This window comes from Pelagicoccus sp. SDUM812005 (genome assembly GCF_031127875.1).
Taxonomy (GTDB): Bacteria; Verrucomicrobiota; Verrucomicrobiia; order Opitutales; family Opitutaceae; genus Pelagicoccus.
In genome coordinates this window covers 1-55,773 of the sequence record NZ_JARXIA010000005.1, presented here as the reverse complement: position 1 = coordinate 55,773, position 55,773 = coordinate 1, and the positions used below count along the sequence as shown (strand labels likewise).

General features: G+C 58.4%; 54 protein-coding genes (1 of these 54 only partly in view). 32 read left to right on the top strand and 22 right to left on the bottom strand.

Going from position 1 to position 55,773, the window contains the following annotated elements:
- The 5 genes from QEH57_RS07785 to QEH57_RS07765 form a co-directional block, all read right to left on the bottom strand.
- Positions 1-144, bottom strand: partial view of a DUF4255 domain-containing protein gene (locus tag QEH57_RS07785; protein ID WP_309006146.1) — the 5' portion only. The gene continues 465 nt to the left of window position 1, outside the view; 144 of the gene's 609 nt are visible here — the first part of the coding sequence; the start codon lies at positions 142-144; its stop codon lies beyond the left edge, outside the window.
- A gap of 520 nt (positions 145-664) precedes the next feature.
- Entirely contained in the window at positions 665-1,633 is a 969-nt protein-coding gene (locus QEH57_RS07780; RefSeq protein WP_309006145.1) for a TIGR01777 family oxidoreductase, read from the bottom strand.
- 105 nt (positions 1,634-1,738) lie between these two features.
- Complete coding sequence (locus QEH57_RS07775; protein WP_309006144.1) at positions 1,739-2,128, bottom strand: hypothetical protein; 390 nt, start codon at positions 2,126-2,128, stop codon at positions 1,739-1,741.
- Positions 2,129-2,262: 134 nt separating this feature from the next.
- Entirely contained in the window at positions 2,263-2,772 is a 510-nt protein-coding gene (locus QEH57_RS07770; RefSeq protein WP_309006143.1) for a hypothetical protein, read from the bottom strand.
- 150 nt (positions 2,773-2,922) lie between these two features.
- The gene (locus QEH57_RS07765; RefSeq protein ID WP_309006142.1) at positions 2,923-3,366 is read right to left on the bottom strand and encodes a thioredoxin family protein; all 444 of its coding nucleotides are present in this window, start codon (positions 3,364-3,366) and stop codon (positions 2,923-2,925) included.
- An 87-nt stretch (positions 3,367-3,453) separates the two neighbouring features.
- Here QEH57_RS07765 and QEH57_RS07760 point away from each other — a divergent pair, with 87 nt between their 5' ends.
- A complete protein-coding gene (locus QEH57_RS07760; RefSeq protein ID WP_309006141.1) occupies positions 3,454-3,948 on the top strand; it encodes a GatB/YqeY domain-containing protein in 495 nt (164 codons plus the stop codon).
- Between the two features lie 24 nt (positions 3,949-3,972).
- On the opposite strand, the gene QEH57_RS07755 is transcribed toward QEH57_RS07760, so the two are convergent.
- A complete protein-coding gene (locus tag QEH57_RS07755; protein ID WP_309006140.1) occupies positions 3,973-5,760 on the bottom strand; it encodes a SpoIIE family protein phosphatase in 1,788 nt (595 codons plus the stop codon).
- Between the two features lie 534 nt (positions 5,761-6,294).
- On the opposite strand from QEH57_RS07755, the gene QEH57_RS07750 reads away from it, so the two are divergent.
- Positions 6,295-7,641 (top strand): TolC family protein, encoded by a 1,347-nt coding sequence (locus QEH57_RS07750; RefSeq protein WP_309006139.1) that lies wholly within the window; start codon positions 6,295-6,297, stop codon positions 7,639-7,641.
- 78 nt (positions 7,642-7,719) lie between these two features.
- On the opposite strand, the gene QEH57_RS07745 is transcribed toward QEH57_RS07750, so the two are convergent.
- Complete coding sequence (locus tag QEH57_RS07745; protein ID WP_309006138.1) at positions 7,720-8,496, bottom strand: ThuA domain-containing protein; 777 nt, start codon at positions 8,494-8,496, stop codon at positions 7,720-7,722.
- Between the two features lie 137 nt (positions 8,497-8,633).
- Here QEH57_RS07745 and QEH57_RS07740 point away from each other — a divergent pair, with 137 nt between their 5' ends.
- The gene (locus tag QEH57_RS07740) at positions 8,634-9,791 is read left to right on the top strand and encodes a hypothetical protein (protein WP_309006137.1); all 1,158 of its coding nucleotides are present in this window, start codon (positions 8,634-8,636) and stop codon (positions 9,789-9,791) included.
- Between the two features lie 31 nt (positions 9,792-9,822).
- Here the strand turns inward: QEH57_RS07740 and QEH57_RS07735 are convergent, their stop codons facing one another.
- A complete protein-coding gene (locus QEH57_RS07735) occupies positions 9,823-12,177 on the bottom strand; it encodes a cation:proton antiporter (protein ID WP_309006136.1) in 2,355 nt (784 codons plus the stop codon).
- Between the two features lie 434 nt (positions 12,178-12,611).
- On the opposite strand from QEH57_RS07735, the gene QEH57_RS07730 reads away from it, so the two are divergent.
- The 11 genes from QEH57_RS07730 to QEH57_RS07680 are packed head-to-tail and all read left to right on the top strand — an operon-like array spanning position 12,612 to position 20,066.
- Positions 12,612-13,151, top strand: a complete 540-nt coding sequence (locus QEH57_RS07730) for a Na+/H+ antiporter subunit E (RefSeq protein ID WP_309006135.1) — start codon at positions 12,612-12,614, stop codon at positions 13,149-13,151.
- Positions 13,148-13,417, top strand: coding sequence for a monovalent cation/H+ antiporter complex subunit F (locus QEH57_RS07725; RefSeq protein ID WP_309006134.1), 270 nt, complete (start codon positions 13,148-13,150; stop codon positions 13,415-13,417). The genes QEH57_RS07730 and QEH57_RS07725 overlap by 4 nt, the downstream gene beginning before the upstream one ends.
- Positions 13,417-13,752, top strand: coding sequence for a monovalent cation/H(+) antiporter subunit G (gene mnhG, locus QEH57_RS07720; protein ID WP_309006133.1), 336 nt, complete (start codon positions 13,417-13,419; stop codon positions 13,750-13,752). The genes QEH57_RS07725 and mnhG overlap by 1 nt, the downstream gene beginning before the upstream one ends.
- Positions 13,749-13,994, top strand: coding sequence for a hydrogenase subunit MbhD domain-containing protein (locus QEH57_RS07715; protein WP_309006132.1), 246 nt, complete (start codon positions 13,749-13,751; stop codon positions 13,992-13,994). Before mnhG ends, QEH57_RS07715 begins: the two co-directional genes overlap by 4 nt.
- Positions 13,991-14,290 carry a hydrogen gas-evolving membrane-bound hydrogenase subunit E gene (gene mbhE, locus QEH57_RS07710; RefSeq protein WP_309006131.1) on the top strand — a complete coding sequence of 100 codons (300 nt, stop codon included), beginning with the start codon at positions 13,991-13,993 and terminating at the stop codon, positions 14,288-14,290. The genes QEH57_RS07715 and mbhE overlap by 4 nt, the downstream gene beginning before the upstream one ends.
- Complete coding sequence (locus QEH57_RS07705) at positions 14,287-14,730, top strand: MnhB domain-containing protein (RefSeq protein ID WP_309006130.1); 444 nt, start codon at positions 14,287-14,289, stop codon at positions 14,728-14,730. Before mbhE ends, QEH57_RS07705 begins: the two co-directional genes overlap by 4 nt.
- The gene (locus QEH57_RS07700) at positions 14,727-15,098 is read left to right on the top strand and encodes a cation:proton antiporter subunit C (RefSeq protein WP_309006129.1); all 372 of its coding nucleotides are present in this window, start codon (positions 14,727-14,729) and stop codon (positions 15,096-15,098) included. Before QEH57_RS07705 ends, QEH57_RS07700 begins: the two co-directional genes overlap by 4 nt.
- A complete protein-coding gene (locus QEH57_RS07695) occupies positions 15,095-16,576 on the top strand; it encodes a proton-conducting transporter membrane subunit (protein WP_309006128.1) in 1,482 nt (493 codons plus the stop codon). The genes QEH57_RS07700 and QEH57_RS07695 overlap by 4 nt, the downstream gene beginning before the upstream one ends.
- Before the next feature lie 4 nt (positions 16,577-16,580).
- Positions 16,581-18,125, top strand: coding sequence for a monovalent cation/H+ antiporter subunit D family protein (locus QEH57_RS07690; RefSeq protein ID WP_309006127.1), 1,545 nt, complete (start codon positions 16,581-16,583; stop codon positions 18,123-18,125).
- Complete coding sequence (locus QEH57_RS07685; RefSeq protein WP_309006126.1) at positions 18,122-18,349, top strand: hypothetical protein; 228 nt, start codon at positions 18,122-18,124, stop codon at positions 18,347-18,349. The genes QEH57_RS07690 and QEH57_RS07685 overlap by 4 nt, the downstream gene beginning before the upstream one ends.
- Entirely contained in the window at positions 18,342-20,066 is a 1,725-nt protein-coding gene (locus QEH57_RS07680; protein ID WP_309006125.1) for a Na(+)/H(+) antiporter subunit D, read from the top strand. The genes QEH57_RS07685 and QEH57_RS07680 overlap by 8 nt, the downstream gene beginning before the upstream one ends.
- Positions 20,067-20,101: 35 nt before the next feature.
- Here the strand turns inward: QEH57_RS07680 and QEH57_RS07675 are convergent, their stop codons facing one another.
- On the bottom strand, positions 20,102-21,850 hold the full coding sequence (locus tag QEH57_RS07675; protein WP_309006124.1) for a CHASE domain-containing protein: 1,749 nt from the start codon (positions 21,848-21,850) through the stop codon (positions 20,102-20,104).
- A 299-nt stretch (positions 21,851-22,149) separates the two neighbouring features.
- On the opposite strand from QEH57_RS07675, the gene QEH57_RS07670 reads away from it, so the two are divergent.
- The 6 genes from QEH57_RS07670 to QEH57_RS07645 all read left to right on the top strand — a co-directional run bounded on the left by QEH57_RS07670 (position 22,150) and on the right by QEH57_RS07645 (position 27,348).
- Entirely contained in the window at positions 22,150-22,485 is a 336-nt protein-coding gene (locus QEH57_RS07670; protein WP_309006123.1) for a hypothetical protein, read from the top strand.
- 4 nt (positions 22,486-22,489) lie between these two features.
- On the top strand, positions 22,490-22,960 hold the full coding sequence (locus tag QEH57_RS07665) for a periplasmic heavy metal sensor (protein ID WP_309006122.1): 471 nt from the start codon (positions 22,490-22,492) through the stop codon (positions 22,958-22,960).
- Positions 22,957-23,559 carry a sigma-70 family RNA polymerase sigma factor gene (locus QEH57_RS07660; protein WP_309006121.1) on the top strand — a complete coding sequence of 201 codons (603 nt, stop codon included), beginning with the start codon at positions 22,957-22,959 and terminating at the stop codon, positions 23,557-23,559. The genes QEH57_RS07665 and QEH57_RS07660 overlap by 4 nt, the downstream gene beginning before the upstream one ends.
- Positions 23,560-23,572: 13 nt before the next feature.
- Positions 23,573-24,148 (top strand): AraC family transcriptional regulator, encoded by a 576-nt coding sequence (locus tag QEH57_RS07655; protein ID WP_309006120.1) that lies wholly within the window; start codon positions 23,573-23,575, stop codon positions 24,146-24,148.
- A 77-nt stretch (positions 24,149-24,225) separates the two neighbouring features.
- Entirely contained in the window at positions 24,226-26,649 is a 2,424-nt protein-coding gene (locus QEH57_RS07650) for a copper-translocating P-type ATPase (RefSeq protein ID WP_309006119.1), read from the top strand.
- 207 nt (positions 26,650-26,856) lie between these two features.
- Complete coding sequence (locus QEH57_RS07645; RefSeq protein WP_309006118.1) at positions 26,857-27,348, top strand: DUF305 domain-containing protein; 492 nt, start codon at positions 26,857-26,859, stop codon at positions 27,346-27,348.
- 101 nt (positions 27,349-27,449) lie between these two features.
- Here QEH57_RS07645 and QEH57_RS07640 read toward each other — a convergent pair whose 3' ends face one another.
- The 4 genes from QEH57_RS07640 to QEH57_RS07625 all read right to left on the bottom strand — a co-directional run bounded on the left by QEH57_RS07640 (position 27,450) and on the right by QEH57_RS07625 (position 30,825).
- Positions 27,450-29,120, bottom strand: a complete 1,671-nt coding sequence (locus QEH57_RS07640) for an FAD-dependent oxidoreductase (protein WP_309006117.1) — start codon at positions 29,118-29,120, stop codon at positions 27,450-27,452.
- Positions 29,117-30,109, bottom strand: coding sequence for a potassium channel family protein (locus QEH57_RS07635; RefSeq protein ID WP_309006116.1), 993 nt, complete (start codon positions 30,107-30,109; stop codon positions 29,117-29,119). Before QEH57_RS07635 ends, QEH57_RS07640 begins: the two co-directional genes overlap by 4 nt.
- 230 nt (positions 30,110-30,339) lie before the next feature.
- On the bottom strand, positions 30,340-30,666 hold the full coding sequence (locus QEH57_RS07630; RefSeq protein WP_309006115.1) for a four-helix bundle copper-binding protein: 327 nt from the start codon (positions 30,664-30,666) through the stop codon (positions 30,340-30,342).
- A gap of 33 nt (positions 30,667-30,699) precedes the next feature.
- Positions 30,700-30,825 (bottom strand): hypothetical protein, encoded by a 126-nt coding sequence (locus QEH57_RS07625; RefSeq protein WP_309006114.1) that lies wholly within the window; start codon positions 30,823-30,825, stop codon positions 30,700-30,702.
- Positions 30,826-30,848: 23 nt separating this feature from the next.
- Here QEH57_RS07625 and QEH57_RS07620 point away from each other — a divergent pair, with 23 nt between their 5' ends.
- From QEH57_RS07620 to QEH57_RS07590, 7 genes are all read left to right on the top strand, one after another.
- The gene (locus QEH57_RS07620; protein ID WP_309006113.1) at positions 30,849-32,177 is read left to right on the top strand and encodes a TolC family protein; all 1,329 of its coding nucleotides are present in this window, start codon (positions 30,849-30,851) and stop codon (positions 32,175-32,177) included.
- On the top strand, positions 32,174-34,099 hold the full coding sequence (locus QEH57_RS07615; RefSeq protein WP_309006112.1) for an efflux RND transporter periplasmic adaptor subunit: 1,926 nt from the start codon (positions 32,174-32,176) through the stop codon (positions 34,097-34,099). Before QEH57_RS07620 ends, QEH57_RS07615 begins: the two co-directional genes overlap by 4 nt.
- Positions 34,089-37,865, top strand: coding sequence for an efflux RND transporter permease subunit (locus QEH57_RS07610; protein ID WP_309006111.1), 3,777 nt, complete (start codon positions 34,089-34,091; stop codon positions 37,863-37,865). Before QEH57_RS07615 ends, QEH57_RS07610 begins: the two co-directional genes overlap by 11 nt.
- Positions 37,866-38,023: 158 nt before the next feature.
- Positions 38,024-38,668: a DUF3347 domain-containing protein gene (locus QEH57_RS07605; RefSeq protein ID WP_309006110.1), complete on the top strand. Its 645-nt coding sequence runs from the start codon at positions 38,024-38,026 to the stop codon at positions 38,666-38,668.
- Between the two features lie 234 nt (positions 38,669-38,902).
- A complete protein-coding gene (locus QEH57_RS07600; RefSeq protein WP_309006108.1) occupies positions 38,903-39,685 on the top strand; it encodes an alpha/beta hydrolase in 783 nt (260 codons plus the stop codon).
- Positions 39,686-39,757: 72 nt separating this feature from the next.
- Positions 39,758-41,446, top strand: coding sequence for a GspE/PulE family protein (locus tag QEH57_RS07595; protein ID WP_309006107.1), 1,689 nt, complete (start codon positions 39,758-39,760; stop codon positions 41,444-41,446).
- A 29-nt stretch (positions 41,447-41,475) separates the two neighbouring features.
- The gene (locus QEH57_RS07590) at positions 41,476-42,741 is read left to right on the top strand and encodes a type II secretion system F family protein (protein ID WP_309006106.1); all 1,266 of its coding nucleotides are present in this window, start codon (positions 41,476-41,478) and stop codon (positions 42,739-42,741) included.
- A 2-nt stretch (positions 42,742-42,743) separates the two neighbouring features.
- Here the strand turns inward: QEH57_RS07590 and QEH57_RS07585 are convergent, their stop codons facing one another.
- Positions 42,744-43,220, bottom strand: a complete 477-nt coding sequence (locus tag QEH57_RS07585; RefSeq protein ID WP_309006105.1) for a DUF192 domain-containing protein — start codon at positions 43,218-43,220, stop codon at positions 42,744-42,746.
- A gap of 303 nt (positions 43,221-43,523) precedes the next feature.
- On the opposite strand from QEH57_RS07585, the gene QEH57_RS07580 reads away from it, so the two are divergent.
- Positions 43,524-43,790 (top strand): hypothetical protein, encoded by a 267-nt coding sequence (locus tag QEH57_RS07580; protein ID WP_309006104.1) that lies wholly within the window; start codon positions 43,524-43,526, stop codon positions 43,788-43,790.
- Positions 43,783-43,944 carry a hypothetical protein gene (locus QEH57_RS07575; RefSeq protein WP_309006103.1) on the top strand — a complete coding sequence of 54 codons (162 nt, stop codon included), beginning with the start codon at positions 43,783-43,785 and terminating at the stop codon, positions 43,942-43,944. The genes QEH57_RS07580 and QEH57_RS07575 overlap by 8 nt, the downstream gene beginning before the upstream one ends.
- A 190-nt stretch (positions 43,945-44,134) precedes the next feature.
- Here QEH57_RS07575 and rsmA read toward each other — a convergent pair whose 3' ends face one another.
- The 7 genes from rsmA to QEH57_RS07540 all read right to left on the bottom strand — a co-directional run bounded on the left by rsmA (position 44,135) and on the right by QEH57_RS07540 (position 51,143).
- Complete coding sequence (gene rsmA / locus QEH57_RS07570; protein ID WP_309006102.1) at positions 44,135-44,959, bottom strand: 16S rRNA (adenine(1518)-N(6)/adenine(1519)-N(6))-dimethyltransferase RsmA; 825 nt, start codon at positions 44,957-44,959, stop codon at positions 44,135-44,137.
- Positions 44,960-45,017: 58 nt separating this feature from the next.
- Positions 45,018-45,812, bottom strand: coding sequence for an indole-3-glycerol phosphate synthase TrpC (locus QEH57_RS07565; RefSeq protein WP_309006101.1), 795 nt, complete (start codon positions 45,810-45,812; stop codon positions 45,018-45,020).
- Between the two features lie 88 nt (positions 45,813-45,900).
- Positions 45,901-47,292 carry a cardiolipin synthase gene (cls, locus tag QEH57_RS07560; RefSeq protein WP_309006100.1) on the bottom strand — a complete coding sequence of 464 codons (1,392 nt, stop codon included), beginning with the start codon at positions 47,290-47,292 and terminating at the stop codon, positions 45,901-45,903.
- Positions 47,293-47,301: 9 nt separating this feature from the next.
- Complete coding sequence (locus QEH57_RS07555) at positions 47,302-47,787, bottom strand: methylated-DNA--[protein]-cysteine S-methyltransferase (protein WP_309006099.1); 486 nt, start codon at positions 47,785-47,787, stop codon at positions 47,302-47,304.
- 58 nt (positions 47,788-47,845) lie between these two features.
- Positions 47,846-49,252, bottom strand: a complete 1,407-nt coding sequence (locus QEH57_RS07550) for a sugar transferase (RefSeq protein ID WP_309006098.1) — start codon at positions 49,250-49,252, stop codon at positions 47,846-47,848.
- A gap of 257 nt (positions 49,253-49,509) precedes the next feature.
- Positions 49,510-50,181, bottom strand: coding sequence for a hypothetical protein (locus QEH57_RS07545; protein WP_309006097.1), 672 nt, complete (start codon positions 50,179-50,181; stop codon positions 49,510-49,512).
- 140 nt (positions 50,182-50,321) lie between these two features.
- On the bottom strand, positions 50,322-51,143 hold the full coding sequence (locus QEH57_RS07540; protein WP_309006096.1) for an AAA family ATPase: 822 nt from the start codon (positions 51,141-51,143) through the stop codon (positions 50,322-50,324).
- Between the two features lie 90 nt (positions 51,144-51,233).
- Here QEH57_RS07540 and QEH57_RS07535 point away from each other — a divergent pair, with 90 nt between their 5' ends.
- Both QEH57_RS07535 and QEH57_RS07530 read left to right on the top strand, forming a co-directional pair.
- Complete coding sequence (locus QEH57_RS07535) at positions 51,234-51,515, top strand: septum formation initiator family protein (protein ID WP_309006095.1); 282 nt, start codon at positions 51,234-51,236, stop codon at positions 51,513-51,515.
- Positions 51,516-51,612: 97 nt separating this feature from the next.
- Positions 51,613-53,019 (top strand): UDPGP type 1 family protein, encoded by a 1,407-nt coding sequence (locus tag QEH57_RS07530; protein ID WP_309006094.1) that lies wholly within the window; start codon positions 51,613-51,615, stop codon positions 53,017-53,019.
- Positions 53,020-53,135: 116 nt separating this feature from the next.
- Here QEH57_RS07530 and QEH57_RS07525 read toward each other — a convergent pair whose 3' ends face one another.
- Positions 53,136-54,335 (bottom strand): fumarylacetoacetate hydrolase family protein, encoded by a 1,200-nt coding sequence (locus tag QEH57_RS07525; RefSeq protein ID WP_309006093.1) that lies wholly within the window; start codon positions 54,333-54,335, stop codon positions 53,136-53,138.
- Positions 54,336-54,542: 207 nt separating this feature from the next.
- Here QEH57_RS07525 and QEH57_RS07520 point away from each other — a divergent pair, with 207 nt between their 5' ends.
- Positions 54,543-55,688 (top strand): PAS domain-containing protein, encoded by a 1,146-nt coding sequence (locus QEH57_RS07520; protein WP_309006092.1) that lies wholly within the window; start codon positions 54,543-54,545, stop codon positions 55,686-55,688.
- Positions 55,689-55,773 lie beyond the last annotated feature (85 nt).

Here is a 55,773-nt window from a genome sequence, read left to right as displayed (position 1 = left end):
GCTGAGCACGACTTGCTTCTCCGCTTCGGAGGTGCCGCTTTCGACTTGTGCTATGTTGCCGAGAAAGACGGGGTCCTCGGAGTTGTTGCCTTTGAGGGCAGCGTTCAGTTCGTTGACGATGAGCTGGAGGGAGTCGTGTATCATGAATGACACTACGCCTGGCGAAGGAACGACGTCAGGTGAGGAGCAAGGTTTCCGTCCCTATTTGCGGTTCGCCTGTTGCCTCTTTCCGGTGTCGCTGCGGGCGTGAGCGTTCGCAACGGCGGAACTGAGGAGAAGGCGAACTTTTGGGGGAAGGAGACGTGCTTCTTAGTTCAGTTAAGAAAGAGAATTCGAGGTTGGAATGGACGGGGCGGAAGCTCCTTGGATTGTAGCTTTCACCTATGGATGCGATGCTGGATTTCGGATCGCTCTCGTCAACCTATTCCATGATGGAATTGATAAAAAATCGTAAAGTAAGGGTCGGCTAGGATGGGTCTTCAGTGTAACCCCTTGCGTATCCAAAAATCTATGCAGGTCCCTTGACAAGGGATGAAAAGCAGTCGTGGAGAAATGGATACGCATACACCCGTAGGTTTAAATCCTTGGGGTGTTTTATTTGAGCTGTTTCAATGGTTTTCTGGAGGAACGGCGAGGGAGGTAAGGAGTCGCTGTAGTCCGGTGCTCATGGTTCGTTGGGCAGGAGGTGGAGTTCGGGGAAGCGGCTGGGGTCGGGCGTGTTGGAGGCGAGGGCGGCGAGTGCTTCGTCGACGAAGGGGTAGTAGAATACGAAGCGGTGGGCGAGCAGCTTGGCGGGGACGGCGAAGCGGCTTTTGAGGGTGAGCTCGGTTTCGGTGCGCAGCAGCCAGGCTGCGATTTCGAGCAGGGGCTTGAAATGCGGTAAACCGAAGGGGATGCCAAGCGCTTGGCGTAGGGATTGCATGAATACATGGTTTCGGACCGGAGCGGGCGCGGTGAGGTTGAGGGGGCCGGTGAGGTCGCTGTCTTCGATCGCGAATGCGACGGCCCGGACGAAGTCGGTTTCATGTATCCAGCTGACCATTTGCTGGCCGGTTCCGAGTTTGCCGCCCATGCCGCAACGGGCGATGCGGGCGAGGATGGGATAGACGCTGTTTTTTGCGTGTCCGAGCACCATGCTGGTGCGCAGGGCTACGCGGCGGGTGCGGGGAAGTTGGCTTTCGTAGATGGCTGCTTCCCACGCTCGGCAGACGTCGACCGAGAATCCGTGGCCTATTTCTCCCTCGGTCTCGTCCATGGGGGTGTCGAGGCTATGGCGGTAGAGGGTGGCGCTGGCGGCGTTGAGCCAGACGGCGGGCGGTTTTTCTAGCTCTTGTATTGCTTGGGCCAATACACGGGTGGGAGCGATGCGGCTTTCGAGGATGGCTTGGCGATTGCGGGCGTGGTAGCGGCAGTTGACCGATTTGCCGCAAAGGTTGATGAGGGCGTGGGCGTTCTCGAGTGCGGCGGTCCAAGGGCCGATAGTCCTGCCGTCCCAGGGGACGAGGCGCCCGGCGAGGGTGGCGGCGCGGGTGTCGCGGGTCAGGATGGTGACTTGCCAGTTCTTGCGCGCGAAGTGGCGGGCGAGGGCCTGGCCGAGAAAGCCGGTGCCGCCGGCGATGACGAGTTTTTTCATGATGGGCGAGCGTTCGGTTTTAAAGAGTGCGGCGGCTGGTATCCAGTGTTGGCTTTCAGGGCTTGGGTTGGGTTTCGCAGCGGCCGCCGTTGAAGGGGGTGGCGTTTAGGTGGTTGCGGGCGCGGGTTCCGGATTTGGTGCGGGGCGGTGCTTGGGTTCGCCTTTGCGCACTTTGTTGATCATGCGCATGTTGAAGAAGTGGATAGCTCCGATGGTGAGGAGCTCGATGCCGAGGCGGTAGCCGGCAACGTTGATGGCTTCGACGAAGGTGTTGGCCTCCAGCACGAACTTGAGGCTGGCTCCGATGATGCCGAAGTTGAGCAGGTAGAAGCCGGTGTTGAGGAGGACGTTGATGGCGTCGGCCAATTCCGGCTTGTCGCGGAAGGCTTCCGCGAGGAAGGGGCGTCCGTGGACGCGCAGGGTGCGTCCGACGTAGAGCGTCATGCCGATGGCGGCAGCTAGGTAGGCGAGGGTGGCGACGAGCGTGTAGTTCATGGCGTTTTCGATGTTTTAGGTTAAACTATTGGAAGTTTCAGGAAAAAATGAAAATTAGTGCGGGCGTTGATGTTTTGGTTTCGGTTAGTTTCCGGTTCCGGTTTGGAGGCGGGCGAGCCGTGGAGCGGCTTCGCTTAGCTGAGGACCTTGAGGATCTTCGGGAGGAGGGAGCTTTGCTCCTTGGAGGCGACTTTCTCCATGATGGAGTTGGCGAGGGTGACGAAGTCGTTGAGGGAGCTGAGCTGCTTGTGCAGTTCCTTGGCCTCGACGGATTTCAGGTCCTTGGATCGTTCGATGCAGTCCTTGAGGACTTGGCTGGCTGGCTCGGTCTCGCGACGTTTGCGTTCGCGGGCGACGATGCAGAAGATCTTCCAGGTGTCCTTTTCAGCTTCGTAGTGGTCCTTGCGTTCGCCTTTGACGATGACTTGGCGGATGAGGCCCCAGCTGACGAGGTCGCGGAGGTTGGTATTGGCGTTGCCGCGGCTGACGGAGAGCTCCGCCATGATCTCGTCGGTGGTCAGCGGCTTCGGGGAAACGAGCAGGAGGGCATGGATCATGGCCATGGTGCGGTTGATTCCCCACTGGCTGCCCAGGGCGCCCCACTGGGTGACGAAGTTGTCCTTTATTTCTGCGAGCTCGCTCATGCCGTTTTGATTTATGTTTTCAGAAAATACTGAAAATAAAGGATGTCAAGGCTGGCGGCGAGGCTTGGTTCGAAATAGGGGCCCGAGCAGGTTCGAGCGGCGATTCTGGCGTGATTTGCGCAGGTAAGGCCGTTTCCGACAGACCTTATACTAGAGGAACTGGATAAACTCTTCGGGGTAGGTGGTGATGGGGAGTTCCTTCAGCTTGTTGCCTTCGGGATCGAGTACGAGGAGGGTGGGAAAGGAGCGGGTATTGTAGGTTTCCATGAAGCGCTCTCCTTCTTCCGATTCGTACTCGATGCGGGCGAAGACGTACTTTTCGTTGATCTTGGCCTGGACGGCGGGATTGGAGAAGATGTTCTTGTCGAGGCTGCGGCAGGTGGGGCACCAGATGGCGGACATGTCGGCGAGCACGAGCTTGTTTTCCGCGGAGGCTTTGGCGAAGGCTTCGGGGAGGCTGTGGCGCTGGAGCTGCATTTCCTCGAGCACGTTTTGGCCGAGGCGGGTCTGGACTTCGACGTTGATGAAGTAGGCGGCTGCGATGACGGCGGCGAAGATGGCGTACTTGAGCCAGGAGGTCTTTTTTTCAGGCATGGGGGAGCTATTGCTAGGGGAAATACGAACGGAAAGGGGGCGGGGATGCGAGGTAAACCATGGGATTTTCAGTTCTGTCGGCGAAAATTGAAAGCGAAAGTTAACCATTGCCAAGCGAGGGTCGGCTCCGACAATGGCGGCGAAATGAAAAACAAGCTCAAAGAACTTCATCAAAAAGCCCGTATCGCTCGCGACGCTGCAGCGACTGAGGCCTATGGCGCTGCCTTGGCGGCTATTCAGGAGGGCGAGGTACGAGCCAACGAAGACTTTTCAGAGGCAAAGGTTCTCGCCGTGGTCGAGAAGGAAGCGGGCAAGTTTGAGGAATCGGCGGCGGCGTTTGCCAAGGCGGGTCGCGAAGACAAGGCGGCTGAGATCGCGGAGCGTGCGGAATTGCTCGAGGCCTTGCTGCCGGCCAAGTTGGACGAGGATGCCTATCCGAAGCTGGTGGCGGACGCGGTTGAAGCGACGGGCGCTTCCTCGATGCGCGACATGGGCGCGGTTATGGCCAAGCTCAAGGCGGACGTGGGACCGGCTCTCGACATGAAGCTGGCTTCCAGCGAGGTGAAGAAGGTTCTCGGTTAGGAGATCGCTTGTTGGCGTGGGCTGCTAGGCTCCGGTTTTCGGGGCTTTAGGCTGCATTTTAACGGCGACGATGCAGATGTCGTCGTCGAAGTCTTCGGTTCCAGCGGTGAGCTTGAGGGCTGACTTGATTGTCTTCAGCTGTTCGGCGAGGTCGTCGCCCTTGTTGTTCAGGAGCAGTTCCTCGAGCTTGAGGATGCCGAACTCGTTGCCCATGGCGTCCTTTTGCTCGATGATGCCGTCGGTGTAGAGGAGGAACTCGGTTGTATCCTGGCAGGTGAATTCGTGGCGAGGGAACTCTTGCTCGGGAATGAGGCCGAGGGCGGGGCCGATTTCGCCGGAGGGGCAGGGTTCGAAGAGCTCGCGTCCGTGTTGGTCGCGGGTTTTCCAGAGGGGGCCGGGGTGGCCGGCGTTGGCGACGCGGGCTTGTCCGGTATCGAGGTCGAGGGTGAGGTAGACCGCGGTGGTGAAGCGGGGGAATTCCTGGTCTTCGGCGAGGGAGCAGAGTCGCTTGTTGAGTTGTCCGAGGACGCGACCCGGCTGGTCTAGGATATCGGCGAACTCGGAGATGAGGCCGCGCAGGAGCATGGTGACGAGGGCGGCCTTTACGCCGTGCCCCATGACGTCGCAGACCAGCACGCCGACTTTGGAGTCGGAGATTTGGATAAGGTCGAAGAAGTCGCCGGCGAGGTGGTGGCTGGGCTTGTAGAAGTAGCTGGAGCGTAGGTCCCAGTTTGTTCCAGATTTTGAATACTGTCGGTTTTCGTCGAAGCCGATGGACATCAAGGTTTCCTGCAGCTGGCGGGCGACGAGGAGCTCGGCTTCGAACTGGGCGTTCTTGTGTCGCAGCTTTTCGGAAAGGGTGCGGGCTTCTTCTTCGGCCAGCTTTTGCTCGGTGATGTCGTAGGTCATGCCCACGATGCCTTCGATGCTGCCGTCGCTTCCGCGCAGCGGCACTTTGGAGGTTACGATCCAGCTGTCCTTCTTAAAAACGCTCAGGTCGAAGTCGATTTGGTTGAGGATGGGTTCCCCTTTTTCGCGGACGCGTTGGTCTTCGGCCTTTATCTTGGCGACGCGTTCCTCGTCGCTGAATTCGGCAAGGGTGTGCCCGATGATTTCCTGCGAGGACTTGATGCCGAGGGCGGTCTTGTAGGTTTGGTTGGCGAGAACGAATCGGTCGTCGAGGTCCCTGACGAAGATGCGGCAGGGGAGGATGTCGATGATGGCTTCGAGCAGGTTGCGCTGCCGTTGGACCTCGCGCTCCGCGAGGTAGCGCTCGGTGACGTCGCGGGAGATGCCGAAGGTGCCGTAGACTTTGCCTGCGGAATCCTTGAGGGGGAGCTTGCTGGAGACGATGAAGCGCTCCAGCACGTCGTCCTTGAGGTGCTTTTCTTCGTGCAGGCTGTAGCCTTTGCCGGTGGCGATGATTTCCTGCTCTTCCTGGAACTGGATTTTGGCCAGCTTTTCGGGGAAGAAGTCGAAGTCCGAGAGGCCGATGGCGTCGTTGGGCTCCTCGACTCCGAGGAAGCGGGCTTGGGCTCGGTTGACGCAGATGAAGCGGCTTCGGGTATCCTTGAAGTAAACGTTGTCCGGCAGGTTGTCCATGAGCTGCCAGAAGAGCATGTCCGGATCGGCGGTGTGCTTTTCCTGTTTCTTTGCGCGGTCTGCGCCGGCCTGGTAGGCGGCTTCGAGGGCGGCTTTGAGTTGGGCGCGGGTGAAGGAACCTTCCTGCTCGGGGGAGGCGTCGGGGGAGGTCCCTAAGAAGGTGGTTGAAAGGGACTTGGGATAAGAGTGATTGTCCGAATCCGGAAACATTAGCGTGGTAATCTATGCAGCGGGGTGGCCTTGCCAAGAAGCGATGTGTCAAAAATCAAGAAATCCGCCTCTCGGGGGAGCGTTTTTCAACGTATTGACAAAACTGTGACAGTTTTTGGCGTATCGAGGGACCGCGAGGAGCGTTGGCTTGGGTATTGGGACTGCAAAGGGGAAGGACTGTCATTTTCGCGGCAAGTTCCTGTCTTAGGGTTGATTAGTGGAGGGAATGGGGTGAACCGGGGCTTCGTTCCGGGAGGGCGAGGCTTATCGAGAGATATTGAGCTGAGTATCGGAAATATGGATACTTGTTTCTTTTGGGGCTGGGCGTCCTAGGAGGATGCTGGCTGCTAGCAGGATGCCGCTGGAGCTAAGCTTTTTGACGGATCAGGGCCTTTTTTTCGTAACGGGTCGCTGTGGGTTGCGTATAGGAGGGGAGTCAGCAGCCGAGTGAGGTGGGCGGGCCCGCGAGCCATTATGAGGTTGAAGCGGCGTATTGCTCCCTCACTTTCCTCGTTGCGAATCGATCGATCTACCATGCAATTTTTGCGAAAACTCCACCCCATCCTCGCAGTCGGCTCGCTAGCCGTCGCCTCCCTCTCCAGCTCCCAAACGAGTTCTTACGAAATCCCGGAGGAGCTCGACCTCGAGATGGCTCTCGGCTTTGCCCTCGAGCACAACTTCGAGATCCTGAAGGCGCGCCAGCGCATCGAGGAGCAGACGGGCTTGGTGATCGAGGTGCGTTCCCAGGCTTTGCCGGACGTTTCGGTGATGGGTCAGTACACGGAGATCGACGAGGGCTTGAGCGATCCGGACGCCTTTGGGCCGGCCATTTCGGCTCAATGGTCGCTAGGGGTGCAGGCGCGGCAGACCTTGTATGCGGGCGGAGGCGTTCGGGCGGCTTTGCGGGTACAGGGCTTGGTGGAGGAGGCGGCCTTGCTGGAGCTGCAAGCGGTGGTCAACGATACTTTGCTGGCGGCTCGGGTTGGCTACTATGCGGCCCTGCTGGCCCGGGCTCGAATCGGGGTGCAGGAGGAAAACGTGGGCCTTTTCGAGGAGTTGCTGGAGAATGCCAAGAATCGCTACGAGGTGGGCTCGGGATCTCGCTTCGAGGTTTTGCGAGCGGAGGTTTCGCTGGCCAATGCCCGTCCCGCTTTGATCCAGGCCCAGAACGACTATCGGATCGCGGTGGAGGAGCTGCGTCAGACCCTGGGGTTTTTCGTGATGGAAGGCGTCAACAAGCGGAAGGTTCCGCAGTTGCTCGGGGAGCTGCGCTATGCGCCGCTCAGCTTCGACCTCGAGTCGGCCCTGGAGTCGGCCCTAGCGAACCGTCCGGAGCTGCAGCGTTTGGCGAAGGTGGAGGAAGCTCGCAGGGAGGGGGTCGCGATTGCCCGCTCCGGTTATCGCCCGAAGGTCGCCTTGGTGGGGTCTTACCAGTTCAACAAGCCGAGCGATTCCTCCAGTTTCGACGACGCCCTGGAGGGGTGGACGGCAGGGCTGGAGGTGAGCGTGCCGCTTTTTGACGGGCGGCGCACGCGAGGGCAGGTGCTGCAGGCGAAGTCGCAGTTCGAGCAGGCGAGGCTGGAGAGCAGCCAATCGACGTTGGCGGTCGAGGTGGAGGTGCGTCGGGCCCTTTCGGAGATGCAGGCGGCTGGCGAACTGGCGGAGGCAAGCATCCAGGTGGTGGGGCAAGCGGAAGAGGCCTTGAATTTGGCGGATATCCGCTACGAGGCGGGCGACGCCACCCAGCTGGACGTCTTGCAGGCGAGGGTGTCTTTGACCGAAGCGCGGCTGAACCAGGCCGAAGCGTTCTATCGCTACAATGCGGCGGTTGCCCAGGTGCGGCGGTCGATCGGCTTGTCGGATCCGGTGATGGCTCCCTAGACGCGAAGGGGCCGGACCTTGCGAGTCCAGCCCCTGAGGAAGCTATATTTGGTTTTAGGTGGGCGAGGCTGCGATGCGCTATTCGCCGGCGGTGAAGCCGTTGCCGGTGGCGGCCCAGTAGATGCCGCCGTAGACGTGGTGCATGAAGTCCGCGTCCTTGTAGGTGGCCGGCATGTGGCCGAGAGCGGTGTAGAAGGCGCGTCCGCCCTCGTATTCCTTGTACCAGCTGACGGGATGGAAGTCGCCCATGCCGTCCCCGCTTTTCACGCCCCAGTTGGCGGCAGGCTTGTAGGTCTTTTCGTCGACGCTGAGCAGGTAGTTGAGGTCGTCGGTGCGTGGGGCGTCGAACTCGTACCATTCCTCGGTGAAGATGAACTTGGGGGCGAAGCGGTCCATGCCCGGGAAGTTGGGGTCTTCGACCTTGATGACCCCGGTTTGCACGGCCGGGTGGATGTGGAACATGTGCCCGACCATCTTGGTGTACCAATCCCAGTCGTACTCGGTGTCGGAGGCGCTGTGGATGCCTACGAATCCGCCGCCGTTGTTGATGAAGCGTTGGAAGGCGGCTTGTTGTTCGTCGTTGAGGATGTTGCCGGTGGTGAGCAGGAAGATGACGACGTCGTAGTCCTTGAGCCAATTGTCGTTCATCACGCGGCCCGCGTCTTCGCTCCAGAAGACCTCGAAGTCGTGCAGCTTGGAGAGGTCTTGGATGGCGGTGACTCCGGCGTTGATGGAGTCGTGGTGCCAGCCGTCGGTCTTGGTGAAAAGCAGCGCCTTGAATTGCTGGCCGAAGCTGGAAGTGGCAGAAAATGCAGCCGCGAGGGCTAGGGTGGTAGCGATTTTTCCGAGGTTCATAGGGGAGTGTTTATGCTCGAAGGCGGAGGAGGAGTGAAGGGAAATGCGCGCAAGTCTGCTCTTACAGAATGGCAGGCGAGCGGCGGCGTTTTTGAAGCTCGATTTCTGGAGGGCGAGGCCTAGACCTTGGGAAGCTTATGGTATCTCCTATTTCAACTCCCGACCGACGTTTCTGCCCGGCAATCGGATCCTCCATCACCGTCCAGCGCTGCGTCGCGGAGCGGGTGGTCGAGCAGCAATGTCCTTTGACCTGCCCGTTCAACCCATTCAATCCGGACGCTCCCAAGGCTTTCGACGCGATCGTGGGCAAGGGGTTGGCGGCCGCCTCGCGCTGGCTGGAGAAGCGGGTGGGGCCTGAGGAGTGGGCGCGTCGCTTCGACGCGATGGACCGCCGTTTCGCGCCGGAGCGCGACCTGCCTTTGATCGCTTACGAGACCCAGTGGAACATCATGAACCTGGCCTTGAGCGGGCGGGCTTTTCCCGAGGTCAAGGCGGCTTTGGAAGATAGCAAGGAGTGCGGCTTGAAGAACGACGCTCGGCTTGTATTCGAAAAGTTGGCGCAGAGCCAAGCTTTGCTCGTGCAGGTCACCGAGGCGAACGAGTCGCTTCCGTACTATACGGTTCGCAACGTTTTCGAGCCGGGGAGCGAATACTTGTATGTGGATTTCGGAGACCAGGAACCCTTGGAGCGCGGGGCGGTGATGTTCGGGCGCTTTCTGGTGCACGAGAACTGCATCTACGTGATCCCAGGCGTTTTCGTGGGGACGGCGGACGTGCTGGGGTCGATCATCGATGCCATTATCGAGTTTTTGGATACGGAGCCGAACCAGGTTGCGGAAGCCCTGCAGGACGCCTTGCCGGAGGTTTGGAACCTTTGCACTTCCATCCAGGACGAGCGCGACGGGGTGGGCGAGCTGGGCGGTCCGGATGCGGGCGGCAGGCCGGCTGACGATCCTTGCCGAGCGAGTTTCTACTTGGACGCGGACAAGCACAACGCGGTGCAAGCCTTGCGGCGGCATCCGTTCTTTTCCGAGGTCGATCCGATGGAGTTCGGTTTCGATCCGCTAGGGGAAACGGTTTTCGATATCCATGTGCTGCCTGTATCGAGTCCGCCGGTACAAGCCCTCGAGGGCGAGGAAGACTTGGAGGATCTCGGCGAAGAGGAGGGGCAAGTGGTGCGGGTCGGTTCCGTATACGTCGGACCGGAGAAGATGACGATTACCGCTATGAACGGCGTGGAGATGGAGCTGCTCAAGGGCTTGATCCTCGAGCTGGTCGCGATTTCCAAGGACTAGCTTCCGCAGCTCTCTAGGCGTCGATTCGGAATCAGCCAGCTTTCGCTTTCTCTTCTTCCAGCACGAGCAGTTGGTTCACCTTGGCGAGCCGGTCTTCGCATCCCATCATCAGCAGCAGGTCGCCCTCGTGCAGGACTTCGTCGGGGCTGGGGCTTACGATGCGCTGGCCCGCGCGTTGGATGCCGACGATGGTGACGCCGTGCTCGGAGCGCAGTCGGGTGTCCTTGATGGAGAGCCCGTCCCAGATGCTTAGGGGCGGCACGATTTCTTTGGAGAAGCGGAAAGGGGACTGGGGCTTTTCCGCGCCGTCGTCCTCCTGGTTCAAGTAGGCGCGAGCGGCGGCGATCTGCTCCGGCTCGCCCAGCAGGAAGAGCTTGTCGTGCGGGAAGATCCGGGAGTAGGGCTGGATGTCGGTCAAGTCGAAGCCGCCGCGCTCGATGCCGGCGATGGTGGTTCCGGTTTGCCGTCGCAGGTCGATGTCCTTGATCTCCTTGCCGGTCCACTTCGAGGTCTTGAGGATGTCGACCGCTTCGACCTGCACTTGCCAAGGGTTCTCCTTTTGCAGCTGGGTGAGATTGTGTTCGATGCGTTTCTCGATCTGGCTGCGAGACTCGTTCTCCATCGATTCGACGAAGGCCATTTCCCAATTGTTGTGCATGTGCACGAGTCGCTTCCAGAAGGTCAGCCCCAGTATCAAGGCGACCGCTACGAAAACGAAAAAGATGGACCCGGTCGGAAAGAAGGGGGCCGCTACGATCAGGAATACGGTGCCGTAGACGAAAAGCAGGACGAGAAGTATCAATCCGTTGAATACGTTGCGGAAGGTTCCTTTAGAGAACTGCTGGAACAGCTTCTTGCTCAGGGCGGCGTCGGAAAAGAGCAGCACGAGTACATTGAAGTTTCGCACGGTATCCACGAAGAAGGGCAGGCTGAAGAGAAGCGAGGAGAGGAAGAGGGCTTGGCTGAAGTGCTCCTGGCTGATGGGGACGAAGTCCGGCTTGGTGAAGTGGGTGGAGACGATGGCGGCCCCGATGATGATCGCATTGATGATCAGGAAATAGAGCACGATGCGCAGGATGGGGCCGCGGGCGAGGTTGAGCACGCTGCGGTTGAAGGAGAGCTCCAGGGTGTCCTGCCATTGGGCGTAGAGCTGGGTGAATTCCTTGAGCGCTTTGGGGGCGGCGCTTTCGATCGCCTTGAGGATGGGGCCTTCGCTCTTGATGAGCAAGGGAGTGAGCATGATGGTGACGAAGGCCACGCCGGAAGCGATGGACTGCAGCTCGGGGCTGGTGGCTCCGTATTTGGCTCCGATGGCGGTGATGACGAAACTGAACTCGCCGATCTGCGACTTGATGATGGCAGCCCGTCCAGCCACGCCGGCGTGTTGGCCAGCGATGAAGAGTCCCAGCCAGCAGGCGGCGAACTTGCCGACGACGACGACGGCGGAGAGGATGAGGATGGCGGGGGCGTTGGCCCAGAGGGCAGCTGGCTCGATGAGCATGCCGACGGTGACGAAGAAGAGGGCGCAGAAGAGGTCGCGCAGCGGTTCGGTGAGGCTTTCGATGCGATGGCCGAGCCCGGCGGTGGGGAGGATGGCTCCGGCGAGGAAGCCGCCCAGCGCCCAGGAAAATTGGAATTGCTCGGCGATGAGGCTGACGCCGAAAATGAGGCCGAGGGTGGCCATGGTGATCATCTCGGTGGTGCCGCGAGTTTCGAGCACCCGTACGAGGCGCTTGGCTCCTAGGGTGCCGATCAGGAAGACCGCGACGATAAAGAGACCGATGAAGAAGGCGGTCTGGCCGAGCTTGGCGTAGTCGAAGGAGCCGGAGGCGGCCATACCGTTGAGCAGGACGAGCAGCAGGATGGCGAGGATGTCTTCGAAGACCAGGATGCCGACGGCTTGCTGTCCGTGCTGGCGGTTGAAGGAACCGTTTTCGCGCATCAGCTTTACGGATACCATGGAAGAGCTGATGGAGAGCAGTCCGCCCAGGAACCAGCCGTCCATGGTGGAAAGTCCCAGCCACTCGCTGGCTTGCCGGCCGATGAAGAGCATGAGCAAGGTTTGCAGGATGAGGGCGGTTCCGGCCGGAGCGAAGACTTTGCGGACTTTCTGGAGATTGAACTCGAGCCCGATGTAGAACATGAGGAAGACGACCCCGAGTTCGCTGAGGTCCTGGACGTTGGTCAGCGTCACCAAGGGCGGCCAGAGGCCTAGGTTGGGACCGAGAAAGAAGCCGGCAAACAAGTATCCAAGAAGTGGAGGCAGCTTGATGCGGGCGCAGATCAAGGCGGCGACGGCGGCTCCCAGCATGATCCAGGCAAGGTCTGCGAGGATCGGCGAGGAGTGTGCGGAAGCGGCGAGAGGGAGAGCTTCGAGAAGTGTCATGGGTGCGCTGTTTGGATGGGCCAGAAGATAGGGCCTCGCGGTTGCGACGCAATCCTAGGCTAGAGGGAATTTCAGCAATATTGAGGCCAAGTTTTCGGCAATGTGCATCGAGCTGGGGCCATTGGGAAATCTACTGTTTGCGCCGCAGCATGAGCTGAAGATGCGGCGGCTTTCGATGCGTTGCTGGCGTTGCCCGGCGAGGTTTTTGGTGGGAAAAGATCCTGTTTTGGTTGACATGCGTCCGTGGCGGTAAAGAAAAGCGGTCCTTCTGGACCGGTGCATCGCCTAGGCCAAGGCGTGCTCGCTTCCAATCGAAACAATGAACAGGGGTAATCAGGAAGTTTGGAACGAAGGGTGTTGCGCGTCTGCGTGGACTTCGTCCGAGGCTATCCTTCAAAACGAGCCGCATGAGTGAAGGTGTTGAGAAAACTGCCGTGAGACGAAGCAAGATGTCGCTGGCCGCCGCTGTCGGCCTTTTTGTCCTTTGGGTGCTTTTCAGCGGAAAGTTGGATGCGTTCCATCTAGGAATCGGAGCCCTCTCGGTGGCCTTCCTGTATTGGCAGGAATCCCGACTGCCGGCGATTCGCGGGGAAGGGGAGCGCCGCCTGCGCATCGTCACCACCGTAGTCTACGTTTTTTGGCTTTTGTGGCAGATGCTTCTCGCCGCTTGGTACGTCGCCAAGAAGATCCTCGGTCCCAAGGAGGGATTGCAGCCGCGAATGTTTCGCTTCCGTTGCGAGATGCCGAGCCAGGTGAATTCCGTTCTTTTCGCTAACTCGATCACGCTGACTCCCGGCACGCTAACGGTGGACGTGGAAGGGGACGAGATGGTGGTGCATGCCCTGACGGCCGATACGGAGAAGGATGTGTTTGAGGGGGACATGGCTCAGCGCGTGGCCCGTTTGAGCGAGGCCTCTGCAAGTGTATCAGTAGAAAAACTACCTCTTGAAACGAAGAAGGAGGGCAGAGTATGAGTTCTTTGGCGAATGTAATGGTGCTGCTTTTTATCGTGGCCACGGCGATCCCGTTTTATCGCCTCGTTAAAGGGCCGACGGTATTTGACCGCTTGCTTTCGATCGGCGCGATCGGCGGCAAGGCGATCGTCCTGATTTTGCTGATTGGTTTGATGTTCGATCGTTTGTCCATGTTCGTCGACATCGCGCTCGGTTACGCGATCCTGAACTTTATCGGCGGTATCGCCATGGCGGAATACTTCCGCCTGCGGAAGGAGGAAGAGTAATGAGCGTAAGCGACATCATCGGTAGCGTATTGGTTTTCGTGGGCTTGCTGGGTATGCTGATCGGCAGCATCGGCTTGGTGCGCCTGCCCGATTTCTTTGCCCGGACCCATGCGGCCAGCAAGGTGGATACAGTGGGCGTGATCGTAGCCGTGGTCGGCATTGCGATTATCAGCGGCCTTACCCTGGATGCCTTGAAGGTGCTGCTTATCGGATTCTTCCTGCTGCTGACCAATCCCGTTGCGGCGCATGCCCTGGGCCGCGCCGCTTGGAAGAGTGGACTGAAGCCCTGGCGTTCCGACGCGCAGGAAGCGAAGAGCGAGGAGGCTGGCAAATGAACAACTATATCGAGTTTCTATTGTATTCGTTCCTGATCGTTACGGCCTTGATCGCCATCAACGTGCGGGACTTGCTCGCGGCGGCGGTCACGACTTCCGTATTTAGTTTCGTGATCGCAGTCCTGTTTATAGAAATGGGCGCGGTCGACGTGGGCTTCACCGAGGCGGTCGTGGGAGCGGGTGTGCTAGGAGTCTATTTTATTGCCATGATATTGCGGACAACGCGGAGGACTGAGGATTGAAAGTACTACAATACCTAATCTTGGCCGGCTTTTTCCTGTCGATGGTATCGGTCGTTCGCGACTTGCCGTCCCGCGGGGACGTGGATGCTCCCTTGCATCGGGACGAGAGCTCGGTCGGCACGCCGGCTGCGGGCACTCATTATATCGCGAATTCGTACAAGGACGCCGGAACGGACAATATCGTAACGGTGGTGCTGGCGGACTATCGTGGTTTCGATACCTTTGGCGAGACGGTGGTCGTCTTCGCGGCGGGGATCGCGTGTTTGCTCATCTTACGGGGGAGGCGCGAATCGTGAAGGGAATCGACGTTAGTCCAGTCGTGCGGCTTGCCTGCCGCTACATGTCGCGCTTGATCCAAGTCTTCGCCTTGTATGTTATTTTCCACGGTCACTACAGTCCGGGCGGAGGCTTCCAAGGCGGAGCCCTCTTGGCTGCCGCGGTGATCCTGCTACGCATCGGCGAAGGCCGGGCCGCCAGCCAGAAGGAACTGTCCTCCGGCGCGACCATCGGCTTGGGTTCGCTGGGCGCTTGGATTTTCGGAGGCGTAGGCCTGTTGGCGCTACTCAACGGCGGAAGGTTCTTGGAGTACGCTTCCATGCCGTCGATGGGACTGTCTGCCGTGGGCCTGCACTACTGGGGGATCTTGGTTATCGAGCTGGGCGTCGCCTTGGCGGTGATGACGGTCCTAGTGGCGATTTTCGACGTTTTGACGGAGGACGATAAGAGCGAAGGATGAGCAATTTTTTTAGCGACTACTCGGCGTACGTTCTGTGCTTCCTGCTTTTGACAGTGGGCTTGTACGGAATGCTGCTCAAGCGCAACTACGTGAAGAAGGTGATCGGAATGACCATCTTCCAAGCGGCCATTATCCTGTTTTTCATCCAGACGGCGTACAAGGCGGACGGAACCGTTCCGGTGAAGGATGCGGCGCTTCCCGTCGATCAGACGGATGCCTACATCAACCCCTTGCCGCATGCCTTGATGCTGACGGCGATCGTGGTGGGCGTGGCAACGGTTGGCGTTGCCTTGTCTTTGTTGATCCGCGTCCACGGCGCCTATGGCAGCTTGGACGAAGATGACATCCAAAAGGAGGCAGCGAAATGATAGCCGAACACCTGCCGGCTCTGCCGATTTTGTTGTACTTGTTCGTGGCGCTGTTGATGCCCTTGGCGAACGAGTTGGGTCGCGGCTTGCCGTGGACCTTGTCTTGGTTGACGAGCCTGACGGTCGCGGCACTGGGCGGCTATGGGCTTTGGCTCACTTCGAGCGGCGGGGCTATTCGCTACGCGATGGGAGGCTGGTCGCCGCCGATCGGTATCGAGCTGGTTGCCGATCCGCTGTCCTGTTTTTTCACCTTCGCCATCGGTGCGGTTTCAGCGTTCGTGCTGCTGCATTCTCGCGAGTCCGTGGAACGCGATTGCGGGGCGAAGAACGCGATGACCTTCTATGCTTCCTCGCTGCTCCTGCTGGCTGGATTCAGCGGCATCGTGGGCACGGGGGACTTGTTCAACCTCTACGTTTTCTTGGAGATCAGCGCCTTGGCCGGCTACGCGGTTTTGGGCTGCGGCAGCGCGAAGGCGGCATTGTCTTCGTTCCGCTACCTGATCATCGGAACCATCGGAGCTTCCTTTTACTTGATCGGCATCGGTCTCCTCTTGTCCAAGACGGGCTCCTTGAACATGGTCGACGTGGCCGCGATCCTGCAGGTGGACGGCCTCGGACCGGTGACGACGCTCGCGGTCGTATTCATCTTTGTCGGATTGGGCATCAAGATGGCGCTCTTGCCGCTGCACTACTGGCTGCCAGACGTCTACACCAATGCTCCCGCAACCAGTACGGCGCTGGTGGCTCCTTTGGGAACGAAGGTCGCTGCCTACGCGCTGCTCCGCTTGGGCTACGAGGTTCTCCCGTACGAGGCCTTGCTCGCGGATTTGCGGATTTTCGACGTGGTGCTTTATCTTGGCGCTGTGGGTATCGTGTGGGGCTCGATCATGGCGATCGCCCAGGACAACCTCAAGCGCATGCTCGCTTATAGTAGTGTAGCGCAAATTGGATACATCGCGGTGGGATTCGGTTTGGCGACTCCCAACGGCTACATCGGAGCGGTGTTGCACGTCATCAACCACGCCGTGATGAAGGCCTGCCTCTTTTTGGTGACAGCCAATCTGGAGCGCCAAGGGGAGGGGACTTCGATCAAGGGCTTGAATGCGTCCTTGCGCAAGAAGATGCCCTTGACCTGCGCTTGTTTCGCGCTGGCCGCGATTTCGATGATCGGACTTCCTCCGACGGCTGGCTTCTTCAGCAAGTGGTACCTCTTGCTCGGCAGCTACGACCAGGGCAGCTGGGTACTCGTAGTGGTGATCTTGGTGAGCAGCTTGCTCAACGCCGTGTACTTCTTTCGAGTGCTGGAGCGGCTGTATCTCGGCAAGGACGAGGACGCTCCGGATGCGCCCAAGCGGGCTCGCCTGCCTTGGGTGATGGGACTGTCCACGCTCGTTCTCGCTCTGTCCCTCCTTCTTCTCGGTTTCGGCAACGTTTACATCGTTTCGAATTTCATCAGCCCAATGTTGCCCGGATTCTGATCCCATGACGACTGACGCACTTTACCAAACCTCAATGGTCCCGCTTTTTGCCGTCCTCGTATCCATGGCGGCGATACCGGCGATCCTATTCAGTTCCCGTATGCCGAACCTCCGCGAATCGTGGAGTTTCCTGGCGGCCGGAATCAAGTTTGCCCTCGTGCTCTCGCTGGTCCCGGGGGCTCTGCGCGGGGAATCGGTGGGGATCACCTTGCTCGAAATCGCTCCTGGCATCGGCTTGAGCTTGGTGGCGGATCCGCTGGGCGTGCTCTTCGCCCTGGTGGCGTCGGGTCTATGGATCGTGACGACCGCCTATGCCTTGGGCTACATGCGCGGGCACCACGAGAAGAAGCAGACCCGCTTCTTTTGCAGTTTCGCCCTTAGCTTGTCGGCGACTCTCGGCATCGCTTTCTCCGACAACCTGATCACCTTTCTCGTATTCTACGAGCTGCTCACTTTGGCGACCTATCCCTTGGTGGTGCACAAGGAATCGCCGGACGCCCTGCGTTCCGGTCGCATGTACCTCGGCTACGCGTTGACCGCGGGTCTCCTCTTCTTGGCGGCCGCAGTCTGGGTTAACTTGCGCGTCGGCGAAGTCAGTTTCGTAGCGGGAGGCTTTATTCCGGAAGGAGCGTTTGGAGACGGAGAGCTCAAGTTGCTCTTCCTGCTTTTCATGGTCGGCGTGGGCGTAAAGGCCGGCGTGATGCCGCTGCACAGCTGGTTGCCGGCGGCGATGGTGGCGCCTACTCCGGTGAGCGCCTTGTTGCACGCGGTCGCGGTCGTCAAGTCCGGCGCCTTCGGGGTGCTGCGCGTGACCGGTTTCGTTTTTGGCCCGGAGATGATGAAGGAGCATGGCCTCGACGTGATATTGGCCTTGTTCGCAGGGGCGACGATCCTGCTCGCCTCGCTCATCGCCCTGCGGCAGGACAATCTCAAGAAGCGGCTCGCGTATTCAACTGTTGGACACCTGTCCTATATCGTGATGGGCGCCGCCTTGGCTTCGCCAGCCGCGCTGACGGGTAGCTTGATGCACCTTTCTGCTCATGCGGTCATGAAGATCACGCTCTTCTTCTGCGCGGGCGCTATCATCGTGCATTCGCACAAGACGGAGATTTCCCAGCTCGACGGTTTGGGGCGGAGGATGCCGTGGACGTTTGCTGCTTTCGGAATCGGTGCCTTGGGTCTCGCGGGAATTCCCCCTGTCTATGGCTTTTTGAGCAAGTGGTGGCTGAGCATGGGCAGTTTGGATTCCGGGCACAGCCTCGCTCTGGGAGTCTTCTTGCTTAGCGGTCTGCTCAACGCGGGATACTTCTTTCCGATCGTGATTCGCGGCTTTTTCCGGCCACCGGCCCCGGATGCCCACTTCCCGAAGGGGGAGGCTACGCCTTGGATGGTGGTGCCGCTTTGCATCACCGCGACGCTCGCTTTGGTGTTTGGCATTTTTCCGGACTTTCCGCTGCCCTTCTTCGAGATTGCGGGACGGGTCGTGGAGTCGGTGATGGGCGAGTTGCCGCAGGCATTGAACGCTAAGGAAATCGGATTGGCGCCATGAAGACGATACACTGGATACTTTTGGGAATAGTGACGCTGGCCTCGCTAGCGCTGCAGTACTTCGGGCCTCCGCACCCGCACCCTCATGCCTGGGACGCGATCCCGCTGTTCTATTGCATGTTTGGATTCGTGGGCTGCGTCTTGATCATCGTGGTTTCGAAGTTCCTGGGCAAAGTTTGGCTGCAGAAGAAGGAAGATTACTACAAGGGAGATGACGATGTTTGAGCTTGCGCCAGCGTTTTGGCTTTTAGCGGCGGCCGCTTTGGCTGTGGTACTTCCGGGCAAGGGACTGCGGGCGGCGCTTTGCGTGGCGATGCCTTTGGTTGGCCTTTGGCAGCTTTGGACGATGGGGGTAGGGGCGTCGGCCCATGCGAGCCTAGCAGGCTTCGAGCTGACCCTGTATTCCGTGACCAAGGTGAATTTCGTGTTCGCGGTGATCTTCCTGCTCATCTCGGCAGTGGCCGGAGTGTACGCCTGGCATGTAGATGACCGGGGCCAGCAAGTTGCTGCCCTTTCGTACGCGGCCGGCGCCTTGGGCGTGACCTTGGCGGGCGATTTCCTGACCTTGCTGCTTTTCTGGGAATTGATGGCGGTCGCGTCGGCCTGGCTCGTTTTCGCGAGGCGCGAAGCGCGGTCGGTACGCGCCGGGGTTCGCTACCTGCTGGTGCACGTGGCAGGCGGTTCCTTCCTCTTCGGCGGTATCATCCTTTTCTACGGGCAGACGGGTACTTTGACCCTGCAGGCCCTGACTCCAGATATGGGGGCTGCGGCATGGCTGGTGCTGATCGGCGTCGCTTTGAACGTAGCCTTGCCTCCGCTGCATCCTTGGTTGCCCGATGCGTATCCGAAGGCGACGATCACGGGCGCGATCTTCATGAGCGCCTTGACCACCAAGTCGGCGGTTTACGTGCTGCTCGTTCTCTTCCCCGGCTGGGACCTGTTGATCTACATGGGACTTTTCATGGCTCTGTACGGGGTGGTCTACGCTGTATTGGCCAATGACATACGCCAGATCCTTGCCTATCACATCATCAGCCAGGTGGGCTACATGGTGACTGGCGTGGGCATCGGCACGGCACTTTCGATGAATGGCACGGCGGCGCACGCCTTTAGCCACATTCTCTACAAAGCCTTGCTCTTCATGGGAGCGGGCGCGGTGATCCAGGCAACGGGCGTGAGCAAGCTGAGCGACCTAGGCGGCTTGGCTCCGAAGATGCGGGGAGTGGTTTGGCTGTTCATGATCGGCGCGTTTTCGATCTCCGGCTTTCCGTTGTTCAACGGCTTCATCAGCAAGTCGATGATCGTGTCCGCTGCGGGCGAGGCTCACCACTATGCGATCATGCTCGGCCTGCTCCTGGCCTCGGTCGGTACCTTCTTGCACACTGGGCTGAAGATTCCTGTCTTTACGTTTTGGGGGAAGGACCAGAAGCTGGAAACCAAGCCGATTCCGCGTAACATGTACGTGGCGATGGGGCTGGTCGCGTTTGGCTGTACTTTCTTCGGCGTGTATCCGCATGCTCTATACGTGTTGCTTCCGTTCGATGCGGAGTACCACCCGTACACCGCTTACCACTTGGTGGAAGCGACGCAGATCCTCACCTTCACCTTTATCGGATTCTGGGTGTTGCGGGCAAAGCTAGCGGGCGAACCTTACCTCGCCTTGGACACGGACTGGTTCTACCGTCGCGGCGCTCCCGTCGCTCAGGCTATGGTGGTCAAGCCGGTCAACGCGTTCTTCGGAGCGGGAGCGAAGGCTCGGGACGGGATCGCATCGTTCCTGGCGTCCAACTTTGGAAATCCTCGGGCATGGTTCGGCTTGCAAAAAGGCTCGCGCGATCGGTTCGATCCGGACGTGGAACGAGCTCCGCTCGGTTCGGGCTTGGCCCTGATCCTTTTGGTGTTCGTCGCGATATTCGCCTCGGTCGTGATTCTAGTACCGTAGGGGAGACTGCGAGGGTCGCTTGCTAGGCGGCCCGACTACTCGCGACTGCCGGCGGGGATATCGACCGTGAAGCAGGTGCCTTCGTCGGACGAGCGGTAGTCGATCTTGCCATGCAGGGCGGCGACGTGCTTCTTCACGAGGTAGTTGCCAAGGCCGCTGCCGAACTCGGAATTGTTGCCGGCCCGGAAGAACATTTCGAATATCTTCTCTCGGTCCTCGCCGGGAATGCCGATGCCGTTGTCCGCGACTTCGATGCGTATCCAGTCCTTGTTTACGCGGACGAAGGTGACTTTTACCCAGCGCGTGAGCTTTTCGGGGTCGGAATACTTGATGCCGTTGGAGACGAGGTTCTCTAGGATTTGCCGGATGCGTACGGGCTGGGAGCGGAAGGGGGAGCCTAGCTTGTTTTCGAGGGAGACGGTGACGTCCTTTTCCTGCCAGAGGCTTTGCAGGGTGGAGCTGACGAAGTCGAAGATTTCGTTAGGATCGACGATATCGGCAGCGACGTTTTGGTTGTCGATGCGACAGAGGTCGAGCAGGTCTTCTACCAGCTTTTCGAGGCGCTGGGCCTGCTTTTCGATGCGGGAGAGGCAGTCGGAGATGCCGGCGGTGTTTTGGTCCTTCAGCTCGTATTGGGCGAGGTCGACGTAGCCGCGGATGGTTTTGAGCGGAGCGACGAGGTCGTGGGAGGTGCGGTAGTTGAAATGGGTGAGCTCCTCGTTGGCCTGTTCTATCTTTTGCTGGGCCTGGAGGAGCTTGCGGGCCTGCAGGGCGTTGCGGCGGCTGTTTCTCGAAATCAGCAGGAAGAGGACGAGGAGCAGGACGTCTACGGTGATGCCTCCGATGAGGATGGTAGTGGGTTGGCCGCTGGAGGTGTCGCTCTTGAATTCCTTGCTGCTGCGGAATTGGAAGGTCCAGGTCCTGCCGTACAGCTCGATGCTGGCGCTGGACTGGAAGAGCGGGTTGGGGTCGTACTCGCTTTCGCCGATGGCATTTTCGTTGAAGATCTCCTCTTCCGCATCGTGGATGGAGAAGGTGACGTTCCTGAAGTCGCGGGAAAGCACGCCGTCGACTAGATTTCGCACGACGAAAGGCGCGTAGACGAGGCCGACGAAGCGTTCGCGTCGCTCCTGCGTGTCCTGGGGGATTTGGTGGCTGCCGTAGAAGGGGGCGAAGAAGAGGAAGCCAGGGGTGTGCTGCTCGTCTTGGACCAGCTCGATGGGGCCGGTTATTTGGGCGGAACCGCTGTCGCGGGCCAGTCGGGCGGCGCTGTGGCGGTTGCTTTCGTGGGCCATGTCGAGCCCGACCGCTTTTTCGTTTCCGGCGAGGGGGATGATATAGCTGATGGGCCAGTACTCTGTCTTATCGTGCGGAGGGTGCACCGCATACTTGGAACGGGTTTTCCGTTGTTCGGCTAGGTAGCTCTGCAAGTCTTCGGAGGCGAGGTAGTGGATGATGCCGATGCCGTTGATGCCGGGGTACTTTTTTTCGATTCCGATCGCTTCGGCGTAGACTTTCCATTCCTCGAAGGAGATGTCGCCTCCGATCGAATTGATGTAGGCGGCGCTGGCCCAGAGGGCGTCTTCGTAGCGCTGCATGCGCTCGAGGACGAGGTCGATGATCTTCGTGGTTTCGCGCTGGTAGCTGCTGGCGGCTTTTTCGGCGATCTGGTTGGAGGTGATTTTCCAGGCGGTGAGGGTAAGGACGAGGGACAGCAGAATGATAAGCCAATGCAGCCAGTGCATGGTGGAAAACAAGGAGCCGCTGACGAGGGGTGTTTCCAAGCTGGAATAGCGAGGGGGGGTATGCTTTTCGGTTGCTTCCATCTGGGATGCTGGAAATCAGAGCGGGCTCTGCCTTTCGCAATAGCCTAGAGATAGGCTGCCCTCGTTTCCATCGCTTGTAAAGGGTAGCGCGGCGTATTCTGGTTCGATTAGGGGTACAAGTTGTTTGCTTCGGGGAGGGTTGTCTAGAAGCCTCTCTGTCGTTTCATCAGAGGCTATGAAGGGGCTCCCCTCGGTTGCAGCGGGCGCTTTTTCTGTTTTGTTTGAGGGTTTTCGTTTCTGGATACGTTTAGAGTGCTATGAAGGATAGGGATTTTGATAGATTGGTCGGTTTGGCCAAGGAACGTGAATTGCCTGGATGTCCTCCTGATTTGGAGCGGAACGTTCTAAGGCGCTTGCGAGGCGGGGTCCGCTCCGAAGGCGGAGAGGCTTTCGGACTGGACTGGTTGCTGGGACTTTTCGAGCAGACGCGCTTCGCCGCTGCGACCATGATCGCGGTTTTGGTTATCAGTTCTACGGCGAGCGTTTTGGCGACATCTGCGCTTGCGAGCAGCTCGGATCGAAAAGGCTTGGCGACGGATGCCCTAGGTTTCGACGTTTTCGAAGAGGCGCACATTCTCCATTTGGATAAATAAGTGTATGGAAGCGGATCGAATTAGGACGAAACGGTTGGGAACCTTAGCGGTTTGGGCAGTAGTGCTGGTCGCTGTTTGCGTGGGCGTTTCGTATGTCGTGACCGGCCTCATGGTCAAGGGCGGCAACTCTTGGGAACATGACGAGGAACATGGCCACCATTGGTTGCACCAAGAGCTGGCGTTGAATCCGGAAGAGATCGCTTTGGTGGATGGGTTCGAGCCCGATTATCGTCGCGATCGCGCGAAGTTGTTGGCGGATTTTAACGGGCAGATCGCCAAGCTGCGCGAGCTGCTCGTGTCGCAGGACAGGTTCTCTCCCGAGGTGAACGCTGCGATCCACGAGCTGCATGGCGTGCACGCGGCGCTGCAGGAACTGTCGATCCGCCATTACTATGATATGATGAGCGTCTTACCGCCTGAGAAGAAGGAGAAGCTGAGGAAGCTGGCGGTCGAGGCCCTGAGCGAGCCGGAATGAGCGATGGGCATGGAGCGGTGGATGCGGACTTGTTGGAGATCGAACGTGTCCAGTCGGGCGACGAGCAAGGGCTTGTTGCGTTGATGGAGCGACATCGCGAACCGGTCTTTCGTTTCTGTTATCGCTTCGTTTCGAACGAGGCGGATGCCCTGGAACTGACCGAAGAGACCTTCGTGCGCGTTTTCCAGCATGCGGGGCGGTTTCGGCCGCGAGCGAAGGTTGCGACTTGGATCTTTTCGATCGCGGGTAACCTCTGTCGCGATTTCCTTCGGCGGTCGAAGAAGCGTGGCAACGACATTTCGCTTAGCGCACGGATACCGGGAGCGGAGAACCAAGAGCTGATCGAAGCGGTGGAGTCTCCCGAGCGAACTCCGGAGCAGGCTGCCGTTTCCAAGGAAGCTCTCTCGGCTATCGATGCAGCCATCGCTTCGCTTCCGCACAAGTTAAAGTTTCCATTCATTTTTTGCGTTCTCGAAGAGCATAGCTACGATGATTGCGCTGAGGTTTTGAATACGAATCGTAAGACTGTGGAAATGAGGATCTATCGAGCCCGTAAAGCCTTGAGAGCCGGACTCGCGGACCTTGCTTCCGCATTTTGAGGAATAGTTTTCAATGAACGAGGAAAGTGAGCGCGTCGCGATAAAGCACATGGTTTGTCCGCGTTGCATCGCGACGGTGGAGTCGATCGTTTTGCAGCTTGGATTCAAAGTAGAGTCCGTGACCTTGGGCGAAGCCTGGTTGGGACAGCGACTGACGCAGGACGAGCTGAGCTTGCTCGCCGAGAAATTGGAAGCGAATGGGTTCGAGATTTTAGTTTCCAAGGAGAGGCGTCTGATCAACAAGATCAAGTCGCTGATCTTGGAACGTATTCATTACTCGGATATGTCCACTCCCGAAAAGTTATCCGTCTTTCTGGCGAACTCCCTAAGGCAAGACTACAGTTATTTGAGCAAGGTTTTCTCGTCTGTGGAAGCGATGACGATCGAGCGCTATTTTATGCTTCAGCGGGTAGAGCGGGCCAAGGAGCTGCTCTCTTACGATGAGCAAAATGTTACAGAGATAGCGGAAATGCTGGACTTCAGCAGCGCGGCCCATTTTTCGGCGCAGTTCAAGAGGGAGACAGGTATGTCTCCTCGTGAGTTCAAGAGTACGAAGCCTGTCGCCCGACGGTCCATCGACACCATTTAGGATTCGCGGCGGAATTTCGTAAGAATACGCCATCACAATGTAAGAAAATCGAGGCCAGGATCTATTATAATAGGGCGATGAAACACGAACACCACTGCCACCACTCTCAGTCCTCCGGCGATCAAGCTAAGGAAAAAGAAAGCGAATCCTGCGATCACGAAAAGCCTGCATCCGAGCCTGAGCACGGAGCTTTTCGCGGCGCCAACGAGAAGGGCAGTTGTTGCCACCACGGGAATTCCCATGGCGAAGATGTGAAGCCATCGGCGACCGCCAAATACTATTGTCCGATGTGCGCGGGCGTGGAATCCGACAAGCCAGGGGATTGTCCCAAATGCGGCATGAGCTTGGAGCGGAATCCAGCGTACAAAGCCCCAAAGAAAACGAATTGGACTTGCCCGATGCACCCGGAAGTGCAGCAGGACCATCCAGGCGAATGCCCGAAGTGCGGCATGGATCTGGAGCCGATGGGGATCCCGGGCGACGATGAGGAGGACGACAACGAGATGCGCGACCTGAAACGCAAGACGCTATGGGCTGCGATTCTGACGTTTCCCGTTCTCTTGCTTGCTTTTGACAGTATGATTCCGGGGCTCTCTTTTGAGAGTGTCATGACACCGCGGATACAAGGGTGGTTAGAGCTCGCCTTTGCCACGCCGGTTATTCTGTGGGCAGGTGGGATGTTTTTCGCCCGTGGATGGCGTTCGTTGCTTAATCGCAGTCTCAACATGTTTACTTTGATCATGCTAGGTGTGGGGGCCGCGTACGTCTACAGCGTTGCAGCTGTGCTTACTCCGGACTTTTTTCCGGATTCTTTTCGCATGCATGGCGAAGTCGCTCTCTATTTCGAGGCGGGCGCGGTGATCACGGTGTTGATCTTGTTCGGTCAATGGCTGGAGGCGAGAGCGCGGCGGCAGACGGGGCAGGCGATTCAAAGTCTGCTCGATCTCGCAGCCAAGACCGCTCACCGTCTGAAGGAAAACGGCGAGGAGGAGGAAGTGGAAATCGACCGTATCCAAAAAGGGGATCGCCTCCGCGTGCGACCTGGCGAGAAGATCCCGCTGGACGGTTCGATTTTGGAGGGAAAAAGTACCATCGATGAATCGATGATCACGGGCGAGCCGGTGCCGGTCGAGAAAGCGGTTGGCGACAAGGTGATCGGAGCGACCGTTAACCAGACAGGCAGTTTCGTGATGGAGGCCGAGGCAGTCGGCGAAGAAACCATGCTCTCGCGAATCGTCGGCATGGTCGCGGATGCCCAACGTAGCCGCGCGCCGATTCAAAAGCTGGCGGATTCGGTGGCTGGATATTTCGTCCCGACGGTTGTTTTAGTGGCCCTTCTCGCGTTCGGGATCTGGGGGCTCTGGGGGCCGGCTCCTGCGATGGCTTATGCAATTGTTGTGGCGGTTTCAGTTCTGATAATCGCTTGCCCGTGCGCTCTTGGTTTGGCGACTCCGATGTCGATCATGGTGGGAGTGGGCAAGGGCGCCCAGAACGGCATACTCGTTAAGAACGCGGAAGCTATCGAGCGTGCTGAGAAGCTCACGCATTTGATCACCGACAAGACTGGAACGCTTACTGAAGGAAAGCCTACCGTAGTAAAAGTGTTGGCCCAGGGTGACGTTTTGGAGGACGAGTTGCTGCGTTTAGCTGCTGCTGTGGAATCCCAGTCGGAACACCCGCTGGCCCGCTCCGTGGTAGAAAAGGCTAGGTCGAAGAGCCTGGCTCTTTCGAAAGTCGACGACTTCGAAAGCGTTACGGGCGGCGGTGTGCAAGCTCGCGTGGAGGGGGGACTGGTTCGAGTGGGCAAGAGGGCGTTTATCGAAGCCGAAGGCATTGGAATTCCCCGTTCGCTGGGGAGCCAGGCGCAAGACTTGGAGTCGAGGGCCAACACGGTGGTTTGGGTCGCTAGAGACGATCGTTTGCTCGGCTTGCTTGCCATTGCGGATCCGATTAAGAAGTCGTCGAAGGAAGCCATTGAATCGCTCCGGAAGTTGGGGATCTCGGTCGTCATGTGTACCGGTGACAATGTAAGGACGGCCAAGGCGGTCGCCGCGGAGCTGGGCATTGACACCGTTCACGCTGAAGTGTCGCCTGAGGACAAGCAGCGCATCGTAAAGGAACTGCAATCGAAGGGACATCGCGTGGCCATGGCTGGGGACGGTATCAACGACGCGCCGGCTCTTGCTGCTGCCGATGTAGGGATCGCCATGGGTACCGGAACGGATGTTGCGATCGAAAGCGCGGGGTTGACCTTGGTCAAAGGCGATCTGCGTGGGATCGTAGGTGGGTTGCGGCTCAGCCGCGCCGTCATGCGAAACATCCGCCAGAACCTGTTCTTCGCTTTTGTCTACAACGCGGTCGGGGTGCCAGTCGCGGCCGGTATTTTGTATCCAATATTTGGGGTTTTGCTTAGTCCCATGATCGCGGGGGCTGCAATGGCTTTGAGCTCTGTATCGGTCGTTTCCAACGCGTTGCGTTTACGAGCCTTCAAGGTGGATTAATATCGGTACGATCAGGCTCCAACCGGCCCTTCGTTCATTGATGCGGTGCCTTGCGCAACCTGCTATAGGCGGATTACGTGCAAAACGATATGTTGTTAGCTATGCGCGTAGCGCTATAGAAGCGCTGGCGCGTAGCCTGCACGGACAGGCGCTATGAAGCATAGTAACGACCATGATTCCCACGGAAATTACGGAAAGTTTTTCGCTATGATCGCAACCTCGATCGTGGTGATGTTTTTCTTAATGTACCTGCATTCCTATCAATTGCTCGACCATGCGTGGTTTAGTGAAACGAGGCTATTCATGGCCCTCATTATGGGAGCGGGAATGATCGTAGTGATGTTGAGTTTCATGCTTGGTATGTACCGAAACAAGAAAGCTAATATCGCTATCTATTTAGGGGGAGTGGCTTTGTTTTTGATTAGCCTATGGCTCGTGCGCAGCCAAGCGACCGTTGACGATTCCGACTACATGGAAGGCATGATCCCCCACCATTCGATAGCCATACTTACGAGCGAGCGGGCGGGAATCGAAGATCCGCGCGTTAGGGAGCTGGCAGACGAGATTATAAAGGCGCAGCGCCGCGAAATCAAAGAGATGGAATGGCTGATCGCGGACATCGCAGAGAATGGTATTGCTGCCAGCGCAGCGGAAGCGGAAGCCCGTCCTGTGCCAAAATTTGAGGGTACGTCCGAATAGGGAAGGAATCGCTCGACAGGGGTAAGCCAGTTCGTGGGCGAGCGTTAGCGAAAGCGTCACCATCGATCGCACCTTGGTGCCTCGCCAAAATCAGGAACGGCTTAGCGCAGGGCGAACCAAAGCGCGGCGCCCGCGGCGCTGGCAGCGAGTACTACGCGGCCGCAATCTAAAAGGTGCGGTAGTCTACAGCGAAAGCATAGATCGTCTACCTTACCGAGAGCTTTCATCCAAATCGGTCTATATTGTCGCTTCAACGGGACCATGGGATCGATGCCCCTTGCTGCCCGCCGACCGCTTTCAACGGCTCCTTCAATGCTCCACACGTCGGCTTCCGTCCGCGTGTGCGCGCCGGCAAGAAACAGGTTGGGTAGGGGTGTCCGTTGCTCGGGCAAGTAGGGTTGGGTGTTCGTGGTGGTCACCCATTTGGGCTGGGGGCTGCGAATCGTTTCGCCGGAAAAGTCCCATTCGTGCCACACTTCGAACTCGAGCAGTTCGAAGTCCTTCAGGTCGCGCCCGTGGTTGGCCTCCCGTACCAGCTGGTTGAGCGATTCGCAGCTGAAAAGCTGGGATTTGACTTCCTCCTCGAATTCTTTCCGTGAACAGCGTTCTACGGATAAACCGAACAGCCGCCCAGGTTGGGACGACACGCAGCTTGTGCCTGTCCACAGGGACTGGACTCCCTTTCCCAAGGACACGTCTTTATGCCACGCCTGTTCCTGAGCGAAGACGGTGAGGTTGAATTCGGAATCGGCCACTACCGCCGCCATCCGTTCTCTAGGGAGTCGCACAGGCTCGGCGAACGCGAGGCGAAAGGATACCTGGACGTGGGGTCCGTCCGCGGTCAAGGGCTTGAAGAGCCTCAGCTGTTCCAGCTTTGCCAATTCAGGGGAGCGCTGGATCACATCGGCAGCGGCGAAGGGATTGATCGCCAAAACGAAGTAGTCAGCTTCGATTCCTTCGCCGGACGCGAGCGTCGCTCGTTCGATTTTGCCGTCGGTTAAGGACAGTTCTTCCAGCCGTGCGTCGAGGAAGAGGCGAACGCCGAGGCTTTCGAGGTGGCGCTCCCAAGGGGCGAACCAATACTCGCTGCTAGGACCGCGGAACAGGAGCCAGCCATCTCGCTGTCCGTGCGACCAAGCTTGGCCGTCCTCGTCGGCTGGGTGCTGGTAAGTGGGCTGCGTAACGAGTTGCTTACGGAAAAATTGTCCGGCGTGATGGAGCGAAGCGTTCTTCCAGTCGGAGCCGATCCAAGGGCCAAAGCAGGACCGCCACCAAAGGTGGGCGGTTCTGGAAAGCTTGGGTTTCCATTGTTCCGCGGCGTTCAATCGAGAATAGCGCTGCTCGGTCCTTTCGTTTGCCGTCCAGGTTTTCAGCATTAGCCACAGCCAGCGGATGGCGTCACGTTTACTAAATCCGACCATATGGGGAATGCTGAGCAACCCGGAGTAGAAGCGGCTGTGGCTTTTCTCCGGAAAGATGCCGAAATCGATGGGTCGGGAGAGGGCGTGGTCGTAGACGCTTCGATCTTGGTCCCATGGGATATCGCGCAGCAGGTCGAACGCGTTGTGGTACCACGGCCCGAGCCCGTGCCACGAGTATTCCGTCGGCATTCCCTTTTCGTCCCGCGAGCTGCGAAAGAAGCCCCCGGACTCGGAGTTGGCTTCGTAGACCGAAACGGCGTAGCCTCGTTTCGCCAACTCGTGGGCGCAGGTCAGTCCCGCGATTCCGCCACCGAAGACCGCAACGGACGGGCCTGTCGAATCCTTCGTCATTCCTCCGGCCATTCCTCGTCGAGATAGCGGCAAATTTCGCGTAGCTGGGGTTCCCATCGTCCCCGTTTTTCTAGGTAAGTTTCTAAATCGAAATCTCGCGCGTCCGAGAATTCTTCAGGAGTTATGTTCTCGCGGCTCGGCTCGGATTGCGGTGCGCCGGAGCTCTGCTCGCCGGTGATCATCATCGCGAATTCCCGTACGGAGTCCTCCAAGGTAACCCAGCACTGCTCGGCCTCGGCGCGGCCCGAAGTCTCTGTTTGGGCGAGTTTCAGGGACGTCACTTCGAGCGCTAGGTAGAATATTCGCGTCGTAGAGTATTTCTCGCGCTCGCGATGAAAGTAGTGGATGACTGGATACAGGTGATGGGAGGTATGCATCGTGACGAAGTCCGCATGCATCTCGCGGAAGACGCTTGCAGGATCGCTCGAATCGCGGAGGCATTGGAAGGCTTGTCTAGCCTTTCCTGTTCCCTTCGACAAGGCATGCGGTTTTAGGGCGGTGCCTTCCTGCTGACGGATAGCTTGGTATACGGAGAGAACGTAGGAAATCGAAAGCGTCAGCATGGTGAATCCCAACCACGATTGAGCGACTGTCAGGGTGCGCAGCAACGAGCTTGCCGGATAAAGGTCGCCCAAGCCAAGCGTGGTTAAGGTGTATCCACTGTAGTAAAACGCGAAGGCGAAGGACTCGAGCGAAGCATGGCTGCTCGATTGAATGCCGACGCCGAGCTGTGGCCAGTACACGAAAGCGAAGCCAAGCATCAGGGTCGCGGACCAAGCCGCTAGCAATAACGCCACGATTAGCGGGCCGCACATCGTAGCGGTGGCGGATTGTTTTCCGAGTTCTCGCCCGAGCGAGCGAAGTGACAGCCAAGTCCAGTGGCTCAGTTTCGATTCGATGGGGCCGCGCCCGGTGCCGTTGGCAAGCACAGTGCGATACACGTCGAAAAGCGCTAACGCGACCAGCGAGATGCCGACTAGATAAGCCAAGGTTTCCATTGCGCCGTTAAAGCTCAGTTAAGTAGAGCAGGACATGCAGCTGAAGTCTCGGTTGCGGAGAGGACGGTGGGGTTCGCGTCCCATTTCCACGAGCCGTTTAGATCGTCATGCGGTTTCACAACGGTTTTGGATTTTGTCCATCGATCTCGCGCTAATGACGTTCGCATCTCTTAGATAGGTTGCCGCCCGGGTATAGACGCCGGGCAGCCAAGGGGGTTCGTTTATGCCATTTGGCGGCAGGCATCGACGCACTTGCGGCAGGCTTCCGCGCAGTCCTTGCAATGCTGCGCTTCGTGCTTGCTGCATTCTTCCGCGCATTTTTCGCAAAGGTCGGAACAGAGTCGGCAGAACTCGTCGACGAACGAGGAGCCTCTCGCCATGGCCGCAGCGGCAAGACGGCACATTGCAGCGCAATCGATATCGATCTTGATGCAATCTGCCATCATCTTAACGTCGTCCTCTGCGAGGCAAGCGGTGGAGCAGTGATCGCAGGCGTCGGCGCAGGCGTTGCAGGCTTCTATGCAGTCCTTGTATTGAGCGTGTGACATAGTTTGTTGTCTCCTTTCAATGGGTTGTGGTTGTTACGCGTCGATCGCGTGGACGTAAGCTTCTTGCAGATAATATACCAGACGCGCTTCGCCGGAGAGTTCTCGGCGGCGCTTTTCGAACGCGAAGGCGCGGTGTTTTTTTGTGAGGGTTTCGGCCATGGCTTGCGTTGAAACGTGTATCGATGAATTTCAGACTACGTAACCCATTCAACAGGCTGCGCTTAACCGTCTTCGCTATTGGCGGAATCTGCGGGGGCGCCACGCTCTGGGCGCAAGGCTCCGACGTTGCGGCCCAGTTGTCCTCCTTGGAGGATTACCTTGAGCGGGCGCAGGCTGCTAATCCTCAGCTTACAGCCTTCGAACGTCGTTACGAAGCGGCGAGGGAGCGCATCCCGCTAGCGGCCGCTTTGCCTGATCCCATGTTCCAGGTGACCCATTTTGTCGAGTCTGTGCAAACGCGCAACGGACCGCAGGAGAATGTGTTCATGGCCAGCCAGAAGATACCTTGGTTTGGTACGCTTGATGCCCGAGAAAGGGCTATCAGCGAAGAAGCGGAAGCGCTCTGGTTTGCCTACCAAAGCCAGCAGCTCATGCTGGCTCGCACGGTTGCCTCGATGTACTACGAGTACGGCTTTACCCAACGTGCGACGCAGCTCACCGAGGAGAACGTGGCCTTGCTCGAGCAGCTGGAGCCGATCGTGGAGGAGAGGGTCAAGTCGGGCGGAGACTTGAACGCCTTGCTGCGGCTGAAGGTGGAAATCGGCAAGGTGAGCGACCGTCTCCAGTCGCTGCGGCAGGCCCGCGTCACTCAATCCGCAAAGTTGAGCGAACTGTTGGCTCTTCCGCACGCCGGCGCGCTTCCCTGGCCTGAATGGCGTAAGCCGGATCTCGTGGCGCCGGATGCCGAGGCCTTGTTGGCAGCCATCGAGGCCAGCAATCCCGAGCTGCAGATGCTTGAACGCAAGATTGCGAGCGCAGGTGTTCGCAGCGAATTGGCCAAGCTCGGGGCCCGGCCCGATTTCACTGTCGGCCTTACTTATATGCAAATCGGCGAGCTCGCGACGCCCGCGATGAGTATCGACTCCGGCAAGGATGCTTGGGGGATCACCTTCGGGGTGAACGTTCCGTTGTGGACGAAGAAAAACCGTTCCGCCCAAGCGGAAGCGGCCTTGTCTCGGCAAGCCTTCGAGTCCGAATACGAAAATCGTCTCAACGCTCTCAAGGCCGACCTAGCCAGCAGCCTCTCGTCGCTGGTGGACGCGAACCGTCGTCTCAAGTTGTACGGGGACGAGCTTCTTGGCCTTGCGGAGCAGGCGGTCGAGAACAGCCGCGCCAGCTACCAAAGCGGCCGAACGGGAATTCTCGAAGTGATCGACAGCGAACGTTCGCTGCTCGAATTGCAAATGCTTTATTGGCGGGCAGCAGCCGACGCGTGGCAGCAGCTGGTCACAGCTCAGGCGATCGCGAACCAACCCATTCTCGGAACCTTTCAAGCCTCTGAATCGAAATGAAAAGCAAACCTCTTTCCACCATGGCCGCAGTGGCCGGCGTAGCGCTTCTCCTAGGGCTCGGGATCGGCCGCTTCGCCTTTGTTCCCGATGGGGGGCATGACCACGCTACGGCTGGCTCGGCTGCGGCGGGCGAACCGTCCGCTTCGGTAGAACCAAGTATTTGGACCTGTTCCATGCACCCGCAGATCCAGCAGCCCGCTCCCGGCGATTGCCCAATCTGCGGCATGGACTTAATACCTTTGGAAAAGGATGAAGGAGCGGACGAAGGACCACGGGTTATGAGCATGAGCAAAAGCTCTCGAGCTCTCGCCGAGATACAGACCACTCCCGTCCAGCGCGGTTTTCCTAAGGCTGAGGTACGCTTGGTGGGCAAGCTGGCCTACGACGAGACCAAAGAAAAATCGCTTACGGCCCGCTTTCCAGCCCGTATCGACGAGTTGTTCGTCAACTACACCGGCATTGCCGTGAAGCAAGGCGAGCACCTCGCCAGGGTCTATAGCCCCGAGCTGCTGACTGCGCAGCGCGAACTGCTTACGTCCTATCGCAGCGATCCCGGATCTTCGATCACGGCGGCCGCTCGCGAAAAGTTGCGACTCTGGGATCTTTTGCCCGACCAGATCGATGCCATTCTTGAAAGGGGACAAGCCAAGGACCACTTTACCCTGCGGGCTCCGATTGGCGGCGTGGTTGTATCCAAAAAAGTGAACGAAGGTGACTACGTCAAAACGGGCGAATCGCTATTTCGGATCGTGGACCTTAACGAGCTTTGGCTCTTCCTAGATGCCTACGAGTCGGATCTTGCTTGGCTTCGCTACGGGCAGGAAGTGGCTTTTTCCGTCCAAGCCTTTCCCGGCGAAACGTTCCATGGGCAGATTGCCTTTATCGAGCCGGAGGTCGATAGCAAGACGCGTACTGTGCAGGTGCGCGTCAACGTGCCGAATCGGGACGGCCGGCTCAAGCCCGGCATGTTTGCCAAAGGGCGCGTCGAGGCGCGCCTTGCGGAAGGCGGAAAGGTCTACGCTCCCGAATTCGCTGGCAAGTGGATCAGTCCCATGCATCCGGAAATCGTGAAGGACGCGCCCGGAGAATGTGACGTGTGCGGTATGGATCTCGTACCGGCGCAGGAACTTGGATACGTACGCGACGAAACTCAGGAAGCTCCGCTCTACGTGCCTGCGTCAGCGGTACTGCGAACGGGCGAACGCGCCGTCGTTTATATCGAAAAACCGGATACGGAGCGACCTACTTACGAAGGGCGCGAGATCACTCTCGGTCCACGAGCCGGCGAACATTTTATCGTAGCGGCCGGGCTGCAGGAAGGAGATCGTATCGTGAGCAAAGGGGCTTTCAAGATCGACAGCGCGCTTCAGATTCAAGCCAAACCCAGTATGATGAACACTCAGGGAGGAGGGCCGCCTCCTGGGCATGACCATGGACCGTCGTCTACTCGCAGCGAGGCCGATGGCAGCGGTCATGAAGCGGCAGCGCTGCGGATCGAACCCGAACAAGCGGCCCGGTTGACAGCTGACTATCTGGCATTGCAGGCGGCTTTGGCAGGCGACGACCTCGATGCGGCGAAGTCTGCTGTCAAGGGGATGTCCGAAGCAAGCGCCTCCGCTGGCGAGCTGCTCGAGTTGCTGCGCGAGATGCTAGAGGCGGAGAGTCTAGACGCCCTGCGCAGGCCTCATTTCGAAGATCTTTCGAACGCGATGATCGCCGCGGCGAAGGCTAAGCCGAGCGTTTTCGACCGATCGCTCACGGTGATGCATTGTCCCATGGTGTATCCAGATCGTGGAGCCGATTGGCTGCAAAGCGGAGAGCCGTTGCAGAACCCGTACTTTGGGGCGATGATGCTCACGTGCGGCGAAGTTCGGGAAACAATAAGCGATAGCGAGGACGCTCACGATAGCCATGGCCACTAGTCCGAAGGGAAATCCTATCAACGGGTTGATACGCTTCTGCTTAGAGAACAAGCTTGTTGTTGCTCTCTTTACCGCCGGCCTGATCCTGTGGGGGATTATGGTTGCTCCCTTCGATTGGGAAAGCAGGTCCTTGCCGCGGGATCCGGTACCGGTGGACGCCATCCCGGATATAGGAGAAAACCAGCAGATCGTATTCACGGAATGGATGGGACGGTCCCCGCAGGACATCGAGGACCAGATTACCTATCCGCTTACCAGCGCCCTGCTCGGGCTGCCTCAGGTGAAGACGGTTCGAAGTTATTCGATGTTCGGGTTCTCGTCGATCTACATCATCTTCAAGGAGGATGCTGAGTTCTACTGGACGCGAAGCCGTATCTTGGAAAAGCTTAACAGCTTGCCGTCTGGCACTTTGCCGCAAGGAGTATCGCCCCAGCTCGGTCCGGATGCGACTGCCTTGGGACAAGTCTTTTGGTACACGCTGGAGGGGATGGATTCGGAAGGCGAGCCGAGTGGAGGCTGGGATCTCGACGAATTGCGGAGCGCCCAAGATTGGTACGTGCGCTACGCCTTGCAAGGGGTTGATGGGGTCGCTGAGGTTGCTTCCATCGGCGGTTACGTGAAGGAGTACCAGGTCGACGTAGATCCGGATGCCTTGCGGTCTTACGGTATCGCCTTGAACGAGGTTTACGATGCGGTTCGGGGCAGTAATCTGGACGTAGGAGCGCGAACCATTGAGATCAATTCCGTCGAATACGTGATTCGTGGCTTGGGCTTTATCGAAAGCTTGGATGACCTCCGTAAGACGGTCATTACGCAGCGCGATAACATTCCGATCACGCTCGATCAGGTCGCAGAAGTCGAATTTGGCCCCGCCCTCAGGCGTGGCGCTCTCGACAAGGCGGGAGCTGAAGCGGTGGGTGGCGTGGTAGTCACTCGCTACGGCGAGAACCCGCTCGCGGTAATCAAGCGCGTTAAGGAAAAGATAGCGGAGATCTCGCCCGGCCTGCCTAAAAAGACTTTGGAAGACGGAACGGTGAGTCAGGTAAAAATCGTTCCGTTCTACGACCGTACCGGTTTGATCTACGAAACGCTTGGAACGCTCGAGGACGCGGTGCGTCAGCAGATTTTGGTTACGATCATTGTGGTTGTTGTAATGGTTCTGCACCTACGGAGCGCGGCTTTGATTTCAGGCGTCCTGCCGCTCGCGGTTCTCTTTTCCTTCATTGGCATGAAGCTCTTTGGGGTGGATGCGAACGTGGTCGCTCTTTCTGGCATCGCCATCGCCATCGGTACGATCGTCGACATGGGGGTGGTTCTGATCGAAAATATACTCAAGCATCTGGACGAGGCGTCCGAGGAGGAGAGTCGACTGGAGGTTGTTTATCGGGCTTGCACGGAGGTGGCTAGCGCCGTGGTGACAGCGGTTTTGACGACGGTGATCAGCTTCCTGCCGGTGTTCACCATGCAGGCGGCGGAGGGTAAGCTCTTTCGACCGCTCGCCTACACCAAGACTTTTGCCTTGGTCGGCTCCATTGTGGTGGCCCTCACCGTGATCCCGCCGCTGGCCCATTGGTTTGTCGCCGGCCGTTCAAAATCGAACATCGCAAGGCTTAGCTTGTGGGGCGTGGTCGCGCTTTGCGGGGTGGTGGGTCCATTCGCTCTTGCTTGGTTCCCTTGGTGGCTGGGGTTGCTGTTGGTGGCTAGCGCCGCCTTTCAAATCGCAAGCCCACGCATTCCCGAGAAGGTGCAGCGCAAAACGCTGTTCAGCTTTAACTTCATCGTGGCCGGGGTCGTCGCGGTGTGGCTTGCCTTCGATTGGAAGCCGCTCGGGCCGGAGTATGCGGCGCGCAATGTGGCGTTCGTGTTGCTGACGGTCGGGGGACTGCTGGGGTTCTTCTACCTCTTTATTCGCTTCTACCCGCGAATTCTTGCGGCGCTGCTAAAGGTAAAGCTGCTATTTGTTTTGGGAAGCTTGCTCATCTTATTGTTCGGCTTCACGGCATGGCTTGGCTGGGAGAGGAGCTTCGGGTGGATGCCCGGGTGGGCGAAGCAAACGGATGCCTACGTGGCCATGAGCCACAAGATGCCCGGCCTTGGAAAGGAGTTCATGCCTACGCTCGACGAAGGATCTTATCTGCTGATGCCTACGACCATGCCTCACGCTTCGATTGGCGAGGCTATGGATGTATTGAGAAAACAAGACATGGCCATCAATGCCATTCCTGAGGTCGAAAGCGCGGTGGGCAAGATCGGCCGCGTGGAAAGTCCGCTCGATCCAGCGCCGATCTCGATGATCGAGACGATCATCTCCTACAAGTCGGAATTTATAACGGACCAAGACGGCCGCGTGCTCAGCTTCGCCTACGACGAAAAGGCTGACGCGTTTGTACGCGACGAGAGCGGCGAATTGGTGCTCGACCCGGACGGCCGGCCTTTCCGCCAGTGGCGCGACGAGATTCGGAGTCCCGACGACATTTGGAATGAAATCGTGAAGGCGGCATCCATCCCTGGCACTACTTCGGCGCCGAAACTGCAGCCGATCGCGGCTCGCATCGTCATGTTGCAAAGCGGTATGAGAGCGCCCATGGGGCTAAAGGTTTACGGTCCGAACCTGGAGACTTTGGAAAAGGTGGCCCTTGATATCGAAGGTTTGCTCAAGCAAGTTCCTGCGATCAAGAAAGAGGCCGTTTTGGCGGACCGTATCGTAGGTAAGCCCTACCTTGAGATCGATATCGACCGGGACGCAATCGCTCGCTACGGCGTGAAGATTACGACGGTGCAGGAAGTCATCGAAGTAGCCATAGGCGGAAAGCCGATTACTCAGACCGTCGAAGGCCGGGAGCGCTATCCGGTGCGAGTGCGCTATATGCGAGAGCTTCGCGATACGATTGAATCCATCGAGCGGATACTGGTCGCATCGCCTAACGGTACTCAGGTCCCGCTGCGCGAATTAGCTACCATTAACTACGTGCGCGGCCCTCAGGTCATCAAGAGCGAGGATACCTTCCTCGTGGGATACGTGATCTTCGATAAGGTCGATGGATACGCGGAGGTCGAGGTGGTCGAGCAGGCCCAAGCTTTCCTCCAAGACAAAATCGCCAGCGGCGGGCTGGTGATCCCAGCCGGTGTGAGTTATCGATTCACGGGGAGCTATGAGAATCAGGTCAGGGCTGAGAAGCGTCTTAGCATCGTGTTGCCCGTTGCCCTGTTCGCAATCTTCCTGATCTTGTATCTGAATTTCAGGAAGGTGCTCGTAACCTTGCTCGTATTCAGTGGGATTGCCTTTGCGTGGTCGGGAGGTTTCACCCTTGTCTGGCTGTATGGACAGGCGTGGTTCCTCGATTTCTCGATCTTCGGGTTCAACCTCAGAGAGCTTTTTCAAGTGGATACCATCAACCTGAGCGTGGCGGTTTGGGTCGGCTTTCTGGCTCTGTTTGGGATCGCGACGGATGACGGCGTGATTATGGCGACCTACCTGGAGCAGCGATTCCGGGAAGCGCCGCCTGGGTCTCCCCAAGAGATCCGCCGTCGCGTGGTGGAAGGCGCTTCCAGGCGCGTGCGACCTGCCATGATGACGAGCGCGACCACCATATTGGCCTTGTTGCCGGTCCTTACCTCAGTGGGCCGCGGTTCCGACATCATGGTCCCGATGGCGATACCTTCGTTTGGCGGTATGTTGCTCGCGATCCTGACGATATTCTTCGTTCCGGTGCTCTATTGCGGGTTTGCGGAATTGGGCAGCAAGTTCCGAAGGAGGAACGCGTAAAAAATCGGATCTTGTGTGAGGGTATGGGCAAGCCAGCGCGTTTAAGGGCGTAGTAGTGCGGTTTCGGGAACCCGTACCGCTGACGCATCGAATTTCCCTTTCGCTCTGAAACACTAAGTCGGGCCTAAAAGCGCCCTTAAATCAAAACCCAATCGATTATGAAAAAGCTAATACTCAGTCTGGTCGCGAGTCTCGCGGCCGTATCGACCCTCGCCGCCCATTGCGGCACTTGCAGCACGGATGAAATGACCGGCCACGGCGGCAGCGAGCACGCGGGCTGCGCAGGTTGCGCCCAGGGGCAGTTGTCCGACTATTTTGCGACCCAGGAAGGGTTGGCGGGCGATGACCTGGCGGCCGCGAAGAAGGGAGCGCAGGCGTTTCTTTCCCATGCCGAGAGCATGGCGTGCGCGACGGAGGCGGACAGCTGTTGCTCGACCGAGCTGGACGCGGCGAAGGCGATTGCGGAGTCGTCCGACATCGCGGCGGCTCGCAAGGCGTTCAAGTCCTGGTCCGACGCCTTGCTTGCCAAGGTGGAGGAGAACGGAATCGCGGAGGGAACGGCTCACATCATGTATTGCCCCATGGCTTTCAAGAACAAGGGCGGCACTTGGCTGCAGGCTAGCTCCTCCCTGCGCAACCCGTACTACGGATCGATGATGCTGACCTGCGGAATGCAGAAGGGGACGGTAACCGCGAGCGCGGCTGACTCCTGCTGCGACGATGGAAGCTGCGAAATGTGCGAAACGAAGAAGGCTGCGGACCAGCACGGTCACGACCATTCGCACAAGGGACACAAGCACTAGGGGACGGCCCGTGCTGGGAATCGAGTGGAGCCGGCTACCTTGGGAGGGACGACCGTTGGGCGTTACCGAAAGGAGGGGCTGCTCCCTCGCAGGCGACTTGGCCGGCTTTTCGCTTGAGACTGCCTTTCGATGAAGCGGAGGGGCAGGCGTCTTTTGTCTGGGAAAGGGGCGCTGTGGGGCGGCGGTTTCTTGTTGCTTGGCTTTGTCGCGATGGCGGTGGGGTTTTCCGGTTGCATGTCCTTACAAATGGCGGAAGAGGAGATTCAGGCGCATTTTTCGAGTCGAGGCCAGCCGGCCCCGGTGTATTTCGAACATCAGGATGCGGAGGGGAGCGTTTTCCTAGCTCGTACCGGCGCGGGGCCGACGGTGGTTTTCATGCACGGATCTCCGGGGAGTTGGGACGCTTTCGTGCACCTGCTTTCAGACGCGGAGCTGAACGCCCGGTTTACCTTGGTGTCGGTGGACCGGCCCGGTTTCGGGAGGACGCGACCCAAGGGCGCGGAGGTGTCGATCGAGGTGCAGGCCCGCCGGATTCGCGATGCGGTGAAGGCCTCGGGAGTCGCCTTGCCGGCCATCTGGGTCGGGCATTCCCTGGGCGGTCCGGTGGTGGCCCGTTTGGCGGCGGACTTTCCGGATTCGGTTTCCGGAATGGTTCTGGTGGCTCCGTCGATGGATCCGAACTTGGAGAAGCGGCAGTGGTACAACTGGGTGGGGAAGTTTCCTTTGGTACGGTGGGGCTTGTCGCGGGAGTGGCGCAACAGCAACGACGAGATCTTTCCGCTCAAGGGGGAGCTGGAGCTGCTTCAGCCGAAGCTGGCGGGCTTGCAGGTCCCTTGCGTCGTATTGCAGGGGGACCGGGACGATCTGGTTCCCAAGGAAAACGCGGACTACGTGAAGCGGGAGCTTCCTCCCGGCGTAGTTGAATTGCGGATATTGGAGGGGGCGAACCACTTCCTTCCTTGGACGCGACCGGAAGAGATCAAGCGGGCGGTGCAGGATCTGGCGGAGCCGCGCTGAGATTTTTCGGCGAGAGAATGTCGCTGGACAAGGGAGCCTCGTAGAAGGTAGTTTTCCTGCTCTACGCTCCCTATGTACGATTCTCACAACCAGGCGGTTTACGACCTTTGCCAGATTCACGGCTTGTTGGACCGCTCTACGCTGGACCAACTGCAGGGAAGGCTTGCGGAGGGGAATGTTTCGCTGGCGACGCTGGTGGTCGAGGAGGCGAAGCTGAACCGTTCTGTGTTTTTGGATACGGTTGCCAGCTACCTAGGGATTCCTCGTCTAAAGGATGCTCCTTACGATATTCCGGCGGAGTTGATCGCGATGATCGACCCGTCGCTCGCTCGCATGCATGGGGTCGTGCCGATCGAGAGCACGGAGCGGCAGCTCACGATCGTGACGACCGATCCGTTCAATACCAGCGTGGTCGACGACGTGGCTTTCGCCGTTAATCGCGACGTACGCTTGCTTTTGCTCGACCCGAAGGTGGTCGACGAGCTGTTGGATGTCTACTATCGGCCAAAGAACGTCGACTATACCGGCATCCTCGAGGAGCTGGACCTGAGCGATGTGGCGTCCGACGACGATATCAGTCCCGACGACCTGCTTGGGATGGCGGGCGAAACGCCGATCATTCGTTTCGTCAACCTGGTGCTGGCTCAGGCGATCAAGGACAAGGCCTCGGATATTCATTTCGAGCCTTTCGAGAAGGAGTTCAAGATACGCTACCGAATCGATGGGGCGCTCTACGAAATGTCGCCGCCGCCTCGCGAGCTGGCGGTGCCGATCATTTCGCGCGTCAAGGTTCTGGGGAACTTGAACATCGCGGAACGCCGAATTCCTCAGGATGGCAAGGTGCGTTTGGTGGTGACGGGGCGCCATGTGGATTTACGTGTATCCACGCTTCCGACACAGTTTGGCGAAAGCGTGGTGCTTCGCGTGCTGGACCAGGGGGCGACCCAGCTGGAGCTCAGCTCCTTGGGCATGCCGGAGGATGTATTGACGGCGGTCGAGAAGTCGATCGCCCGGCCGAATGGGATTTTTATCTCTACGGGGCCGACGGGGTCCGGCAAGACGACGACCTTGTACAGCTGCTTGAAGCGCCTGAACCGTATCGAGTCGAAGCTGATGACGGCGGAGGACCCGATCGAGTACGAGATCGACGGGATCATGCAAGTCGGCGTGAACCCGCATATCGGCCTCACCTTTGCCAGTACCTTGAAGTCTTTCCTCAGACAGGATCCGGATATCATCATGGTGGGGGAGATCCGCGATTTGGATACGGCCCAGATCGCGATCCAAGCCTCGCTGACGGGGCACTTGGTTTTGAGTACCTTGCACACCAACGATGCCGCGGGCGCGGTGACGCGTCTGATGGATATGGGGGTGGAACCGTTTTTGATTTCCTCCTCGCTGGAGGCGGTGCTGGCCCAGCGTCTGTTGCGAAAGATTTGCCCGAATTGTCGCCGAGCCTATTTGCCCGACGCAGCCTTGCTGCAGCAGCTTAATTTGGACGCTGCGATCTTGCAGCAGAAGGAATTTTTCCAGGGCAGCGGTTGCGGCTCCTGCGCCAATACGGGCTACACGGGGCGGCAGGGGATCTTTGAGATGCTGTCGGTCTCGGAGTCGGTGCGCGAGCTCATCAGCGAAGGCCGACCCGCGGCGGCGATCCGCGAGCAGGCCTTGAACGAAGGCATGAGGACCTTGAGGGAAGACGGGCTCCGCAACATTTTTACCGGTGTCACTTCCGTGGAAGAGGTGATACGTTATTCCTGATCGCTCCCGCTGAGAGGGTCGCACGTAGTATGTCGAAATTTAGATTCATCGCGATAGATTCGGAGGGCAAGGAGCGCAAGGGCATCGTCGAAGGCGCATCGCGCCAGCAAGCCGTGAAACAGATCCGCAGCTATGGGCTGACTCCGGCGCGAGTTACGGTGGTCAAGCCCGCGGGGGCGAACGAGACCTCCGCCACGGCGACGGGCTTGAAGTCCGAAAAGGCGAGCAAGAAGCCTATGTACCTCGGCTCGGCGGTGAAGAAGAAGGCCTTGGCGGAGTTTACCCGCAAGCTCGCTACCTTGCTGCAGGCGGGCTTGACCTTGGTTCGCTCGCTGGAGGTATTGAAGGATCAGGAGAAGAATGTCGTCTTTCGTTGGATACAGAATTCCTTGATCGAGAGTATCCAGTCCGGCAGCACCTTCTCGGATGCCTTGGCTGGATACCCGAAGGAGTTCGATTTCCTCTACGTCAATATGGCGAGGGCAGGCGAGGCCAGCGGCATGCTGGAGGTTTCTTTGGCGAGGTTGGCGACTTACCTAGAGAAGTCGGAACGCATGAAGGCCCGTTTGGCTTCGGCCATGACCTATCCGATGGTGGTGATGGTTATCTCCTTCGTGATCGTGATGTTCCTTTTGATCTTCGTGGTGCCGAAGTTCGAGCAGATCTTCATCGAGGAAATTGGCGAGGACAAGATGCCGGTGCTCACGGTGTATGTCTTGGCGGTGAGCAAATTTATCGTGGCCTATTGGTACGCGATCTTCGGCGGGCTGCTAGGGCTGTGGATTTTCAAGCGGGTTTTCGGGGCTACGAGCATCGGACGAAGCTTCTACGATTGGCTGAAGCTCAAGTTCGTCGGGGTAGGCGACCTTTGCACCAAGATTTACGTGATCCGCTTTTCCAGAACTTTGGGAACCTTGATCGAGAGCAGCGTGCCGATACTTGATGCCCTGCGAATCACGCGGGACGCCTGCGGCAACAAGCATGTGATGAACGCGGTGGAGACCGTGCGGAACCGCGTGAAGGACGGGGAGGGCATCGCTTCGACTTTGGAAGGGACCAAGATTTTTCCCACGATGGTTACCTCCATGGTGGAAGTAGGTGAGGAGACGGGGGATTTGCCGGAGATGCTGGGACAGATCGCCGATATCTACGACGAGGAAGTGGACAATTCCATCTCCAGCCTGACGGCCATGGTGCAACCGCTCATGATCGTGATCTTGGCGGTTGCGGTGGTATTGATCGTATTGGCTCTCTTCTTGCCCTTCATTTCGATCATGCAGAGCTTTAACGGCTAGGCTTAGGGCTTGCCGAGAGCCTTGCGGACCGCGTCCAAGTCGAGCTGGGCGCCGGGGCGAATATTGTTTTCGCTGAACCAGCGATAACGGGTTTCCAAGGCGTAGAGCATCTCCTTGCCGATGGACTTTCGAGCGAGGGTGTCCTGCGGATACATGGGGTACACCTCGCGCAGGACGCCGTCGGCAGTGAAGAATCCGATGTCGATGGGGAAATCGACGTTCTTCATCCAATAGGACATCTGCTGAGGCTCTTGGTAGACGAAGAGCATGCCATGGTCGTCGGCGATTCCGTCGCGGCCCATGAGCCCTTTGCGCTGTTCGCTGGGCGTGATGGCGAACTCGATGGTCAAGGTTTTGTCGCCGAGAGCGATCTGGGCAGGTCCCGTTTCGCGGGAGGCATTTTCCTTTGTGCAGCTCGCTAGCAGGGGAAGGAGGCTGAGGGCGGCAAGGGCGATTGACTTAAAGGGAGCGACTTTCATGGCAGCTGCGAAGTCTTTGCCTTCCGTAGGGAGGAGCAAGCGCGAATCGCGGCGGTAGGCCTACCGTTCAAGCGCCGAATTCGGCATTAAAGCAATTTCCACAGTCTTCGGTGTTAGACCAAAAAAAATGCCAGGCCGTCGAGGGGGACGACCTGGCTGGGTGGTGTGTGGGTGGGAAATTCTATATTTAGGACGCTATCTGGGGCCTGAGCCTTTTTCAAGCGCTGTTTTTTTCTGCATGAAATTGTAATGATTCGAGGCATGGGACAGGAGATGTCTGATGTTCGGTGGTAGATTGTGTGCATGAACTCAATCAATCGACTCGAAGAAACGTGGACCCCGAAGTGGGACCTTGGGCTGCAGGATGAATTTGGATTCTCTCTGGAAGAGAGTGTGGACGAGGCTGCGAAGCTCTTGACGGATCGCCCCAACGCTTGGGCGATGGCCTCTCGGGAAGTGCTCAACCGGCAGAGCCCGGTCGAGCTCGATGTGGAAACGGCCTCCGCGAAGCGCGCGGATCTGGTCCGCTTCTTGGAAGCCCTCAGCGTGGAGATTGCTAGCAATGAGTAGCCAGGAACGCAGCATTCTTTCGATGGACAGCCGCAGTCAAAACATGGTGCGTCGTCTCCTTGTCATTCCGCAGTGGATACGCGAGCGTCGCCAGCGTCGCATGTTGCTAGGGGCGAGCGGTTGCTTGGTAAAGGCGACTGACTGGGTTTCGTAGTCAATTGCTTCAGAGCGGATTTCGCAGCGTTGATCGATCGTCGTGGAGGAGATCTTTGCGGAATCCGCCTGAATGATTTTCGTGTACTTGGACCTTTGAATCCGAGCGGGATTCAGGTGGCTGCTGTATTCGTTTTTTGGAACAGCGATTCGTAGCGATGCGCTCGCGTCATCAATTTTTGGGGAGGCGCTTACGCTTCCGTCCTTTCTAGCTGGATCCAGTGGGCGGTGTCGATTTGCTCGGGGCGAGCAGAAGCGGGAATGCCGGCGCTTTCGAGGTTTGCGAGCCAGCGGGATGCGGTATCCGTTTTTGCCTTACGCAGGAGGGAGGAGATTTGCTTGCGACGCTGCTGGAAGATTTCACGGATGAGCTGGATACTTTCCGGACTGAAGCGAAAGGGGGCGGCTTTTCGCTTGAGGTGGAGCAGGGTGGAGCCCACGTCGGGTTTGGGATAGAAGCAGGAGCCTGAGACGTCGTGCCCGGGGAGGACGTCGAAGGCGGCGTGCAGGAAGATGCTGATGGCTCCGAATTGTTTGGTGCCGGCCTTGGCGGCGTAGCGTTGGGCGGCTTCCTTTTGCAGCATGAGGGTCATGACGCTGGGGAGGCGGCTTTCCAGCACGGCCGCCATCCACGGGGTGGAGATGGCGTAGGGAAGGTTGGCGACTATCTTGAAGTCTTCGAGCTGCTCTGGGAGGTCGCCGAGGGGGTGGTCGAGGGCGTCGCCCTTGATGAGGTGGAGGTTTGGCTCGGCGTGGGCGATGGATTCGACGTGGGCGCCGAGCACGGGATCTTTTTCCACGGCGTGCACGATGGCGCCTGCTTCGAGGAGGGCGCGGGTCAGGGTGCCGAGACCGGGGCCGATCTCAACGACATGGTCGCCGGCGGCCACGCCGGCGAGCTCGAGGGACTTGCGGACGATGTTTCCGTCGATGAGGAAGTTTTGGCCCAATTGTTTTTTGGGGCGATGTCCGAGTTGCTCGAGCAGGTCGCGGGTCTGTGAGGGCGAGAGTGGCAAGTGAGGGCGGTTGACGGTGTTGGCGGTGGAGGCGGTGCGGTCAGTTGTGGGCCGGTGCCTAGGCGTTGTGGAAGTCCGCCATGAGTTGGGCGGTATCGGGCGCCTTCATGAGGGCCTCGCCCACGAGGATGGCCTTGGCTCCGCAAGCGCGGACGCGAGCGGCGTCTTGCCCGGTCCAGATTCCGGATTCCGAGACGGCTACGACGTTTGAGGGGAATCGGGGGATGAGGCGTTCGGAAAAGGCGAGGTCGGTGGTAAACTTTGCGAGGTCGCGGTTGTTGACTCCGATGATCTTGGCGTCTTGGGCGACGGCTCTTTCCAGTTCCGCTTCGCTGTGGATTTCGTAGAGGGAGTCGAGTCCGGCGAGATCGGCGGCGCGGCGCAGAGCAGTCATTTGTTCGTCGCTGAGGGCGCGAACGATGATGAGGATGGCGGAGGCTCCGGCTTGGGCGGCTTCGAGGACCTGGATGGGGTGGATCATGAAGTCCTTGCGCAAGCAGGGGATGCCGTTCTGCTGGGAGCGGAACTTTTCGGTGACGGAGGAGAGGTCCTTCAGTTCGCCGCCGAAGTACTTGGTGTCGGTGAGGATGGAAAGGCAGTCGCCGCCGGCGGCGAGGTACTTGTCGGCCTGTTCGATGGAGGGGCCGAGGTCCTTGATTTGTCCGGCGGAGGGGGAACGGCGCTTTATTTCCGAGATGACGGCCAGTCCGGCAGGGGCTTGGAGGGCTTGCAGGAAGGAACCGCGAATGGGGGCTTCGGGAGCGAAGGCTTGGAGTTCGTGGTCGGCGACTTCGCGGATGCGATCCGCGATCTCCTGGGCCTTCCAGTTCATGATCTCTGTTAGTTTATCCATCGTTTCTGACCTTTTGGAATGAGGGAAGGTGTGTGCTTGCGATGCGATAGCGAACGTTTTTTTCGCTGCCGCAATCATGGAATGCGTGTCAGAGCAAGGGCGCGATGAGGTGGCTGAGGTCTTCGGCGAGGCCTTTGAGGTAGCGTTGGCGTTCCAGCTGCTCCGCTTGCAGTTCCGTGCAGCGGGAGGAGACGTCCTTGATCCAGCTTTCGACTTCCTTGATGTCGGGCTGGGAGTAGAAGAAGGCGGCGACCTCGAAGTTAACGAAGAGGCTGCGCAGGTCCATGTTGGCGGATCCGGTCATGGCCAGCTTTTCGTCGATGAGGAGGGCCTTCCCGTGCATCATCTCCCGTTCGTAGGCGAGGACTTTGACGCCGGATGCCTGCAGCTCCCGGAGGAAGGTGCGGCGGGCGAGGTCGGTGATGCGGTGGTTGGAACGTTTGGGCACGATGATGGTGACCTCCTTGCCGGTGCGCGCCTTCACGCTGAGGGTACGTTGCAGGACTTCGTCTGGTATGAAGTAAGGCGTGACGATGGTGATGGAGCTTTCCGCGTCTTGGATGCTGGCGAGCACCTTTTCGTAGAGCGGGTCGTCGGGGGTGTCGGGACCGCTGGCCATGATCTCGATGGTGGATTCGCCTCCCGGAACCGGTTTAACCACGGATTGGGGAACGGCTTTGTATCCACGTTTACGTGACGCGAAGGCCCAGTCTTCTTCGAAAATGGTATTGAGAGCGGATACGGCGGGACCGGAGATTTCCACCCCGAAGTCGGTCCAGCGACTTTTGGAGGGATTGGGCCCCATGTATTCGCGGCCGATGTTTCGTCCCCCGATGATGGCGGATTGCTTGTCGAAGAGGGCGATCTTGCGGTGGTTCCGAAGGTTGGTGGCGCCCGGGAAGGCGATGGGGAACACCGGCATGAAGCGCTCTATCTTTCCGCCGGCTTTCTCCAGTTCGAGCATGTAGAAGGTTTTTTTGCCGAAGGAGCCGATGGCGTCGAGCAGGAGGCGAACGGCGACGCCCTCCTTGGCCTTGCGGGAGAGCTCCTTGACGACGCGTCGGCCTACCGCGTCGTGGCTGAGGATGAAGGTGGTGATATCGATCGACGTCTTGGCGTTTTGTATCGATTCGATCAATACGTCGTAGGCGTCGGTGGCGTCGGGGAGGAAGCGGGTCTTGTTTCCATGGCCAAGCAGGCCGAACGGGGAGTCTTCGATGAAGTCCTGGTCGTACTCGTGGGGATGGAGTCGCAGCGAACGCTTGTCGCTGGTGAGCTTCTTGATCTTCCTGCCGCCGATGAGGAGGAAGAGGGGGACGCCGATGTAGGGGGCGAGGATGATGACCAGCAGCCACGCGAAGGTATTGCTGGGGCGGCGCTTTTCCCGCATGAGGCGGGCGATGAGAATGACGCCCAGGCCGAGGCCGAGGATGGCGCCGAGGTGCGGGAGGATCGTTTCGATAAGGAGATCGGGGGCCATGGTTGCGAACTAGGATCGGGCGAGGGGAAGGGCGATGCCTTCATGTTCTAGCATCCATTGTTTTCGCCACAGTCCGCAACCAAATCCTACCAGCGCGTTTTTGGAGCCGATGACTCGGTGGCAGGGGATGAGGATGGGGATGGGGTTTCTATTGTTCGCTCCGCCAACGGCGCGGGAAGCGAGCGGCTGCCCGATTTCCTCGGCGATTTGTCCGTAGGATTTGGTGACGCCGAAAGGGATGGCGGCGAGGCGTTCCCAGACGCGGCGCTGGAAGGCGGTGCCTTGAGGGGCGAGCTGGCAGCTGAAGCGTGTCAACTGGCCGGCGAAGTAGGCTTCCAGCTGCTCGATGGCTGCCAACAGGTGCGGGTTGCTGGAGCGGGGCGAAGGCTCTCGGGCTCTTTCCCCTTCGTCGAGGAAAGAGAGGCTGAGCAGGCCGTCTCGGCTTGCGATCAGCCGACAGGCACCCAGAGGGCTATCGATAGAGGCTTCGTCCACTGGGATGGAATGCTTGCCCTGTTTTGGGGGCGGGTGCAATCCAATCTCTTCCGCCGTCCTAGTAGGCGCTCTTGGGCGGGAAGATTACGGCTTTGGCGGTGCGAAGCATGATCTTCAGGTCGAGCCAGAAGGACCAGGTGTTGATATAGGTGATATCGTAGGCGATGCGCTTGGTCAGGTGCTCGGGCTCGTTGATTTCGCCGCGTAGGCCGAGGGATTGGGCGAGTCCGGTGATGCCTGGCTTAACGAAGTGGCGGGTGTAGTAGACCTGTAGCTTTTCGGAGAATTCGCGGTCGTGGTCGATGAGGTGGGGGCGTGGACCGGATACGCTCATTTCGCCCAGCAGGACGTTTATGAACTGAGGCAGCTCGTCCAGGCTGGTCTTTCGCAGGAAAGCGCCGAATGCGTAGATGCGGGAGTCGCCCTTGGTCGCTTGCTTGGCCACGTTTTTGGCGTTCGCGTCCGAGACGTGCATGGTGCGGTACTTGATGATGTGGAAGGTCCGCTTGGTCATGCCGGTGCGCGGCTGGGCGTAGAAGATCGGCCCCGGGGACTGCTTGCGCTGGAAGGCCCAGACGAAAAGGGTGAGCGGCGGAAGGACGAAGGCGACGATCGGCAGGGAGACGGCGACGTCGAAGCTGCGCTTGATCATGCGGTTGATGGGATTCTCCAGCGGTTCGTCCTCGTAGGTGAGAAAGGTGTAGTTTCCCTCGTGCTCGACCATGATGCGCTGTTGGAAGTCGGCTTGCCAATTGTTGTAGATGCGGACGCGGCAACCCGCTTTTTGGGCGAGGGCCATGGCCCGTTTGGAGCCTTCCGGCGAGAGCGCCTTGTCGATGATGACGACTTGGGAGATCTGGTGGGTCTCGATGTTTCGCTTCAGGTCGTCGATAGTGCCGAGGCAGGGAATAGGTTGCTCGTGGCTGGGCGGACACGCCTCTTCGCCCGTGTAGCCGACGATCTCGATGCCGTAGCTGGCCTTGTTGTTGATCCACTCCTCCAAGCTGGAGAGCGACTCGGTGGAGCCGACGATGAGAGTCGGGATGACCTGGGTTTTGAAGCTGAGCCGGCAGAGGTGCTTGGGAAGGATCTTGTTCATCACGAACAAGAGGCCGAAGGCCGCGGCGAAGTAGCTGGTGAGGAAGAGGCGGCTGATTTCGGAGTCCTTGACGGCGAAGACCACGGCCAGCTGCAGCAGCATGATGCGGAGCAACTGCTGGAATGTCAGGCGGAAGGTCCTGTACCAGCCGAGGTTAACGAAGTGCTCAGCGTATCTCTTGAGCACGCGCAGGTTCGCGAACGAGCCAATGGCCACGCCGGCCATGTAGAGGTTCAGGTACTCGACCTTAAGCCGGTACCCGAAGAATTCGAAAGCATGGCGAATGACGAGAAAGAGTATGAGGAGGCAAGCTGCCTGCCACAGGCCATGCAGATTGAGGATTCCTTCTTGGCGGTTTTTTAGCATCGGAGGATCAAGCGTAAAAAAGACGTAATGAGAGTCGCTTGGAATAGGTACAAGCGCAATCGGAAATGGTTGCGCTACTTATGCGAGCATGGGGTACCTTAGCGCTGTCTCAGCTTTTGCCTGATGCCTGAGGCGGCAGCGATTTCCTAAGGGTAGGGTTGTCCCTAGGAATTGGGCGGCGATTTGCCGTCAAGCCTCGCTCGGAGCGGGCTTTAGGGTGGCGGGAAGGGGCGACTAGGGGGCGAAGGGGGGCCTATTTAGAGGGCTTTTTCGAAGCGCTGGCCGCTCGAATCCCGAAAAATGAGGGCAGTTTCGGTAAAGCCGATGAGCTGCAGCCTGTTTTCGATGTCGATAACGTCGCCGATCTTGCGGATCCTGCCGTTGAGGAAAACGCGCGTTTCGGCGCCGGCTTTCCGGATGCCTTGGACGGAGTAGGAGTCTACGATAGCCTGCAGGCGGGAAAGGTCGGAAAGGCTGTGGGAGGGGGATTCGCTCTGGTCGGCTGGCGCCGTTTCGTTGGTGGCTACGGCTTCGCCGTCAGGCTGCTCCGAGTCGCGCTCGAGCAGCATTTGCTGCACGGTGGAGAGCTGGTCGGGGGAAAGTTGGCCGAGCAGTTCCTCGATTTGCGGTTCGGCGTCTGCGGGCGCTGCCGGGGAGCTTGCGTCTTGAGGGGCTTCGCTGGAGGCGGCAGGGGGAAGCGTCGTGGTGGCGAGAGCCTTGTCGGATTCGAGGAATTCGGAGCCGAAGTAAAAAATAGCGGTGACGGAGGCGGCGAGCAGCATGCCCATGCCGGTGAATCCGAAGAGGAGCAGGGGCATCTTGTCGCGGGAGCGGCGCTGGGCCATGCGAGTCACCATCGGGGCGACTGGCGTGGTTTCGGTGTGGCGTTTTTGCTGCTCGAGCTTGAGGGCTTGGTTGATGAGGCTCATTTCCGTTTTCTTAGCTGGTTGCGTGGACAGCTTGGAAGCTGGCACTAGCTATGAAACGGCTTTGAGCGGCCTTTATTTAGCGAGCGAGTCGGGTTCCTTCGACAGAAGGCCTCTCAGGGCGAGGTGCGAGCCGGGGCCGCTTACTTGAAATCGAGGGTCTTGATTTCCTTGAGGGCGGCGCGTACGTCCTTCCAGGTGACCACCTCGCTGCTTCTAATATAAGAAGAGAGGAGGGACTTGTCGCAGATGTTGTTCACGATTCTGGGAATTCCCCGGGATTTCCAACTGATCCAGCGCACGGCCCAGCTCGTGAAGAAGGGGATGCCTTGGCCACCTGCCATCGCGATGCGGTGGTGGATGTACTGCTCGATCTGCAGGCGGTTGAGCGGTCGCAGCTCGGTGTGGACGAGAATGCGTTGGCGTAGCTGGCGGAGTCGTTCCTCGGCGAGGATCTCCTTAAACTCCGGTTGCCCCATGAGGATGATCTGCAGGAGCTTTTGCTTGTCGGTCTCGAGGTTGGAGAGGAGCCGTAGCTGCTCGAGCAGTTCGAACGTGAGGTTTTGGGCCTCGTCGATGATGAGGAGGATGTCCTTGCCCGCTTGGATCTTCTCCAGCAGCAGGTCGTTGACTTGCTGGACGAGGCCGCCGCGGCTGCGGCTCATGCTGCCGGTGGCTCCCAGTTCGGTGAGGATGGTCTTGAGAAGCTGGGTTTCGGTGATGCGCGGATTGAGGATCAGGGCGATCTCGTACTTCTCTTCGTCGATCTCGTTGATGAAGTGGCGGCAGAGGGTGGTCTTGCCGCAGCCAACCTCTCCGGTCAGGACAATGAAGCCTTTCTTTTCGGCGACACCGTACTTGAGGTGTTGCAGCGCTTCTTGGTGAGTCGGGCTTAGGTACAGAAAGTTAGGATCGGGAGTAATGTTGAACGGCATCTCCCTGAGACCGTAGAAACTTTGGTACATTGGGGCGAAATGTCCGCGAATTGCTGGGGCCTTACAATTATTTTTTTGCAATAATTGGAGAGCTGCATCTTGTTGTTGCATCTTACTTGCATGACTGCCCGACGATTCACCAACATGTTCTTTGCTGTACTCTTTATTGGGGCGGGTGTTTTCGCGGCTGCGTTCCTGTATCGAGATTATCAACACCTCGATAAGCTGCGGGCGGAGAAAATGGTGCTCTCTAAGCGTCATGACGCGTTGGTCGAAGAATCGAGCAAGCGAGAGGCTCAGCTCGAGAACCTGCAGGGAAATCCTGAATACATCGAATCGGTGATCCGTACTAAGCTCAACTACGCGAAGGAAGGTGAGCTGATTTTCCGTTTCGAGCGATAGATCGCGTCTTTTCGAGCTTGGCGCGGCTTTGCGCGGAGAAGTTTGTTGCCATCTTTGTCCGCTATTGCGAGGTATGCTGCCTCATTCGCAGAGAAATATGGAAAAAAAACAGCTTTTCGAATCCCGTGGACAGGAGCAAGTATTCCGCTTTTGGGATGAACTGAGTGATGAGGAGCGAGCGAACTTGAAATCGCAAGCCGACGAGATCGACCTCGATGAACTCGATAAACTTGTCGCCACTCTCGTAAAGGGCGATAGCGAGCATGGGAGCGTGGACTTCAGCGCCCTGGAACCGGCTCCCTACATTTCGATTCCTGAAAATGTGGATACGGATCCGGAATGGCAGGAAGCCAAGGCTCTGGGCGAGGAAGCCCTGAAGTCGGGCAAGGTGGCAGCCTTCACCGTAGCGGGCGGCCAGGGCACGCGTCTCGGCTACAATGGTCCGAAAGGCACGTACCCGGTGACTCCCGTTAAGCAGAAGACGCTTTTCCAAGTTTTTGCGGAGAAGATCCAAGCGGCTCGAGTTCGTTACGGATGCAAATTGCCTTGGTTCATCATGACCAGCGACATCAACCATGCCGCCACGGTCGCGTTCTTCGAGGAGCACAAGAATTTTGGTTTAGCGGACGGATCGGTCATCTTCTTCCGCCAAGGCCGCATGCCTGCGGTGGACAAGGAGGGCAAGATCATCCTCGAGTCCAAGTCCAGCATCGCGATGAGCCCGGACGGGCATGGCGGCGCTTTGCGCGCCCTCGATCGGAGCGGGTCCTTCGAAGCGATGGCTAAGGATGGGATCGAGATCTTGAGCTACTTCCAGGTAGACAATCCTTTGGTGCAGCCGGCGGATCCTTACTTCATCGGCTTTCACCTGAAGTCGGGCTCAACGCTATCGAGCAAGATGCTGCCGAAGGCCTACGAAAAGGAAAAGCTCGGCCATTTTTGCGTTCTCGACGGAGTGAGCCAGGTAGTCGAATACAGCGATATGCCCGACGAGCTGTGTGCCCGTCGCGATGCGGACGGTCAGCTTTCCTTCCGAGCGGGAAGCATCGCGATCCATGTGATCGACGTCAGCTTCGCGCGCTCGCTGGTCGCTCCCGGCAGCTCCGTCTCCTTGCCCTTCCACCGCGCGGACAAGAAGATTCCCTTCGTGGACGAAGCGGGCGAAGTCCAAAATCCGGATACGCCCAACGGTATCAAGTTCGAGATGTTCGTCTTCGATTCCATCCCGTTCGCGAAGAACCCAATCGTGATCGAGACGACGCGCCTGAACGACTTCAGCCCGGTGAAGAATGCGGAAGGCGTTGATTCCCCGGAAAGCTGCAAGGCGGATCAGATCAAGCTCTTCCGCGAGTGGTTCGCGGCGGCTGGGATCGAGATTCCTGCCGATTACGACCAGGCGATCGAAGTGTCGGCGCTTTATGCGGATACGAAGGATGCGTTCGTCGAGGCTTGGAAGCGCAATCCTCAGGAGCTCGATTTTTCGAACGAAATCTACATCGGCTAGCGAGCCGGTCGTATCGACTTTTTTTAGAAGAGAGGCGGGAGCGATCCTGCCTCTCTTTTTTCGTCCATAGCTAAGCGCCCGAGGTAGGACTTGTATCGATTGGATTGTATCCGATTTTAGGTGACGCGGGACCTCTGGAGGTAGTCGATGAGGTCTCGTATGCCGAATTCCCAGCGAGGGATGGCGTTGGTGTGGGCGACCCAATTGGTAAGCTGTCCGAGCTTGGGGCTGGAGATGGTAACCCGATCGCCGATGTGGTGGGTGAAGCCTTCGTCCGCTCGGTCGCGATCTTCGGTGGGCGCGAACATGGTTCCGAGGAAGAGCATGAAGCCGTCCGGGTATTGGTGGTTGTCTCCGATGGCTTGACGCACGAGCTCTTCCGGACTGCGACTGATCTCTATCATCTTGTTGCTTCCGCTGGTGTGGAAGCCGTCTTCCCCTGATATTTCGAGGCCGATCTCGCACGTCTTCACGTCGTCCAGGCAAAAGCTTTCGTCGAAGAGGCGGACGAAAGGACCGATCGAGCAGGACCCGTTTTGGTCTTTGGCTTCGCCGAGGAGGAGGGCGCTGCGTCCTTCGAAGTCGCGCAGGTTCACGTCGTTTCCTAGGGTGGCTCCTTGGATGTTCCCTTTGTTGGATACGGCTAGCACGATCTCGGGCTCTGGGTTGTTCCATTTCGATTTCGGATGGATGCCGATCTGGACGCCGTAGCCTACGGAGGCCATCGGCTGAGCTTTGGTGAATACTTCGGCGTCGGGCCCGATTCCCACTTCCAAGTATTGGGACCAGATTCCTTGTTCGATGAGTTTCGCTTTTAGGGCGACTGTTTCTTCGGAGCCGGGCTTCACTTTAGAAAGGTCGTTTCCGAGCGTATCCAGTATTGCCTGACGGACTTGGGAGGCGGCTTGCGGGTCGCCTTTGGCTTTTTCCTCGATAACGCGTTCGAGGAGGCTTCGGATGAAGGTGACTCCGCAAGCTTTGGTAGCGAGGATATCGTTGGGAGCGAGCAGGCAAGGCCTCGTCTCTTGCGCGAGCGTGGCGGCCCGGTTCGTGTAGACGCTGTTCTCCTGCAGCTCTTCTACGGAAGCGATTTCCGAGCCGAGGCATTGGGGGATCTCTTTAGCGGGCGCTCCGCAATTAACGAGGTCGGAAAAGGTCTGGAAGCGTCTGCTCAAGTCGAAAACGCGGCCGTCTATCGCCCCGACGACGCGGGGTCCGGCCAATCCGTTGGGTGCGCTCGAGGCAGGAAGCCAGACGCGTCCGGCCCAGATTCCTTCGTTAGGGATCAGGTGGGGTATCGATGGTTTAGGGGACATGAACAAGGCTCGGGGAATTCCCTCGTTTTATGGTAGCTTGAGCGGATCAAGTCAAATTTGACGCGGCTAGAGCTCCGCTCTCACTATTGATTTAACCAAGCGGTAAATTTTACACTAGGTATGTATACTAGTTAGCATGGTTCGGCTTGCGGTCTGCTTGTTCACTTGATGGTGTCGCGTTTTTCCTTCCTCCATCCTTTTCCCCGAATGCCAATATCGTCGATTACCAGTTTGGTAGTTGAGTCTGACCTCCAGAGAGCGGAGCAGATACTCGAATCTCTCAAGAAGTCCGATCGTTACGACTTCTTGTGCTATCATGCGGAAAGTTTGCGAGACGCAAAGCGTACCTTGATTAACGCAAAGATCGATCTTGTCATATCGAAAGGTATTATGGACGAGTTGCCTCATGTCGACGTTTTGGCGAGATATCGAAAAAGCGAATACGAACCCTTGGTGCTTTGCTTGCTGGAGGACGAGGAAAAGTCGGTGATTTTGGATACGCCGGATTCCTCGGCGGACGATTACCTCTTCTACAAGGACCTAAATCAGGATCGTCTGATCGAGGCGGTGCAGCACGCCTTCGAGCGTCGCGAACTTTTGAGCGAGCTCAAGAACGTGCAGCAGAGCACTTCGGCCGAAGGGAAGGGGATTTTCAGGGGATTGCTGCACTGCTTGGATGTCGCCCTTTTTCTGGTAGCCAGACCGGATGGGGAGCTCTTGTTCAACAACAAGGTTGCGGAAGCGTGGTTTCCCGAGGGGATGGACGACACGGTGCGCGAGTTGTTTGACTATGCGGTTCTGGAGGCGGATTCGGTTGAGCTTGAAATTCAAACTGATAGCTCTGCGGTGCCGAATGCGGAGTTGCGCTCCGTCGCTGTAGAGTGGAAGGGGCGTGATTGTTCTCTGATCACCTTGCGAAACATTTCGAAGCGCAAGCGAGCGGAAGAAGCTTACAAGGCTAGCCAGCGGCGCTTGGATCTCACGCTCAAAGCTTCTAACATCGGGCTTTGGTCGTGGGACTTGCGCAGCAACCAACTGCATTTCAGCGAACGGTGGAAGAAGCAGCTGGGTTATGCGGGTAGCGAATTTCCGAATACGTTGGAGGCCTTCAAGTCGCACTTGTTCTCGGAGGATGCCGCGGAGGTGGAGGAGGTTTTCGGGCAAGCCTTGCGAGGCGAGATTTCGGAGATCGAGCTGAAGTATCGCATGAAGCACAAGGATGGCGGCTATCGTTGGATGATATGCCGGGCGGAGATTTTTCCGGACAAGTCGGGGCGGCTTTCCAGCCTGCTCGGCTCCCACATCGATATATCGGATCGCAGCCCGATCGTGGGCAAGTCCGGCCTAGCCTGAATAATTCACGGCAGTCGTTTTGAAAGAGAGCATCCCTGGCTGCTTCTTCGTTTCGACGCTTCGAGCTGATTTCGAGCGTTTTTGG

Bases quoted from the DNA above. Each gene is read 5' to 3' on its own strand.
- QEH57_RS07780 (WP_309006145.1), bottom strand. From the start codon at position 1,633: ATGAAAAAACTCGTCATCGCCGGCGGCACCGGCTTTCTCGGCCAGGCC.
- QEH57_RS07775 (WP_309006144.1), bottom strand. From the start codon at position 2,128: ATGAACTACACGCTCGTCGCCACCCTCGCCTACCTAGCTGCCGCCATC.
- QEH57_RS07770 (WP_309006143.1), bottom strand. From the start codon at position 2,772: ATGAGCGAGCTCGCAGAAATAAAGGACAACTTCGTCACCCAGTGGGGC.
- QEH57_RS07765 (WP_309006142.1), bottom strand. From the start codon at position 3,366: ATGCCTGAAAAAAAGACCTCCTGGCTCAAGTACGCCATCTTCGCCGCC.
- QEH57_RS07755 (WP_309006140.1), bottom strand. From the start codon at position 5,760: ATGTTTCCGGATTCGGACAATCACTCTTATCCCAAGTCCCTTTCAACC.
- QEH57_RS07750 (WP_309006139.1), top strand. From the start codon at position 6,295: ATGCAATTTTTGCGAAAACTCCACCCCATCCTCGCAGTCGGCTCGCTA.
- QEH57_RS07745 (WP_309006138.1), bottom strand. From the start codon at position 8,496: ATGAACCTCGGAAAAATCGCTACCACCCTAGCCCTCGCGGCTGCATTT.
- QEH57_RS07740 (WP_309006137.1), top strand. From the start codon at position 8,634: ATGGTATCTCCTATTTCAACTCCCGACCGACGTTTCTGCCCGGCAATC.
- QEH57_RS07735 (WP_309006136.1), bottom strand. From the start codon at position 12,177: ATGACACTTCTCGAAGCTCTCCCTCTCGCCGCTTCCGCACACTCCTCG.
- QEH57_RS07725 (WP_309006134.1), top strand. From the start codon at position 13,148: ATGAGTTCTTTGGCGAATGTAATGGTGCTGCTTTTTATCGTGGCCACG.
- mnhG (WP_309006133.1), top strand. From the start codon at position 13,417: ATGAGCGTAAGCGACATCATCGGTAGCGTATTGGTTTTCGTGGGCTTG.
- QEH57_RS07715 (WP_309006132.1), top strand. From the start codon at position 13,749: ATGAACAACTATATCGAGTTTCTATTGTATTCGTTCCTGATCGTTACG.
- QEH57_RS07700 (WP_309006129.1), top strand. From the start codon at position 14,727: ATGAGCAATTTTTTTAGCGACTACTCGGCGTACGTTCTGTGCTTCCTG.
- QEH57_RS07695 (WP_309006128.1), top strand. From the start codon at position 15,095: ATGATAGCCGAACACCTGCCGGCTCTGCCGATTTTGTTGTACTTGTTC.
- QEH57_RS07690 (WP_309006127.1), top strand. From the start codon at position 16,581: ATGACGACTGACGCACTTTACCAAACCTCAATGGTCCCGCTTTTTGCC.
- QEH57_RS07685 (WP_309006126.1), top strand. From the start codon at position 18,122: ATGAAGACGATACACTGGATACTTTTGGGAATAGTGACGCTGGCCTCG.
- QEH57_RS07680 (WP_309006125.1), top strand. From the start codon at position 18,342: ATGTTTGAGCTTGCGCCAGCGTTTTGGCTTTTAGCGGCGGCCGCTTTG.
- QEH57_RS07670 (WP_309006123.1), top strand. From the start codon at position 22,150: ATGAAGGATAGGGATTTTGATAGATTGGTCGGTTTGGCCAAGGAACGT.
- QEH57_RS07665 (WP_309006122.1), top strand. From the start codon at position 22,490: ATGGAAGCGGATCGAATTAGGACGAAACGGTTGGGAACCTTAGCGGTT.
- QEH57_RS07660 (WP_309006121.1), top strand. From the start codon at position 22,957: ATGAGCGATGGGCATGGAGCGGTGGATGCGGACTTGTTGGAGATCGAA.
- QEH57_RS07655 (WP_309006120.1), top strand. From the start codon at position 23,573: ATGAACGAGGAAAGTGAGCGCGTCGCGATAAAGCACATGGTTTGTCCG.
- QEH57_RS07650 (WP_309006119.1), top strand. From the start codon at position 24,226: ATGAAACACGAACACCACTGCCACCACTCTCAGTCCTCCGGCGATCAA.
- QEH57_RS07645 (WP_309006118.1), top strand. From the start codon at position 26,857: ATGATCGCAACCTCGATCGTGGTGATGTTTTTCTTAATGTACCTGCAT.
- QEH57_RS07640 (WP_309006117.1), bottom strand. From the start codon at position 29,120: ATGACGAAGGATTCGACAGGCCCGTCCGTTGCGGTCTTCGGTGGCGGA.
- QEH57_RS07630 (WP_309006115.1), bottom strand. From the start codon at position 30,666: ATGTCACACGCTCAATACAAGGACTGCATAGAAGCCTGCAACGCCTGC.
- QEH57_RS07625 (WP_309006114.1), bottom strand. From the start codon at position 30,825: ATGGCCGAAACCCTCACAAAAAAACACCGCGCCTTCGCGTTCGAAAAG.
- QEH57_RS07620 (WP_309006113.1), top strand. From the start codon at position 30,849: ATGAATTTCAGACTACGTAACCCATTCAACAGGCTGCGCTTAACCGTC.
- QEH57_RS07615 (WP_309006112.1), top strand. From the start codon at position 32,174: ATGAAAAGCAAACCTCTTTCCACCATGGCCGCAGTGGCCGGCGTAGCG.
- QEH57_RS07610 (WP_309006111.1), top strand. From the start codon at position 34,089: ATGGCCACTAGTCCGAAGGGAAATCCTATCAACGGGTTGATACGCTTC.
- QEH57_RS07605 (WP_309006110.1), top strand. From the start codon at position 38,024: ATGAAAAAGCTAATACTCAGTCTGGTCGCGAGTCTCGCGGCCGTATCG.
- QEH57_RS07600 (WP_309006108.1), top strand. From the start codon at position 38,903: ATGTCCTTACAAATGGCGGAAGAGGAGATTCAGGCGCATTTTTCGAGT.
- QEH57_RS07595 (WP_309006107.1), top strand. From the start codon at position 39,758: ATGTACGATTCTCACAACCAGGCGGTTTACGACCTTTGCCAGATTCAC.
- QEH57_RS07590 (WP_309006106.1), top strand. From the start codon at position 41,476: ATGTCGAAATTTAGATTCATCGCGATAGATTCGGAGGGCAAGGAGCGC.
- QEH57_RS07585 (WP_309006105.1), bottom strand. From the start codon at position 43,220: ATGAAAGTCGCTCCCTTTAAGTCAATCGCCCTTGCCGCCCTCAGCCTC.
- QEH57_RS07580 (WP_309006104.1), top strand. From the start codon at position 43,524: ATGAACTCAATCAATCGACTCGAAGAAACGTGGACCCCGAAGTGGGAC.
- QEH57_RS07575 (WP_309006103.1), top strand. From the start codon at position 43,783: ATGAGTAGCCAGGAACGCAGCATTCTTTCGATGGACAGCCGCAGTCAA.
- QEH57_RS07565 (WP_309006101.1), bottom strand. From the start codon at position 45,812: ATGGATAAACTAACAGAGATCATGAACTGGAAGGCCCAGGAGATCGCG.
- cls (WP_309006100.1), bottom strand. From the start codon at position 47,292: ATGGCCCCCGATCTCCTTATCGAAACGATCCTCCCGCACCTCGGCGCC.
- QEH57_RS07550 (WP_309006098.1), bottom strand. From the start codon at position 49,252: ATGCTAAAAAACCGCCAAGAAGGAATCCTCAATCTGCATGGCCTGTGG.
- QEH57_RS07545 (WP_309006097.1), bottom strand. From the start codon at position 50,181: ATGAGCCTCATCAACCAAGCCCTCAAGCTCGAGCAGCAAAAACGCCAC.
- QEH57_RS07540 (WP_309006096.1), bottom strand. From the start codon at position 51,143: ATGTACCAAAGTTTCTACGGTCTCAGGGAGATGCCGTTCAACATTACT.
- QEH57_RS07535 (WP_309006095.1), top strand. From the start codon at position 51,234: ATGACTGCCCGACGATTCACCAACATGTTCTTTGCTGTACTCTTTATT.
- QEH57_RS07530 (WP_309006094.1), top strand. From the start codon at position 51,613: ATGGAAAAAAAACAGCTTTTCGAATCCCGTGGACAGGAGCAAGTATTC.
- QEH57_RS07525 (WP_309006093.1), bottom strand. From the start codon at position 54,335: ATGTCCCCTAAACCATCGATACCCCACCTGATCCCTAACGAAGGAATC.
- QEH57_RS07520 (WP_309006092.1), top strand. From the start codon at position 54,543: ATGCCAATATCGTCGATTACCAGTTTGGTAGTTGAGTCTGACCTCCAG.